Below are 56,818 nucleotides of genomic sequence, written 5' to 3' on the forward strand. Positions count from 1 at the left end.
AGCATTTTCAATAAAATAAAAAACACGGTGACTGATAGTCTTGCTTTCGGTATTGTACAAAAAACTTCCTATCATATGTTGTTCTAAATGGGGGAGATTGTTTTCGTATTTTTTATATAGCTCTTTCAACGAAAGGTCAACATGCTCACTGTCAATATCTTTATCAATGCTTGCAATCACATATCTGTCTGGACATTCGATTAGCTGACACACACCCTCTGCACATGGCACAGTTTGTGTAAAAACATCAATTCTTTCCTCGACGATATGCTGCATTTCCTGCAAAGCAGCTAACTCTTGCTCAATAAAGAGCTGCTGCTTTTTCAACAGGTTTAACGTCTTCTCTACGGTGCGTTTTTCCAAATAATCTTTTATTTCTTCTAAAGGAATATTAAATTTTCTTAAATCTCGAATGATATTTAATTGCTGTAAATTTTCATCTGTATAAATTCGATAATTATTTTCTCCTCTGCGGGGGACGACTAAATTTATATCCTCGTAATAACGTAAGGTATGTGCACTGATATCATAAAGATTAGCAATTTCGTTAATTTTCCAGTTCATATTTCTGCTCCATCTATTTGTATTAATCGGGATAACTCGTTTGAAATTAATTCGCCATACGGGTATCCATTAAGGTTTTATTAAGATGTTCATAACGGTGTCCGCTTAAAACTATTTCGCCCACTTTTTTATAGCCTATACTTGAATATAGCTTTTTTGCTTTAGGATTGCCAATATCTACGTTAAGGCCAATCGTTCTGTAGCCCGCATTAATCGCTAAATGGTCCATTTCTTTCAGTAAAATCGAACCAATCCCTAAACCTCTGTATTTTTTATGAACGACTATAGAGTCTAAATACCACTCTTTTGGAAATGCCTCCTTATCAACAAATAAGGTCTCATTTTCAGCATAGCCATTTTTTATTAGGACCTGTCGAAACGGTTCATCAATTACAGCCTCATCTATTGCAGGGTACCCAAAGCTGACTCCGGCTATTTCACCATTATGTTCATATACTATCCCTCTGCTCATTCCGTACCGATAAGTTGGATCTGCCATCGCTTCTCCCACCATTTCTAATACCTTGTTTTTCGAAATTTTGTTAAGCAGTGACAGCTCCATATCCTCGAATATTACCCATAATAAAGCTGTTATTTCCGCTGTATCCTTTTGTGAAATGCTTCTAATCATTAGTATCCAACTTTCTGTTCATTAATTGGTTTAAGTATAAACCCTCTAGTCATTCTAAGGTCAATCACTAATTACTATCCTTTGGTTTGTTGTGAATTCGGAAAATTTAGACATTTATATTGACAACTTATATCAATTTAATAGAAAATATAGAGATAGATAGTAAAAAGCTTCCAAATAAAATCAATTTTTTAGAACTTAGTATGGAGATTAAGTGAAGTTAGTTACATATTGGTATGTTCAATTAGTGTTTAGTTTTTAGGGGTAGACTTGGCAAGAAGATTTTTTTGTTCTTCTTTTGCGAAGTTTTTTTGCTGTACTAGAGATTTTTTTTCTTCAGGAAGGGGATGGCTCTGTGAAAAACTATTCGATGGGCAAACTAACGTCATTGTTAACACTTTTACATAACGGCAGCGGCGAACAGGAAATTAAAGACGAATTAACAAAAAGAGGCTATCGTTATACTGTAGGAAAAGTTGGCGCAATGGATTTATTTAAAGTAATTGCTGCAATTGAAACGACGGCTAAGTCCAATAATATTATTGATGGAGACGCATACAGAGAGGTTCATGCTCTTTATCACACCATATTAGAAGCACTGCAAGGTGTTGGGAGAGGCAATGTGCAATTCGGTGAAATATTGCGAACGGTAGGCCTGACATTCGGAATTGTCAGAGGTGAAATCGAAAAGTACGGCTATAATGGGGAATGGATTTGTGTTTGTATTTTTGGAACAATCGGAGCCCCGAAAAAAGGCTTTGAGCACGATGCATTAGGATTAGGATTTAACCATATATAGTCTTTTACTACATGGCTACTTAAAAAGTTACAAAAAAGCGGGGGGAATTGGTAAAATAACGTTTGCTAAATATTCTGAATAAATGTATAATCATTGTAGTGAGCAATTAGACATTTAGGAATTTTAGCGAATTACCATTTAAAATAATTGATTAATAATTTAATATTTAGAGCCCATAGTTCTTAGTATATAGGGGGCTGCATGAAGAAGTTTATTTCTTTATGCAGTCCCCTTTTTGTATTTGAAAAAAGAAGGGGAAGTAGGCGGTAGCATGTATGTATTTCTTGATGGGAGCACATTGACATTTGCAGAAATCAAGCTTGTATTAAACAAAAAAGCGACAGTTAAAATTCATGAGGATGCATGGGAGAATGTAAAAAAAAGCAGGGCTGTTGTGGAAAACCTTATTGAGGATAAGAATGTAATTTACGGAGTAAATACAGGCTTTGGCAAGTTTAGTGACACGATAATCTCCATAGATGATTTAGAGCATTTACAAATCAATTTAATTAGAAGCCATGCCTGTGCTGTCGGCAAGCCCTTTTCTGAGGATGTTAGCAGAGTGATGCTGCTGCTTCGAGCAAATGCACTGGCAAAGGGCTATTCTGGGATACGGCCAGAAACACTTCAATTGCTCGTTGATTGCCTAAATCATGAAATTCACCCAGTTATTCCAAGCCAAGGGTCTCTTGGCGCAAGTGGTGATTTGGCGCCATTAGCACATTTGGCACTAGTGTTAGTAGGAGAAGGGGAAGCCATTTATTTAGGTGAAAAGCTTGAAGCAAAGGAAGCGTTAAGACGTGCTGGCTTAAAACCGATTCGTTTAAAAGCGAAGGAGGGTCTTGCATTAATTAATGGTACACAAGCGTTAACTTCTGTAGGGGTTTTAGCTTATATAGAAGCACAAAAACTGTTTCATTTGGCAAATAGAGTAGCTGCTTTAACGTTAGAAGGGTTAAGAGGAATTATCGATGCATTCTCGCCAGAGTCCCATTTAGTTAGACCATATCCAGAACAGCAGGAAGTGGCAGAACGGATCCTATCTTATGTTGCAGGCAGCAAGCTGACAACAAAACAGGGGGAGCTCCGGGTGCAGGATGCCTATTCGCTTCGTTGTATTCCTCAAGTGCATGGGGCGATTTCTCAAACATTAAATTATGTGAAAGAAAAGCTAATCATAGAAATAAATTCGGCGACAGATAATCCATTGATTTTTGCTGATAGCGGTAAAGTTATATCGGGCGGGAATTTCCACGGACAGCCAATCGCCTTTGCAATGGATTTCTTAAGTATTGGTGTTGCAGAAATTGCCAGTATATCTGAAAGACGAATTGAGCGCCTTGTTAATCCACAGTTAAATGATTTACCAGCATTTCTAAGCACAAATCCTGGCCTTGAATCAGGACTTATGATTACCCAATATGTAGCTGCTTCCTTAGTTTCAGAAAACAAAACATTGGCACATCCATCAAGTGTTGATTCCATTCCGTCTTCAGCAAATCAAGAGGATCATGTAAGCATGGGGACAACAGCAGCACGCCATGCCTATGAAATTGTGCAAAATGCCAGAAAAGTAGTTGCGATTGAAGCAATATGCGCAGCACAGGCAGCAGATATAAGAGGGTGTGAGAAACTTGCACCACAGTCAAAATTGCTTCATGAAAAAATTCGTGCAATCGTTCCTGTCATCATAAGTGATCGTGTTTTTGCTACAGATATTGAAAATTTAGATCAAGCCCTAAAGCAGGAAAACTGGTCTTTTGATACAGGTGCAATAACGCAAGGTAATGATTAAATCTCATATTCTCTAAATTTACCAATAAATATAATGTTAAAGAATATAGGAGGTAGAAGCATGGAAGGGAAAAACAAAATAATTCGCGCCCCTCGAGGAACTACATTAAATACAAAAGGATGGGAGCAAGAAGCGGTATTAAGAATGTTAATGAACAACTTAGATCCGGCAGTTGCGGAGCATCCTGAAAATCTGGTTGTTTACGGTGGCATCGGGAAGGCTGCCCGAAACTGGACTGCATTCGAGAATATTGTTGCATCCTTAAAATCGCTAGAGGACAACGAAACCTTGTTAGTACAATCAGGCAAACCAGTCGCCATCTTCAAAACGCATGAAGCTGCACCACGTGTCTTGTTAGCCAATTCTAATATTGTGCCAGCGTGGGCGAATTGGGAAACCTTTCACGAGCTTGATAAAAAGGGCTTAATGATGTATGGACAAATGACAGCTGGAAGCTGGATTTATATTGGCACACAAGGCATCGTTCAAGGAACATATGAAACCTTTGCTGAATGTGCAAACCAGCATTTTAACGGAACATTAAAGGGGACAATTACTGTAACAGCAGGGCTTGGCGGAATGGGTGGAGCGCAGCCTTTAGCTGTCACAATGGCAGGCGGTGTATTAATTGGCATCGATGTTGACAGGAGCCGCATTGAAAAGCGGATAAAAACACGCTATTGTGATGTCCTTGTAGAAACATTGGATGAAGCAATCGCTAAAGCGGACGAAGCGAAAAAAGCAGGAAAACCGCTATCAATTGGGTTAGTCGGCAATGCTGCTGAGGTGCTTCCAGACATGATTAAACGAAGATTTATTCCAGATATCGTAACAGATCAAACGTCTGCACATGATCCCCTTCATGGCTATTTACCAATTGGGTTTTCTTTAGAGGATGGGGAAAAGTTACGCAAAGAAAACGGAGCTGAATATGTAAAAAAATCAAAGGCTAGCATGGCCGTTCATGTTCAAGCAATGCTGGAGATGCAGCAAAAAGGTGCCATCGTTTTTGATTATGGCAATAATATCAGGCAGGTTGCTTTTGATGAAGGTGTTGAAAATGCCTTTGCTTTCCCAGGATTTGTACCTGCCTATATTCGCCCGCAGTTTTGTGAAGGGAAGGGGCCGTTCCGCTGGGTAGCATTATCTGGTGATCCAGAGGATATTTATAAAACAGATGAAGTCATCTTAAGAGAGTTTTCCTATAATGAACATTTATGTAATTGGATAAGGATGGCAAGAGAAAAAATTGAATTCCAAGGACTCCCGGCACGTATTTGCTGGTTAGGTTACGGGGAGCGTGCCAAATTTGGAAAAATCATCAATGACATGGTTGCGAGCGGAGAACTGTCTGCACCAATTGTGATTGGAAGAGACCATTTGGATGCAGGTTCTGTTGCTTCGCCAAATCGTGAAACGGAAGCAATGAAGGATGGCAGTGATGCAGTTGCAGACTGGCCAATCTTAAATGCATTACTTAATACAGCTGCTGGTGCAAGCTGGGTATCTGTTCACCATGGCGGCGGAGTTGGAATGGGCTATTCTGTCCATGCTGGAATGGTTGTCGTCGCAGATGGTACAGAATTAGCAGGGCAGAGGCTTGAAAGAGTACTCACAACAGATCCAGGAATGGGTGTTGTCCGTCATGTTGATGCAGGCTATGAATTAGCAATAGAAGCAGCGAAGGAAAAAGGAATCAATATCCCAAATCTAAAGTAAAAGGTTGAGATAACATGTCTGAATATCTATACATTAAAAATGCATCCCAAGTAATTACCGTAAGCGGAAGCAGTAATAAACCAAAGATAGGCCAAGAAATGTCTAATATAGGTGTAATAGAAAATGGCAGTGTGTTAATAAAAAAGGACAGAATTATCTATGTCGGCGCAAATCAAGTAGTAGAGCAATATGTTAGTAGATTAAGTGAACCAGTTGAGGTTATTAATGCAGCAGGCAAGGTAGTAACACCAGGTTTAATTGATCCACATACACATATTGTTTTTGCTGGAAGTCGTGAGAAGGAATTAGAAATGCGCTTAAAGGGTGCAAAATACATTGATATTTTAAAAGCAGGAGGCGGAATATTAAGTACTACTGCCGAAACACGGCAAGCATCTGAACAACAACTAATCAGCGAGACAGTTCCACGTCTGGACCGCTTCCTGCAATATGGAGTTACAACAATAGAGGCGAAAAGCGGCTATGGGCTGACGACAATGGATGAATTGAAACAGCTAAGGGTTGCCAAAAAACTGAATGACATTCACCCGATTGATCTAGTCTCTACATTTATGGGAGCACATGCTGTTCCACATGAGTACAAGGAAAATCCTGATGATTTTGTCCAATTAATAATTAAGGAAATGCTTCCGCTTGTTGCGAAGGAAAAGCTAGCAGAGTTTTGCGATGTGTTTTGTGAAGAGGGAGTTTTTACAGTTGAACAGTCCAAGATAATATTAGAGGAAGGAAAAAAGCATGGGTTATTGCCAAAGATTCATGCAGATGAAATTGTCCCATTTGGTGGTGCTGAGTTAGCAGCAGAGATAGGTGCCGTTTCTGCAGACCATTTGTTAAGAGCTTCAGAAGAAGGGATACAGGAAATGGCGGAAAAAGGCGTAATTGCCGTACTTTTACCTGGAACAGCATTCTTTTTAATGGCAGAGCCTGCTAATGCAAGGAAAATGATTGAAGCTGGTGTTGCTGTTGCCCTTTCAACAGATCGAAACCCGGGCTCATCACCGACAGAATCCTTGCCATTTATTATGAATCTAGCGTGCTTAACAATGAAAATGACTCCAGAGGAAGTGTTAGCAGCCTGTACCATTAATGCAGCACATGCCATCAATAGGGCCCATGAAATTGGCAGTATTGAAGTTGGGAAAAAAGCAGATCTCATTTTGTTTGATGCGCGAAATTATCAAACCCTTCAATACAACTATGCTGTTAATTTAGTTGATACTGTGATTAAGAATGGCAAAGTCGTTGTTAAAGGTGGTGTAAATGTTGCAAAAAGGGAAGCTTTCCATCAATTTAGCTCGACTGAAAACAGACATTGAAGAGCTTGGGGAATTCGGTAAAAACGACAAAGGTGGTCTTGATAGAACCACCTTTACTTCAAGTGAATTAGCAGCAAGAGAATGGCTGAAAAGTCGTCTTTGCCATTCGAATTTGGTTGTAAAGGTTGACGAAGCCGCAAATATTTGGGGGAAACGTAAGGGGGCTAAGGATCTTCCGAGTATTGTGTTTGGCTCACATATTGATACAGTCCCAAACGGCGGGAAATATGACGGAGCACTTGGTGTATTAATGGCTCTTGAAGTATTGAGAGTATTGGAAGAAAACAGCATAGTGACAAGGCATCCACTCGAGTTCGTTTCATTTAGTGCGGAAGAACCTAATCCTTTTGGATTGTCTACATTTGGTAGCAGGGCGGTTAGCGGCAAATTGACAAAAGCTAAAATTATAGATGTAGCAGATGCAGCCGGAACGAAGCTCACAGATGCATTACGAGCTGCAGGGGGCAGCCTTGAGCAATTTGCGAACTGTATAAGAAAACCGATAGAACTTAGTGCTTATTTAGAGGTGCATATTGAACAAGGCAAAAGGCTTGTCAACAGTTCCATACCTATCGGGATTGTAATGGCAATAACAGGTATCTATCGTGAACACATAACCGTTATCGGTGAGGCTAATCATGCTGGAACTACGTTAATGGAAGACAGGAAAGATGCCTTAACTGCAGCATCAGAGCTTATATTGTCGTTAGAGCGTGCCTGTTTAAAACACCCTTCAAATGAAGTGGTTGGCACGATTGGAAAGATTACTGTCAGCCCGAATGCACCAAATATTATCCCTGATAAAGTAACAATGTCATTAGAAATAAGAGGGAAAACATCGCTTGAAATACAGGAGATATTAACAGCTTTTACGCTCGATTGCTTGGATTGTGAGGAGAAACGAGCTGTGCAAATAGAAAGAAAAGTGTTGTTAGACCAAGCGCCAGCTGAAATGGATGAAGTAGTAATCGAAGCAATAAAAAACAGTGCAGAGCTTCTTAATTTCCCTTATTTAGTACTTGGCAGCATGGCAGGACATGATGCGGCACATATGGCAGCAATAACAAGAAGCGGCATGATATTTGTTCCAAGTGTTGGCGGGAAAAGTCACTGTCCAGAGGAAGAAAGCCGATTGGAGGACATGGAAAAAGCGGCAAATGTGCTGCTGCATTCGATTCTTTCATTAGACGAAAAATTAGATGTGTAAAGGAGCGTACAGGATGAGTATGATATATGCTGCTGATTTAGTTTATATAAATAGCCAATTTCAAAAGAATCATGCCATTTATGTCTTGGATGGAGTAATAAAGGAAATTGGTCCAAAGAAACAGCTTACCGAAAAATATAAAGGAATAGCTGTGGTAGAGTGGAAGGACAAAGCAATCTTGCCAGGAACTGTTAATGCTCATAATCATTCGTTTCAAAGCTTACTGAGAGGAATTGCTGTGGATCGTCCGTTTTTAGAATGGAGAGATCAAGCATTGTACCGTTACACACCATTATTGGATGAGGAAGCAATTTATTCGGGAGCACTCTTTGCTTTTGGAGAAATGCTGAAATACGGCGTAACAACTGTCAGTGACTTTTTTTATGTCCATAATGGTGGAATTTCCACAGATGAAGCGGTGATTCAAGCAGCAAAGGATATTGGAATCCGCCTTGTTTTCGCGAGGACAATGTATGATTGGGAAGGTGCTCCAATCAGTTATCAAGAAAGTGTAGCAGAGGCTGTTGACCGAACAAGACAGCTCGCAATTAAGTATCAAGGAGACGCAATGGTATCTATTCATCCTGCGCCACATAGTCCTCACGCGGCATCACCGGAAATGATTAAGGCAGGACACCGTCTTGCGAAGGAATTAAATACACCATTTCATATTCATGTGGCAGAAGAAATATTTGAAGTTGATGAGACACTTGAAAAGTTTGGCTTACGTCCAGTTCATTATCTCGATTCGCTTGGTGTTGTCGATGATAGTATGATTGCTATTCATCTAGTTTGGTTGGATGACAGTGAAATAAAATTATTAGGACAAAGAAAAACAGCGCTCGCTTATTGCCCATCAAGTAATATGTTTTTATCTGATGGAGTGACAAGAATACCAGATTTACTTGAGGCAGGTGTCCGTATTTCACTTGGTTCAGATGGAGCCTGCAGCAATAATCGAATCAGTATTTTCGAAGAAATGAGAATGTGCTCTCTTCTGCAAAAGGTAACTCGCCTTGATGGTACTTGTATTAATGCAAAACAAGTATACAACATGGGAACAAAAGCAGGAGCGGAAATGCTGCAGCTGTCAACAGGCGAGATTAAAGCAGGAATGAAGGCAGACTTCGTTACATTAGATATAAACGATTTATCCCTTTCCCCAAAAACAGAGTTATTTGCAAATGTAGTTTATTCCCTCCAACCAAATGCGATTACAGATGTAATAGTAGACGGCAAAATAATAGTAGAAGACCGCAGCATAAAGACCATTTCAGAGCAGCATATAGTCAATCGAGTGGATAGTTTAATGGAAAAGTGGAAAACAATCTAAATTAATACTACTGAAATAGACTTTATTATATAGAAGTTGTGACATAAGTATGTAAACCTAATCAAAATCGAACTATTTATACGTTTTCCAATTAATAGTTCGATTTTCATGTTTTGAATTTTCTTTGTTCGACATGGGACTAATTATATAGCTTAATAGATTCTTTTGTTATATCCAAACATCATTTTCTGCTGTTTGGGAGGTTCTTTCCTCGCCAGTATTAACTACACCTTTAGGTTCAACAAGCATAATTTTGTATTCCGAAGCAGCAAATGGCTTATGTTCAACATTCTTCGGAATTACAAACATTTCTCCTGCCTTTAATGGAACTTGACCATCCCTGAATTCGATGATTAAACTGCCTTCCATTACAATAAACACTTCATCTGTTTCTTCATGCTTATGCCAAACAAACTCACCAAGCACCTTAACTAATTTAAATTGATAGTCATTCATTTCGGCAATGACTTTTGGTGACCATTGATCCGTAAATTTTGCAAATTTATCTTGAAAGTTTATTGAAGAATAGCTCATTATAGTAACCTCCTTAGCTAACTGATTAATGTAAATATTAGCATATTTTTACTTATTATTGTTAAATACATAAAGTCTATTATGTTCAGTTCCGACACTTTCCAAATTATGCTAGAATTAACTTATCATTTATTAGGAGGAGGAAGCAAAATGACAGATAAACGAGAGCAATATGATAGTCGTCTTGAAAAAATTGATGAACAAATATGTGGATTAATTAACAAACGAAAAAGTATAGCGAGTAAATCTAGTTTTCCATCCCCTCAGCTTATAACTACATGGTCTACAAAATACGATTTATATGAGGACTTCTTAGACGGGTTATTTCATCACTTATTGCATGAAGACCTATTTAAGCCATATCCAGACCCAAAAGGATTTCGTAAAAATATCCCGATATTAAAATCATATGAAAGGGATAATCTATTTTTCACCGTAACATTTGTACGGCAATATGAAAATGCTAGCATCGTAAATTTAACTTTGGATAAAGAACCGCTAGAAGAAAATGCAAAAATTTTACATGAATTTACCTTTCTTGAGCTCTCGATAGAAAATAATGGGGTGGAGTATGACTGCAGAGACATAGGAGGAGGAGGTTCTGATGGCCATATGTCACATACTTACACAGTTTCACCGCCATTACCAGACGATATGTCTGCGGTTAAGTTCCTATTCAAGGAATATAAAGAACCATTTCAAAGGGAACCAACAGGCATTGAATTTGTTATTGCAGTAGCAGAATGAGTAATAAACAAAAGTGCTTGTTTTTAAGGGAGAAGAACGAATGAAAAAACTTTATTTAATTGACGGCTTTGGTGGATCACCTGAGATAAATCAGTTGCCAGGTTTGGTAGCTGATTTATTATTCAAAAATTAATATTAAAAGAGTAAAGTAAGCGTTTTAATATAAGGGGTACTGCTTGAGGGGGGAGAAGATAGTGGAATTAGGAAGTCTGATTGCTACTGGTAATACCGCTGATATATTTATGTGCAATAATAAAATAGTGAAGCTGTTTAAAGAATATTTACCACCAAATGAAGCCTTGTCTGAAGCTACAAAACAAAAGTTTGCTTATTCGTGCGGCCTTAATGTCCCGAAGGTGTTTGAAGTTACCAAAATAAATGGAACACAGGCTATTATTATGGAACACATAAACGGCGAAACGCTTGGTCAGCTTATTCAGGACAATATCGAGTCTGTCGAGCATTATATAAGCATCCTCGTTAATGTGCAGAACGAGATACATACAGTTGAAATAAATTCCGATGAAATAGAATCTATGGCAGAAAAATTGAACCGCCAAATTAATTCAGCCCGTACTTTAGGCGAAGAACAAAAGATTAAACTTTTAAGTAGATTAAGATTCCTACAATATAAATCTAAACTATGTCATGGTGATCTCCATCCATATAATTTACTTGTAAGTAATGAGACGATAAGTATAATTGACTGGGTAGATGCGAGTGCTGGTGATCCGAGAGCAGACGTTTGTCGCAGCTATTTATTATTTTCATCCTATTCCCATGAATTAGCAGAATTATATCTTCGCTCCTACTGTGATAAGACCAATTTATCTGAAAAGGCTATTTTAGAATGGCTGCCAATTATTGCAGGCGCCAGACTGAATGAAAAAATTTCCCCACAAGAAACTAAGCGTCTTGAAAAGATTGTTGGCCAGTTTTGTGCCAATAATTAACAAGTTGGTATTGACAACAATAAATGTTGATTTTATAATGAAAAACGGAATTAACATACTAAAATTTTTTTGTTCGTGGATTTTTCTAGAGTAAGCTCTATTTTCGCCACACAAGTGTCTTAGGACAGTTGTGTGGCTTTTTTTATGCAAAAGGAGGGGCTAGTATGAAAAACTGGCATTATGTATTAATTGTTTTCTTAGGTGGCTGCAGTTATGGCATCTTATCAACGTTTGTTAAACTTGCTTACGCTAATGGATTTTCGGTGCAGGAGATAACAGGTGGACAATATTTATTTGGGACAGTGATTATTTGGCTGCTTGTAGCATTAACAAAAAAACATCAAATCTCACGAAATCAAGCGATAAAGCTGCTGTTATCAGGTGTTCCGTTTGGTTTAACTGGAATATTCTATTATCATTCGCTGCAATCACTTCATGCTTCATTGGCTATTATTTTTCTTTTTCAATATATTTGGATCGGTTCGCTGCTAGAGCTAGTATTCTTTAAAAAGAAGCCTTCACTAGAAAAACTTGTTGCCATCGTTATTCTTCTTGCAGGTTCCCTTTTAGCTGCAGGAATCCTTTCAGATACAGGAGTTACTGTATCCTTACAAGGTGCTATGTGGGGAATGCTTTCTGCAGTGACGTTTGCTACTTTTATTTTCCTTAGTGGTTCTGTCGGAAAAGATACAGCACCTTTGTTAAAAAGTGCATTGCTGTCTAGTGGGGGATTAATCATTGTGTTTATTGTGTTTCCACCATTATATTTAGTTGATTTACCTGTATTAATAGGAGTAACAAAGTTCGGCTTAATCCTTGGCTTTTTTGGTGCTGTACTGCCGCCATTATTATTTTCAATTGGAATGCCAAAGATTGGCCCAGGACTTGGCACAATCCTTACAGCATCTGAGCTTCCTGTAGCTGTACTTATGTCTGCCTTTGTTCTAAAAGAAGATGTAAGTGGCTGGCAATGGATAGGAGTGGCGATAATTTTAGGAGGAATTGCTGCAAGTAATTTAAAGTATTCTAAATCTAGCTTGAAGACGAAACCAAATAATTCTTTAGCAAGTTAAATAGATAGGTTTGAAGGCTAGTATTTATGTAATTCAGAATAAGCTAAACCGGACTATCACGGAAATCTTTAAAAGATTCACGTGATAGTCCGGTTTTTTTATTTATCATTTTTTATTTAAAGCTAAGCTAAAGAACTTTATAACTAATATACATAAAAACCTACCACTTAGTTAAAATTAACAAATATATAAATGTTTGGAGGTATTAGGATGGGGGCAAGCCTAAAGGGTATAAGTGCTGACAATATTAAAGCTTCTTTAGGTAATCCAGACGACCTAAATGTTCGATCCATTACATTGAATCTATTGATGGAGAATAGATTAGAGTGTTCTATCGTTTTTATTGCAGGCATTGCTGATGAGAAAGAGATTGAAAATTTTATTATTAAGCCTTTACAGCAGCTATCTCCAGCAGTAGAGATTAAAGATATTTTGCTAACTGTTCAGAAGGAAATTATTCAGGCTAAATCAATTGCAACTCTTCATTTATATAAAGATGCTATTCACGATGTGCTCAATGGCAAAACCATTGTGATCATAGAGGGAATAAACGATGTCCTTTCTATTGATGTTGCCAAATGGAAGGAACGGTCTCTGACAGAAGCAGAAGGCCAACGTGTTACGAAAGGTCCTTTAATTGGGTTTAATGAAAATCTTGCGACGAATATCGCGATTATGAGACATGCCATTAAAAACGAACAACTTCGATTAGAAAATTATACGTTTGGAAGCCTTACGAATACAAATATTTGCATAATCTATTTAGAACAATCAGTAGATAAAACATTATTAGCAGAATTAAAAAAAAGGTTAACAAAAATAAAAAGCAGTAAAATATTGGATGCAAACTATGTGGAAGAATATATTCGCGATCAGTTTCTCACACCGTTTCCACTGATTTTGACAACAGATAGACCTGATGTGCTTACAGGAGAAATTACGGATGGGAAAATTGCGATTTTAGTTGAGGGTACACCGTATGCGTTAGTCATACCAGCACTTTTTTTACAGTTCTTGCAATCACCAGACGATTATTACTTCGTTAATGGTGGTGTAACAAGGCTTCTCAGAATCCTTGCATTGACCTTGGCTATTTATTTACCAGCGTTTTATCTTGCCTTTGTTACATACCATCCAGGGCTATTGCCCTTTGATTTAATTTTGAGCCTGGCTTCTCAAAGGGAAGGTAAACCTTTACCTTTAGTCGTTGAGTTACTTCTCTTTATGTTTCTTTTCCAAATTATCATTGAAGGTGCATTGCGATTGCCGAAGGGATTGGTTTCAGTGGTGTCCATTGTTGGGACGATAATCATTGGTCAGTCAGCCGTAGAAGCAGGTTTAGTACAGCCTGCTACACTACTTGTAGTAAGCATGTCGTATATATTCAGTTTCGTAGCACCAATTATGACACTTGCCACAGCTGTTCGGACACTTCGGTACGGCTTTATCTTGATAGCTGCTTTTTTAGGATTATATGGAATTATTTTAGCAACTTTAGCGTTAGTTTTTCATCTTAACCATTTAAGATCCTTTGGTGTGCCTTACTTTTCTCCACTTTTTCCCTTTAATCCAAAAGACCAAAAGGATACTATATATCGCTTTCCATTACGAAAATTAACGAATAAGCATCAATTTCAGCATGAGGAACCTGTATCCAAAAAAAGAGAATAACAAAGGACTAGCAAAATGAAAACATTAGGCATTATTGCGTTATTATCACTGTTTGCCATACTTTCGCTAGGTAATATTAATCGTAACGAATTAAATGAAGTCGCTCTTGTTTATGCAATTGGAATTGACAGGGAATCTGATAATTATGTTGTTTCCTTACAAGTAATTAATCCACAGCCACTTAATAATCCGACAGACAAGCTGCCAGTAGTTGTGTATGATACGAAGGCGAAGAGTATGGGCAAGGCGATTGAAATGGTATCCAGAAAAATATCAAGACAATTAAGTCCAGCTCAGGTTCAGCTCATTATAATTGGAGAGTCAGTTGCTGAAACAATAGGAATTAATGGAGTGCTCAATTATATATTGCGTGAGCCTGGATTAAGCTCCATGTTAGATATACTAATCACAAAAGACATTAGTGCCTGGGATGCATTAAAAGTTATCCCGTTCATGGAGGACATTCCAGGCAGCGAAATTGTAAAAACACTTGAAAACACCGAGGTGAACTGGGGCTCGCATCAAAGAATATTCCCAACACAGCTTAAGGCAGAAATTCTATCAAGAGGAAAGGAAGCAATTGTACCAACAATTATGTTAATTGGGGATAAGAAAACTGCTGGAGAAAAAGCTATCTTGGAGACCATATCGCCAAATGCATACTTAGAGCTTTCAGGATTGACTGTTATGAATGAAGACAAAAAAGCAGGCTGGTTAAATGATAACCAAAGCAGATCCTATTATTTAATTAAAGGATCCTTGAAAAATAGCTATTTCAGCTCCTATTGTTCTGCTCAGAAGGAGGAGTTTGGTTTAACGATTATTCATTCTAAAACGTCGATCGATGGCAAGATGAATAATGGAAAGCCGCAATTCAAGATTAATGTTGACTTAGTTGGAGATTTAGATGAACTTAATTGTGACATGGATTTAACAAAACCAGATGGGATAAAAAAGATTGAAAAATTAATGGAAAAGGACATAGAAGCAAGCATAAAAGACTTAATAGTTCAATCACAAACATTAAATTGTGATTTTATCGGTTTTGGCGATATATTGAGAATTGACGATAAATCAAACTGGAAAAAATATGAGAAGATATGGCAAAAAGAAATCTTTTCAACTTCTAAGTTCGAAATAACAGCAAATGTTACCGTACGAAATTACGGAGATATAAATATAAGTGACTAACCTAATGGGCGGCTGGTGTTAAAGATGGAAATAAAAAAAATTGATACATTAGAGCTAGCTTCTATGATCATATTGTTTCAACTTGGAAGCTCCATTGTATTAGGAATGGGAATGGAAGCAAAAAAAGATGCTTGGATGGCAATTGGTATTGCAACAGTTATCGGAATTGCCATTCATTTTTGTTATATAGCATTGTATAGAGCTGGCGGTTCAGGAAAAACGTTCACACGTATTTTACAAGATGCATTTAGTCGTCCCATAGGAGTTATTATCGCTACCCTTTACTATCTTTATTTTTTGTATTTAGCTGCTCGTGTGACAGGAGATTTTGCTTTTTTTATTAATGAAGTAATTTTATGGAGTGTCAGTGCTTGGGTCATTAAATTATCGATTCTTTTGTTAGTTGCCTATGTTTGTTATTTAGATATAGAGACATTAGGTCGATCATCTCAAGCACTAACCTTAATTATGTTGACATTTCTTATATTGGTTATCGTATTTATGTTTTTTCTTAAGGATTTTCATTGGAATAATTTAAGACCAATCCTAGAAGAGGGTTATTCTCCCATTATAAAGGCTGTTTTCCCAACATTAATTACCTTTCCATTTGGTGAAGTAATCGTTTTTATTTGTTATTATCAATATTTAACAAAGTTTTCTACCTTTCAGAAACATAGCTGGATGGCTGTACTTATTTCAGGATTAACATTAATAATAATAGCAGTACTTAATGTCGGACTATTGACAGCAGATTTAGCTGAATATTTTACTTTTCCATTTATGAAGACAATTGAACATATTAATTTTTTGAATTTTATTAGACATCTAGAATTATTAGCAGTTTTGGTGTTTACCATTGGTGGCCTAATAAAAATAACTATTTTCTCCTATGCAGGTATTCAAGGGCTGGCAGGGATTTTTAAACTAAAAAAGAAACAAAAGATGATCATCCCCTTTTTGCTTGTTGTTTATATTATAAGTGCAGCGTTCATGAACAACTTTATTGTCCATCTTTATATCGGTTTAAAGATTGTGCCGCTGTACGTTCATTTGGTCTTTCAGTTTCTTATTCCAATGTTATGTCTGGTAATATTACTAGCTAAAATAATGGTCAAGAAAAGGAAGAGGAGGGCAGTGAAAACATAAGCTCCCATTAGTTGCAGCCGACCAGCTGCTTTTTTTATGGAAGGAATAACAAGGGTATTAAATGAAACTTGTAGAATAAATAAAAACTAAAGTTAGCAATTACATATGGAGAGGATGAGGGATTTTGGCTAAAGAAGAATATAAAAAGGTTTATCCTGACTGCCCAACTATCATCAGAAACATAACTATAGGCGGCCAGACAAAATCACAACTAATTCAGGAACTGCTGGATTCATCTATTTTATTAAATAAGTACGGGGAGATGTTGTTAGCTGATGATAGATTAATCGTGTCTTCTACTGCGTATAGACTTAAGACTGTAGAGCTTGCTGTAAGTAATCTAGGGCTTCCAAATGGAGCGACAACACCTGAAATTTTGCATAAAGCAACAGAACTTGGATTACATAATTGTCCCCTTGAGCTAGGGCCATATTTAAGACTATTTTATCTAGATCAACCTGAAATTTCTGCTGATACTAGCAAGACTAATCAAGCTCCAACAGGTTCTGTCACCGTAGCATCTGAACCTTTAACAGAGGACGATGAATTTCCGAAAGGCTTTTATCTAAGAAAAATGGACGGAAAACTGTGGTTGCGCGGTTATATTGCTGATAATTTGCATATTTGGAATCCAGAAGACCGTTTTATCTTTTGTCAAAGGTAGTTGATTACCACAACTAATAAGAATGAAGCAAAACCTGTTATTCGAACAGGATGATTAAATTTGTACGTATTAAATGGAGTTATTCGGTTGACAATTTCCCAAAATAAAAAGGTTCCTAATAGGATGAAAAAGCCACCAATTAAAAGGGTGTTATGAAATGAATTGGCAATTGCAACTATATGATTGACAAATATAATCCACAGATAGCCTAAGAAGAGGTTTAACACAATGGAGATACCATGTTCTTTTGCTTTCATTGACCCACATCCTTTTATAAAATATAATTATATTTTAACATATTTTCCATAAATTTGTATATGTGGACCTTTTTGTTTGTGTTTGGAAAAAGAGAGGGATATTATGTTCGACTGGTTAGAAGAGGATATCTCCTATTATGAACAATTTGTGGCGTAAGCAGCCAAGTGGTTTTGTACATAGATGAAAAAACAAGAAGGTTAAATGAGTATCAATATCTATTTAATATAAGGAAGTGTATTTATGAAAATAGCTTCTATCTATATTGGTTTAGCGACAATGTTTCTAACAATGGTAGCCTGTTCAAATCCGACAGGAGAAACAGTTGAGAAGTCAAATCTGACTTCTACTACAAGTGAACAGAAAGATTCAAGTCAAGAAACAAAAAATAGCACAGTGACTAAACCTGATAAAAGCAACAATTCAAATGCAAATCAGTCTATTGGGAACAACAAACCAGACAAAGCTAACACAGTAATAGATATGGAGAATTATTTGAATACTCATTATGCCCTTGATAATACCCATTATCTAGCGGACTCTTGGAAAAGTGAGAATACAGGAAAGATAAATTATACAGTAAAAATACTTCCTAATAATAAAGAGTTTGGTCAAGAAATCAATGAAATATTTAAAACTGGCATCCCATATGACGATGCCAGAACGGCAGCTATGTTTGAGGTAGCTGAGCGAATCATGAATGAATTGCCTGAGGTAAATGATACAATCCATATCGATTCCGTTAATTGGGTATCAAATATCAATGAATTTCAAGTAATGTTGATACAAGACTATGAAAATAGCTGATTGACAAAAGTAAAAAGGGGAGTCAATGTGTCAGTATCATTACCTTCCCCTGCATTTAAATTGTTTGTTTAGCGTCGTCTTCTAAGTATATTTGCACATTGTTTCTGCCATTTTTTTTGGCAGTATAAAGAGCCTGATCCGCCTCTCTCATTAAGTTTTTAATAGTATCTATACTTGGTTGTGTTACTAATGTATGTGAAACACCTAAACTTAAAGTGGTCTGAATGATAGTATTATTCGTATAGCTAGGACTTTCTAACGCCTTTACACGGATGATATTCGCTAGGATATCCGCTTCCTCTCTAGTAGTATTTGGCAGCAATATCACAAACTCCTCTCCGCCATACCTTCCAATAATATCGGACTCTTGGATGCATTTTTTTGCTATTGTCGCAATATGAGATAGGACAATATCTCCAGTCTCATGCCCGTAATCATCGTTGACCCTTTTAAAATGATCGATATCAAACATAATTAAAGAGAGGCTTCCTCCCTTTGGTATTTTTGTGTGAAGCAGTTCATTAGATAGCTTCAAAAAATAGGTTCGGTTATAAACTTGAGTAAGTCCATCAATGGATGCAAGCTGTTTTAATTGCTCCTGCAACTTTATCTTCTCGGTAATATTAACAAAAGTCACGATTTGCCCAACTTTAAGTGAATTTTTATTAAGTACCTCAGAAAATTGAACTTGATGGTAAATTGTCTTATTATTATAAATCCATTTGTAATCACAGTTTTCCTCGGTGTCTATAATTGTCTGTAGACTGCTATTATCTGACAAAATTTCTATCATTGGTTTACCGATTACGGCTGTATGTAGGCTTGGAATGATTGGAAGCATTGCCTGATTATAATCCAGGATAATTCCATTTTGATTAAGAACAATAACGCCTTCTTTCATTCTATCAAACACTGTATCTCTAAAGATCGGAGTCACATTAAACATTTTAAAAGATAGCAGAGCGATACAGTGGAAAATATAGGATAAACTCATCGATACGGGACCTAAATCAATACCGTATGGGCTTAAACCGTTTAAATAAAAGTAATTAGCAAGGATTGGAAAAATCAAGCCAGCTATCATGGCTAAAATCTGAATTCTAAAAATAAAAGAGGCACTTTTCAATTGTCGAGCTAATGTTAGGACACTTACCGCTAAACAAAGAAACAGGTAAAGTGCGTGTATGTAAAAAAACGGACCATATTCCAGTCTTGCAATGGGGAAGGGAGCATCACTTCTTAACCCGACAGAAGAATAGTATAGGTGGTGAAGATTGTTTGTTGCATGCATAAATATCGTAAAACATGGGATGGAAAACAGAAAGTAATAAACCCATATCTTTAATTTTTGACCGACATATTCGGAACACATGATAAAGAGCAAAGCGGGAATGAATGGCATAACAAGATATTCCATCATGATCCATAATTTTATATCCCTAAGTGAGGTGCTGCTTAACTCAAATACATAAAAAAAGGCAAATAAAGATGATAATAGTGTTGCTGCTTTATATGGTCTAACACCAGGGGCACCCTTTAGCTTAAAATGGGCAAAAAAGCATAGAAATAAGCTTAAAATACCAGCTAAAGCCACTATTAATTTAAACATTAATAATTCATTGATCATCTATTGTACTCCAATATAACCAATCCTTTAAAAAAGTAAATTGATTAGGTGAATTTTCCTATATTATTTTTACTTCATTATACTTTAAGAATTCCAAGTTGGTAAAATTTTTTCATGTGTAAAGTTTTCCCAGTGGATCCAGTGCTGTTAGAAGAATTTACTTGAGGCACAAACACCATATAAGCTGCAGAAGGACAAGGTGAAACCTTTTAGAAAGCATATTCGTATGTACTAATGTAATTTATACCAAAAAAGGAGAAAACTCTTGGCAAAAATTCAGATGGTGTTAACAGCATTAGGATTCTTTTTCATGCTTTTGTATGGCATTTATTTAGGAGGTTACTCGACAGCCATATTTTTTGAGAAATATACACTTGTTATTTGTTTGGTATTTTTAAGTGCAGGTCTACTACTAGAAGCTTATTTATATATAAAACAAAAAGTGGAAAAAAGCTTAAATAAAGAATGACGACAATTCAATAATTTTATTTGAACTAACTATGTATAAAAAAGCTTACGGAAAAAGGATAATGTTTTTTGTTAAAAATATTAAGGATTATTTTTAGTTTAATTGCCGGGATTTTAGCAATTTATAGTTTGATAACAAATAATAATGAAACAATGCCGTTAATATGTGGATTTTTAGGGCTAGCATTTGTTGTAATGGGACTAACAGAATGGAAAAAAGATAAAAAAGCGATTACTATATTGCTATTTGCTACAGCCGGCTTCGGTTTTTATGTTGCCGTATCTTCCTTCTTTTAGTAAAAAATTTTCGCCGAGATATACGAAGGGAGGCTGTAAATGAAGAATTGGATGGAATTATCTTCAATGGAGCATAGAAAAGTATGGGAGAGACTCTATAAGGAATTTAGGTTTAACCCAAGTGTGACTTCTTTTCCTTCCTTTAATGTTCCTCCTCCGTTTAAGAAATATAATATCTCCTCCTATTTAAATTGGACAGGAGATATGCGAATTTTTATTGATATATATAGTGACTTAGAGCTTAAATCGCTGCATGCTTTTAAGGCACTTATACATAAGGATGAATTTATGTATGCAATAGATTGGCAGCATCCCTCTTATTGGATAAATCCCCATTTAGAATTTCCTAAATCACAGTTCGATGAGTGGATTGTGCCGATATTTCCAAATGGTGATTATTACTTTTTTATTCAGAAAAATTTTGAGTGGGGGTTGCTGGGACATCCATGGGAAAAAACGATAACGATTTTTGGAAAAGAATTATTAGAACAATTTAATATGCATCAACCAAGAATGCTGCATCATATAGTTGACCAAGAAGAGGAGTGAGTATTATAACACCTTCAGATAGAGAGTTTGCTGAGTGAGCTTTATAAATTATATTCATTGGCAGCAGCTTAGATGGAATAAAATTTGGTGTTGGGCCTCGTTCAACATTTTTACTCAGAGGGGTCAATTTAGTTTGAATAATTAATCACAATCCATATAAGAAGTGTAAATAATCTTGAATAGTTAGGGCAAAATACTTATAAATTTAGTGATACTGGAGGTATATGCTTTGACTAAGAAGGAAAGATTAACGTCTTCTGAAATTACAGGATTGTGGACACAATATATTCAAAACACCATGTCGATATGTATTAGTAAACATGTATTAGCGACAGCAAAAGATCCAGAGGTTCTTTCTCTTTTTAAATTTACTTTGAAACTATCTGAAAAGCATTTACAGATGGTGGCGGAATTTTTTAAAACGGAGAATATGGAAGCACCAATAGGATTTACAGAAGATGATGTTAATCTAAATGCACCTTCTTTATTTTCTGATAATTTTTGGCTGATTTATATTCATGATATGACCTTGCATGGGCTGTCTGGCTACTCCATTTCGTTTAGCACCTCTGCCAGAAAGGATGTTAGAGACCATTTTTATGAAAGTAATACTGATACAATGGATCTTTATAATAAATCAATTGAACTGCTTTTAGCTAAAGATATTTATCAGCGCTCGCCTTATTTTTCAATGAAGCAAGGCGGGGAATCACCGACTCAATTTTCTTATTTTATGGATTCCTTTGGCGATAAGAGACCATTAAACACAATGGAAGCAGGGAATATTTACTTTAACTTAAAGAAAAGCATCGTAACGAAGACGCTAATTAATGGATTTAAACAGGTCATGCAGGATAAAGAAATTCTTCATTTTATGGAGCAGTGCTCAGATACCATCCATAAAAATATCGGTGTTTTCTCTAAATTATTTGAAGAAGAAAATCTTCATACACCAAGTTTATTAGATGGAGAAACGACAAATTCTGTTGAAGCGCCGTTCTCAGAAAAATTAATGACATTTCATGTAGGATTTCTGTTCCATTTAGCAGCGACATATTACACAACTGCCATGATAACAAGCATGAGAATAGACGTACTTGGACATTGTGATGCAGCAATGCTTAGAGATCTAAAAATTATCGCATACTTTGGTAAATTAATGGTCAAACAAGGCTGGATCGAGAAGTTACCAGAGGCAGATGACCGAAAAGAACTGAATTGAGAAACGGTTTGCGGTCTTCAGACTATTTGCAGTGTTTCAAGAAAGTGGGGCACAAAAGTATTTAAGTCTATGTTTAAGCTGAACTATTTCATCGTTTAATAGTTCGGTTTTTTTATTTAGTGTTTACGGATTGTACTCAATAATAAAAAAAGTGGATTGGAGCGGAGGCCACAGCGCAAAGAAACGAACTCATATTACAGCAATACTTTACTTGAAAGTCCATTGGTTCCAAATTAGCTGAAATTATTCAGGTTTAGATAGGTTATATATTGTTTTGTTCTAGTTCTCTTATTTTGTGTTAACGATGCCTAGACTAAAAAGGATTGATTGTGAAAAAAATATATAATATGGAATAATTAGGTATAATACTTGTAGAATTAGTAAGTAAATGTAACTAACACTATATGTTTTTATAAGTTATATGATGTAATGAAGAAAAGGAGAAGAATATGACTACTAAGCTTAGTATATCGATAACACTAGCAATAATTATTATCTCATTATTCTTATTAGCTTCTAAAGTATATTTTAATACGAAGGAAATAACTGCAGCTAGTGAGTCTTGTTATGAAAATGGTGGTAATCCAAGTGTGGAAAGTACCTTTCTTACTTTAGGGTATTCATTTACATGCTCTAGCGAAAAATGATGGGAGAGATCCTATGAAAATAGTAGAAAAAGATTATTTAGTAATCATAGATGACTTTGAGGTTGAGGGCTTTATTGATACAGAACAAAGGTGCTTAAACTGTAGGTTTCACTTAGTGTATTATGAAGACTTTGATGCATATTTCTGTCCTAATTGTAATGTTTGGAAAGAAGCAAAATGTAGTGATCCTGAATGCTGCTATTGTCCTATTCGGCCAGATAGTCCATTGCCTGTTTAAGTGAGAATTATTATTCTGAAGGTAGGTGAATAATAATGAATGAGAGATTAGTGCAAGATTATTATTCTTTTAAAACTTGGGTAAAACATGTTGTTGGTGATTCAAAAAAGCAGTCTACATTTTTGATTGGCATTGACGGTTGTGGAGGCTCTGGTAAAAGTACATTTGCGCAGAAACTCAGAGATGATTTCTGTGATGTTACAATTGTTCATATGGATGATTTTTATCTTCCTTCCTCCCTGATTTCCATTTTAGAACCTGCGCAAAAATCTATAGGTGCTGACTTTGATTGGAGACGGCTGTTAAAGGAGGTTCTTAAACCCTTAAGCAAGGAGACAGCTGGATATTACCAAATATATGATTGGGAAACAGATAAATTAGCCGAATGGCACCATGTTCCTATAGGGGGTATTGTAGTAATAGAGGGTGTTTATACACTGCGAAAAGAATTGGAAGATTTATATGATGTTAAAGTATGGATAGATTGTCCAAGAGAAACACGCTTAACACGAGGGATAGAAAGAGATGGCGAAGATGCACAAACAACATGGGAAAATAACTGGATGATGCTTGAAGATATGTATGTCAAAGCACATCAACCTGTTAACAGAGCAAACTTTATTATTCGGGGATATTAAATAAATATAGAAGCCTTTGAAAGAAAATCTTCAAAGGCTTACTTTTACAATCTATCATCAAACATTAACTGAAATTGAATCCCGAATGGGTCTTCAATAACTCCATAAGCCCTACTGAAAATAATATTAGACAGGGGAAGAATAACTTTTACGCGATTATCAGTGGTTACGCTATTGTAAAAATGTTCTATTTCTGTTTGATCAGCACTTTGAATACACAGAGAAATATTATTACCAACAGTATAGGCTTCGCTCGTATTCATTGTTTCTTCTGCGATCATAAGCTTCGTTTTTCCAATACTCAGGACAGAGTGAGCAATAAAATCTTTATTATCTTCTGTAATTTTCATTGAATTGTCACGCTTTGCCATGTCCTGATACGTCACAAGCATTAACTCCTTTGCATGAAAATGTGTTTTATAAAATTCAATTGCTTCTTTAGCTTTTCCATTCATCGATAAGAAAATGGCTGCTTCAAGTGTTGTATTCATAACATCAATCTCCTTTAATATTCATTTGATATCCACTAACAAAACTTATTATAATGAATAAAGGTATCAACTTATGACACCTTTAAGGGAGCGGACAATGAAAAAATCAGAAAGATTAAACGACATGATAAGGTACCTAAACAAACGGGAATTCTTCAATTTACAGGATCTTATGGCTGAATATGATATCTCAAAAAGCACAGCTCTGCGTGACTTAAGTTCACTTGAACAATTAGGAATGCCCATTTATGCAGAGCATGGAAGATATGGTAGGTATGGAATCCTCAAAAATAGATTATTATCGCCTATTAATTTTACAGTAGATGAGATATACGCATTATATTTTGCGATGCTGACACTTGATTCCTATCAATCAACACCATTTCATATAAGTATCCAAAAGCTCAATGAGAAGTTTGAAAATTGTCTTCCACCAAAGCAAATAGAGCAAATCCATAAAATGAAAAAAGTTCTCCAACTTGAAGTAAATTTGCATCATTTTATTAGTCGTTTTTTAGACAGGATATTATTAAGTATTCTTGATGAATACAGTTGTAAAATACTATATAAAAAAAATGGTGTTGAAAGAAGTTATTTTATCCAATTCTTTAAGATTTCCGCTAAGTTCGGTCAATGGTATGCTACAGGTGTTGAGCTTGATACAAATACATTTAGAGTCTTCCGCTGTGATCGAATTACATTTATAGAAGAATTAATGACAAAATCGAATACTTCTGTAGATGATTTACTCCTGCGCTCTATGCAAATAAAACGTGCAGAGAATAGTATTAATTTTGAGGTGGAAATTGTTGAACATGCAATAGATATCTTTTATAAAGAAAATTACCCCTCCATGTCGATCGAAATTGGAGACAAAATAGTGATAAAAGGTTTTTATAATCGAGGGGAAGAGGACTTTATTACTGACTATTTTTTGCGATATGGCAGCAATATGAAAGCAATTAAACCTGCAGCATTAAAGCAACAAATACAGTGCAAATTAATGAAGCTTCAAACACATCTTGAAAAAATGTCTTAAGTAATTCACATGAGAATATATTGTATGGTAAGGAGGGGAGCTAATGAAAAAGCAATTTGTAATCGGTATAATATTAATATTATTAAGTACACCATTAGGCTATATGTCTCTCAATTTATTGTATGCTGATCAAAACTTGGGTGAAGGTGAATTTAAGCCGATGTTAAATGGATTTATATATTCTTATATGATTAGCGGGATATTAATATTTATCCTTGGGATTCTGAATAAAAGGAAGAACGAATGACCATTAAGGTTGCCGCTTGGCAGCTTTTTTTATTTGGAAATGAACTAAAATTGCTGGCAATCGCAGATTAGTGCTCATCTGTCCAATAAGCTAAAAAAAGCTTAACATGCACTTTTATACAAATAAATGAAAAATAACGTTATTTTCGTAAGAAAGCCTACAGGAAAACGATTACATTTATCCGTCCACCTACATATCATATATTAGATAATCAAGTTATGTTAGGAGGATACTATATGTTATTTGAAATACTTCCTACTTGGATTTGGATATTATTTTATCTCTTTATTGTTCTAACAATGGGCAATCATTAATAAGGACGAGCTCTTAGTGCTGAAACTAACCAGAAATTGAGGTCCGTATATTGGAAAACTTGTGTTTGTTATAAACCGAATGGGGGATTAGCTAGTATCTTCCATTCGGTCTGTTTAATCAGATTGTATAAATAGTATTAATTTTCCATTTGAGCAGGAATTCAAAAATTAAAATAGAATATTCTCCTCTAATGGATAAACGGGAGGGAGTAGCATGCAGTTTGTTGGCTTCCATACAAGCGATGAATGAAGAGTTTCATTCATTTGAAAGTGTTGCTATTTATCTAAAAAATGATAACCGTACCAATGAATATTATGACATGAATATAAATGAAGCTGATTATGTGTTTCCAAGTGATTTAAAACTAAACAAATGGATGGATGAATTATTTATAGGTGCTGAAGGCTTTGAAGCAGGGAACTTTTTCATTGTACATCGTGATTTTGTTGATTGGTACTATGTGTTTCCTGTGTGTTTGTTTAGTATTGGTGGAATTTTATTTTTACTTTGGCTCATTTTACAAGTTAAGCATGTTTACAAGGGAAGGATGTTGAAATTCAAGCACACGCTTGTTCGTTAAGATTGAAAAAAATTTATAAGCGAAAATAAAAAAACAGAGATAAAAATCCCTGTTACGTATAACTCTGCTTTTCGTTTGTTAACTTTAGTATTAGATACCGGACAATAAAACCAATACCTACACCAGGTATAACGAAGATCATTGGCATAAATACCGGTCCTAATGTATGGCCAAAAAGTTTTATTTTACTAGAATAAATAAGGCCAAGCGTTACAAAAGCGGCGGCGGATAGAAAGGGAAGAAAGGACAGCTCTTCACTAGCAGGCATTTCATATTGATATGCATCCCACATAGCAAAAAAATACAAACAAGCATAAAATAATAGCCATTGATAATTAATAACTTCTTCCGCTTTTGTAAATTCTCCTAGGTAACTGTACATAATAGCAGTATTAAAATGACTGTAGACGTTTATCAGTATTTCAGTTAAAACATATAAAGTTCCTTTATAATATTGACCAGTTAATAATTGACTAAATCCGGGCAGAGCAATACTCCACATTATTGCCTGGAATTTCCCTATTTTTTTCAATAACTCCACCGCCTTATAGGATTAGTTTGGTTAAATTCACCATTGTTATTCGATGAATTTAGTTTTGGCGGTTAAGAAAAATTTAATAATAATATTTATTTTTATTAGTCTCGAGATATTTCCCAGACAATATCTGTTTTTATTGCCTCATAAACAGACGACCAATCAGCAATTTCTTCTAAATGGAATACTCCTTTGCGCGTATTTTGCTCATATAAAAATCGGGCAGCCCATGTGGTTACATAGGCAGTTATTTTTGCTTCTTCTTGGCCGGAAAGATCTGTTTCCAATATAATTTCTTTGCCATCTTTTATGCCTTTCCCTCTTACTTTCACATGGAACATAGGTTCACCGATGCTAATTCGTTTGAAAATTGCCGTTGTCAACTTATCTGGCAAAAACCGAATAAGTCCAAGCTTTTTCATGATAGAGAAGGAACTAGTCGCTAATCGTGAATCAAAGCAAAGATAAGTGCTGACTTGATCTACATTAATTGTGTTAGGTAATACATGCTGATCAGCAAAATTAAAGGGGTAGGCATTTCTCCAACCAAGCTTTTTGCCAAAATATGCTGTCTGCTTGCCGACAAAGCTCCTTTTTAATACTTGCTGTCCATTTTCCCACTTGTGAAAGTCTGTTTTTGCCTGTTGGATTGTCCACTCTATTGCAGCATGTCCGTGTGTATCCCCTAATCCAAGCATCAAAAAGATATCGACACTTTCAGTTGTATCCATTTTTTCAGAAACCGATTTTGCGAGTAAATTTGTCACTCCTGGATTAAGACCTACACTCAATAATGCTGCAGCATTTGATTGAATAACTGATTGCTGTAGCTCCTCCACTTTCTGCAAAAACGAATAAGAAGCAGATATATCGATGTAATCAATGCCAGATTCTAGACAGGAGGCAGCGAAGGTTACGCTTTCCTGTTCGAGACACACGATTACGAGTTTTACGGTAGCTAATCTATTTGCTGGTACCTCTTGATTAATATCAAGTACAATTGGCTTGATTTTACTATTTGTTGAAGCTGAAAATCTCTCTGCTTTTTCTTGGCTTCTGCCAGCAGCGTATACATTGCCTGGATAATAATCTGCTAATTGTCTGCAGATAAGTTTACCTACATGTCCATATCCACCAATCACAATAATATCTTTTTTTCCCAAATAAACCACGCCTCTCTTGCCTTAACTTAATGTTGTGAATTTGTTTTTCTTTATCATTATTGCTTGTTATAAAACTAGACCAATTACATATTTAGTGTATAAAAACAATGATTAAAGGAGTATCCCAGATTTATGGGGTTTATTATGGTTACTTAAACGAGAGAGAAATAGGAAGTGGAGGAAAGGCTGTTTTTTTGGTTGTATTTTTACAGAGGTCTTTATTCCTTGCAATAATATACTATATGTCCTGTTATGGTGAGTGTAATATTTTATGAGAATATCAAGAATGGAGTGTATCTCATGAATATTATGTCTTTTATACTATACTGTTTTATCGTAACATTTACACCAGGACCTACTAATATTGTCATTTTATCAACAGTGCACAAAAACGGAACAAAAAAAGCGCTGGAATACACCTATGGTGCAACAATTGCATTTGGTTTTTTATTAAGTGTTTCTGCTGTACTGAACTCTATATTAGTAGCCTTTATCCCAAAAATTTTAATACTAATGCAGATTATTGGGAGTATATATATGCTTTTTCTCGCTTACCAAGTGTATAAAACAAACAAAGATAAACCAAAATCAATGGAAAAACAAACAGGTACGTTTCTGTCTGGTTTCCTCATGCAGTTTTTGAATCCTAAAGTTTTGTTATTTACATTAACAGTCATTCCAACCTTTATCATGCCATACCATGTTTCTTTGTCTAAGATTATTTTATATGTAATAACAATCACTGTAATTGGATTTTTAGCATTTATTACATGGGTGCTTTTTGGGGCATTATTTAAAAGCTTTTTACAGCAGCACGAAAAAATGGTGAATGTGCTGATGGCACTATTCTTAGTGTATTCGACTTTCATGATTTGGATGTAATGAGTAGAGGGGATATAATGGACAAATTTATTTATAAAAAGTCTGCCGGCATAACGGCGTTGGCGGCAAGCATGACAGAATTTACGTATAAAAAGCATTCTCATATGGAGTATGCCATTGGTGTTACATTAAGAGGAATTCAACATTATACCTTAGATGGCAGCTTACAGCTTTCGCATAGGAATGGTGTTATGCTGTTCAATCCAGAGCAGGCTCATGATGGCATGGCACATGATAAGGAAGGCTTAGATTACATGATGCTTTATATGGACCCCCAATTGCTTTTAGAGGTTATGGAAAAAAAGGACATCATCAGATTTTCAGATCCAATTGTTTATGATAATCTGCTTAAACAAAAAATAGTAAGCCTATCTGAGGCAATCTTGACAGAAAAGGATGATGATTTGTGCAGTGAGCTGCTCTTATCACTAACTGAAAGTCTTATAAAGACAGATCTCTCGAAAGATTTTAAGAAAGATAATGCTCTTATCAAGAAAGCAAAGGAAATGCTCTATGAAAATCTTATGACTATTCCGAAGCTGGACGAAATCAGTTGTGAACTGCATTTATCGAAATTCCAATTCATTCGTTTCTTTAAAGCTCATACTGGAATTTCACCATATCAATACTTTCTTAACTGTAAAATAGTGCGGGCAAAGCAGCTGATAGAAAAGAACAAAGACATTTATTCAGCAGTAGCAGAATGTGGATTTGTTGATTTGGCCCATCTAAATAAACATTTTAAAAGTGTGTTTGGGATAACAGCATTTGAATATTCATCGAATATCAATCAGTGAATAATTTTTATTTATATTAAAAGACAACGACCTCTGTGGCTCGTTGTCTATTTTTTTTCGCTTATTATTCTGTTAACCGTCAGCAAACACTAGGCTCGCTTGAGCTTTTATCGCTTCCATTACAACTTGTATAGAGCGGTTAGACGCCTGAGGCTTGCGGGCGACAAGATATATATGCCGTGTTGATTCAGGCTGTAAATCAAGAAGCTGAACACCTTCTTCTTGTTCTGTTACTGCAAGCTTCGGCAGAATTCCAATTGCAAGATTATTTGCAACCGCTGTTTGTATGGCTGCATAGCTTTGAAAAACATTTAACACATGAGGCTGGAATCCAGCGTTACTGCATAGATTTTGCGTGTATTCAGAAAGGTAAGTACCATCAGGCTCCATTACCCAAGTTTCCTCCGAGAGTTCAGTGATGCGTACAGCAGATTGCTGTACTAGTGGATTTTCTTCCCCAACTAAAACCATCAGACGATCACTTCCAAGCTCAACGAGACTGTGATCATATTGCTTTAGCATTCGAGGCTTTTCAAAGTAGGCGACAACTGCTAAGTCAAATTGATGGGAATCAAGTGCTGGAATACTCTTATCAGGCTCTAATTCTGTTAATCTAAGCTGAAGCTGAGGGAATTGCTTCACTAATTGGGATACTACAGGGATTAAGATAGAACGTAAGGCACTTGAGAAGGAGGCAATTCGGACAGTTCCTTGAATAATGTCAGAAGTGTCATTAAGTGCGATTTCAATTTGTTCAAGCTGATTAATCACAGGTCTGACTGGTTTAGCAAGATTACGGCCTGCATGTGTTAATTGAACTCTCCTTCCAACCTTTTCAAAAAGTATAGTATCGGTTTCCTTTTCCAAAATGCTAAGCTGCTGAGAAACTGTCGCAGTACTAATGTACATAACTTCTCCAACCCTGTGCATCGTTCCTAAGGTTTCAAATTGAAGTAGTAATTGTAATCGCCAAGTGTTGAGCATATGAATTCCCCTTTTAAGAATTACTAAACGAATTGTTAAGGAAAACTTGATTGTTTAATGTTTATTATTAATTAATAATAAACATTAAGCTAATAAAGAGCAAATTAATTAGAGGAGAGAGGTAGAAGCTGATGTATCCATACGAAAAGAGAAGCAATCCATGGGAAGACGTTGAAAGACATGTTGGAAGATATGGTGCACCATTCTTTATCCAAGAAATTATTGACCATGCTAAAGGAAGCTATGTTTATACGGAAGAGGGGAGACGGATTTTAGATTTTACTTCAGGGCAAATGTCATCGACGATTGGTCATTCTCATCCTGAAGTAGTGGCAACATTACAAGAAGCCGCTGGCCGCCTTGACCATCTGTTCAGCGGTATGCTATCAAGACCTAGCATTAACCTTTGTACACATATTGCCGAGACAGTAACAGATCCTTTAACGAAGGTAATTCCGTTGTCAACTGGTTCGGAAGTAAATGAAGCGGCATTAAGAATGGCAAAGCTGGTAACAGGGAAGTTTGAAATTGTCTCCTTTAACAGGTCTTGGCATGGTTTAACAGAAGCAAGTGCAGGGGCAACATATGCTTCAACTCGTAAAAGCGGATTGCCTGGTACACCTGGACAATTGGCAATTCCAACTCCATATGAGTATCGCCCAGATTTTGTAGACAGAGACGGGAAGCTTGATTGGCAGAAGCAGCTGGACTACGGTTTTGCGATGGTCGATGCTCAATCTGTCGGCAGCTTGGCAGCATGTATTGTAGAACCTATTGTATCTGGGGGCGGCATTCTTGTTCCTCCGCCTGGTTATTTAGCTGCGTTAAAGAAAAAATGTCATGAAAGAGATATGCTGCTAATCTTTGATGAAGCACAAACAAGCTTTGGACGTACAGGACAATGGTATGGATTTCAGCATGATGGTGTTACACCTGACATTTTGACATTATCCAAAACACTCGGAGCAGGACTGCCGCTTGCAGCCCTTGTTACGACAGCAGAGATTGAACAAAAGGCATATGAAAAAGGTTTTGTATTTTACACTTCACATGTTAATGATCCTCTTGTAGCTGCTGTTGGGTGTACGGTCATGGATGTGATTGCAAAGGAGAATCTTTTAGCTGCAGCACGCGAAAAAGGGGATTATTTAGCAGCCGCACTTAAACAACTTGTAGAAAAACACGAGGTTGTTGGTGATGCTAGAGGGCGTGGATTGCTGCAAGGTATTGAGATTGTTAAGGATAAAATTAATAAAGAGCGGTCAGAAGCGATAGGTGATCGTATTACTGCTAGATGCCTTGAATTAGGTCTTCATATGAATATTGTTTGTTTGCCTGGTATGGGAGGTGTTTTCCGAATAGCACCTCCGCTCACAGTCAGTTATGAGGAGCTTGACGAAGGAATTTCCCTGCTTGATCAAGCCATAACAGCTGTCGAGAATACATTATGAAACTAGTTAAAGCAAATACAAGGAAAATAACTAGAAAGAAACGGTTTGCCTTTTCAGAAGAAATTAAAATGGTGCGTGATTATGACCCATCTGTTACGTCAAATCTTCAAGTGATTCTCACCTATTCTGGATTACATGCGGTGTGGTTTTATCGGTTATCACATATATTGTGGAAAAAGCAGCTTCACTTAGCAGCCCAGTTAATTTCTCAGCTTGCTCGTGTACTGACAGGTGTAGAAATTCATCCAGCTGCTACAATTGGAGAAAGACTGTTAATAGACCATGGCACAGGAGTAATTATCGGAGAAACAACGGTAATTGGTGATGATGTTGTTATTTACCAAGGCGTTACACTTGGCGGTGTTAATAATCAACCGGGAAGACGTCATCCAAAGATAGGCAATCATGTCTTTATAGGCGCAGGGGCGGCAGTATTAGGGGCAATCAGCGTTGAAGAAGGGGCAAAAATCGGCGCATTGACACTAGTCCTTAAGGATGTACCTGCAAAACATACAGCAGTTGGCAACCCTACAAGACTAATAGCACCGAAATAGACTAAATTCATGAGATTGCTGTCATCCAAAAAGAACTATGGTTTGTTTACAAGGAAATAGCATACAAAAGAAAGTACTCATGTTTATGAGTGCTTTTTTTGTTGTCGCGAGTAGTAAAGCTGCTTGTACACATTTTTAAACAGGCGGATGGTTGCTTATAAATTCCTTCACCCATTTGCACCAATTTACATACATTTCTGCATAGCGGATGCCGTATTCTGACGTAATGATGGCACCTAAATTCTGCTTGGAGGTTTCCTTTGTGAAATGCTCTTTCCACTCTTTTGTCATACTTAAGATTCTTTCTTCTCGAGCAATTACCTCATCTAACAAAGTAATTATTTCGTCTATTGTTAATATATCAAAAGCAGCTGCTTTAATAAGGAACTCATCTTTTATTTTGGCAGGTTTGACAGAATGGTTAAGAATCCAATTAATTAATTCTTTTTTTCCTAGCTCTGTTATCGTGTAGATTTTCTTATTAGGCAACGAGCTTTGAATAATAAGTTCGTGTTCAAGTAATTCTTCCTTTTCTAATTTATGCAGCTCCGTATAAATTTGACTATGCGTAGAATTCCAAAAGTAAACTACTTGCTCCTTGAAAATACTAACTACCTCATAGCCACTAACCGGTTTTTTGGAAATGATTCCTAATAAAGCATACCGTAAGCTCACGTATACCACTCTTTTCAATTGTTTATATATTTTTGCATTATATCATACTAGCTTGACTAATTTGAATAAAGCTTAGTAATATAATATTAACATATGTCATTTTAGACATATGTTAATTCTGATAAAGGGAGTATGTTAGAGGTGGTTGGTCCATTGATTTGTTTTAAACTGTTTAGTTATTGGACTAAAGGAAATATTAATTATAAATAAAGAAAGGGAATTGCTCTGTGGCAAGGCTTAGTATGTGGCTTCAGTGCAAGAAGGTTTAAAAAACAATGAAAAAAATAATTAATAAAAAGAGTATTTTAGCAGTCGTTATCGTTTTAGTACTTGCGATTGGGATATTTTTTGGATGGACGCAAATGACGTATAAAGCAGCGGAAGATCCAGCTATTTCTATGGATAGTAACTATGTTAAAGAAGATGATTGGCTTATTTATGGAGATAAAAGCAGTACAACAGGAATTATTCTATACCCAGGAGCAAAAGTGGAGCCTGAAGCTTATGCTTATTTGGCACAGGAGTTAGCAAAGGATAATATGATAGTGGCAATTCCTAAGGTAGCATTGAATTTAGCTCTTTTTGATTATAAAAAAGCAAACGAGATGATAACGAAATATAAAGAAGTAGACTGGATAATCGGCGGACATTCAATGGGTGGTGCTGCAGCAGCAATGTATGTTGATAAAAACATGGATAAAGTGAAGGGGCTCATCTTTTTAGGTTCCTATGCCGCTGACAATGAGTCATTATTTAAATCAAGCCTGCCGGTTTTATCTATTAGCGGGTCAGAAGATGGTTTAAGTACACCAGAAAAAATAAACGAAAAGAAGAATCTCCTGCCAAGTACAACAGAGTATTTTCAAATTAAAGGCGGAAATCATGCTCAATTTGGCGTGTATGGAGAGCAACCAGGTGATAATAAAGCCAAAATTTCTGTAAAGGAACAACAAGATATTATAGTGGAAACAATTGAGGACTGGGTGGAAGCTAATAAATTCGGGAATAAATAATGAAATTAAAACTATAAATAATTAGAGAGGGGGAGCATATTTGGACAGTTTATTATTTTTGCTGTATACGATTATTTATTTTGTTAGTCTTATAATTATTGTTATTAACATAAAAAAATCCCCTGTACTTAGTCTGCTTTTCCTATTACCGGTTGTAATTGGCCTTTTATACGATAATGCGGTCATTACACTAGGGAGGTTTTTAGGTGAAAGTACTCTCAACGAGCAATTAAACCTATTACGCTTTCTGCTTCATGCCATTTTTACACCGTTTCTAACTTTTTACGCATGGGCTGTTGTTAAAAAGACAAATATTTCTTTAACAAGGAGTATGGTCTTTCGTATAGCTCCATATGTAATAACTGCCATTTTAATAATAATAGAACTATATAAAGAAGTAATTGGCCTGCAAATAGCACCTAAATGGGAATACGGTGTTTTGACCTATAGCTCCGTAGGCAGTAGTGGACTTCCAATAATGGTGATTATTGTGGCGATACTTCTACTGATTGCATCTATCATTGTGCTTGTTAAGCAAAAATGGGTTTGGTTTTTTATTGGTTCGTTAGTTATGATAATTATGAATGCTGTAAAGATACCTGTTAACAGTGGTGCGCTTACAAATTTATCAGAAGTTATTTTAATTGCGTCGCTACTAGCTACGAGTTTGTTTCAGGAGAGAAAACACTAATAAATAATAATAAGACACCTCCAATGGAATGGAGGTGTCTTATTATTATTTAAATTTGTCAGGGAATTGTTTGACAACTCCAGCGGAAATAGCATCCGCCATTATAATTATATGTGTAACACCCTCGTCAATTGAAGCAATTCTTTTATTCCAGTCTTTTGCTAGGCTTGCCGTTAAATCATTTGTGACTAATTGGAGATGCATCGCTAATAATTTCTTTAGATCCTCCTTTTTTAGAAACGGATTGGCTTCACTGAGAAAAGCAGCAATTTCATCTGCATTTCTATACCATTCTTTGTTTAGCTGACTAACGGTGGTTTTATTGCCGCTTTTAGCAGCATCAACAATCTTACCTGCTATAACAATATGCTCCTTAAGCAGCTCTGTTAATTTACTTCCAGCTTTTTCGCCATACACTGGCTTTATGGCATTTCCGATATCCTCCTGATTTTTCAGAAGTCTAGTCAGTACCTGTTTTTGATCTTCTGCTCCAGCATTAGTGGCACTCGTAATATAATTACTTGTCCACAAAACATGGTCTAACCAAAGCTTCCGGAAATTATTTTCAAAATCCACCTGTGATTGACTCACGTATTTTTCTTGCGGTTTAGCGTAAGTGTTAGTGCCAGTCACCATGCTTAATGAAAATAGTAAAATACAGCTCAGTAACATTATTTTTTTCATCAAAAACTCCTTAATAGTTAGTATATTACTGTTATTATTTTCAATAATTTCGGATTTTTTATTCATAATAAAAGGATTAATTGGGCTGTTTACAAGGGGAAGGACAAATAAATTTTTTCGAGAATATATAATGGACATAGAGAATGTATATATGAAGGAAAGTGTTAAGGTGAAAAAAACAATGAAGCGTCTTCTGTTAATCATTACATCTTTAATAATTATAACAGCATTGAGTGTATTATTTTTTTTCAAGAGCACTCCAAGTTTTACTGGTGTAATTTTGGAAATCAATAAATCGAGTATTTGGGTTGTGGAAGCATCAGCACATAATATAAAAAATAAACCAGATGATGAGCTATACGAAAAATATAAGTACCAAGGAATTGTATTTCAATTGCCCTCGTATATTCCGGAGCGGATGTTGAATGAATTTTCACGAGGACAAGAAGTGAAAATCTATTACAGTGGAGAAGTTAGGGAATCTGCGCCGGCTGGCGGTGATGCCTATTGGGTGACTACTTTTAATAAGTAGTGAAATATATTGGGAGCCACTAGCAAAAACTTAGTTGTGTGCCTTTTGTTAGATATATTAATGCAAAAAAAAGAAGTTTAGCGGACGGCCAAACTTCTCCTTACATACTTACTTCTATTTACCCACTGCCTTCTCTTTTTCCAAAATATCATTCACAATATCAGCAAGTGTTACGTTACTTAGGGCCTTCTCCATAGCTGATTGAGCAATTGAAAATATTGGCAGTACGGTGTCTTGAATATTCCTGCCTACAGGACAATCAGGGTTTGGATGGTCATGGATACTAAATAATTCTTTTTCTTGAACAACATTAACAGCTTTGTACACATCGAACAAGGTAATCTCTGAAAGGTCTTTTGCCAGCTGTGCCCCGGCAATACCTGGACGAATGTTAACTAAACCTGCACTTTTAAGCATCCCCATTATTTTTCTGATAACAGCAGCATTTGTATTAACACTGCCTGCTAAATATTCTGAGGTGTTGACGCTTGTTTTATTTATTTCAATAAGAGTCAATATATGAATACCAACTGCAAAACGACTGCTTATAGACATGTTAAGCACCTTCTTTTAAAAAATTTATTGTCAATGTAATTGCTATGGTTACAAGTATAGTATACCTTAATTCCTAAAAAAGTCCGAGAGTTTTCACCTACCTGTTGACAAAACGGTTACATGTAATTTATATTATTACTTGTAACTAAGTTTATTACAAGTTGACTGCAATCAGAATTAAAATAAAGGAGACAATATAAAATGAATCATTTAGTTGTTTATGCACATCCAAATCCAGAGAGCTTCAATCATGCCATTTTGGAAACAGTAGTACAGTCTTTACAAGGTAAAGGACATGTGGTCACTGTAAGAGACTTATATGCAATAGGATTAGATCCAGTTTTGAAGTTTGACGGCAAAGGGGAAGTTTCACAAGAGGTTATCACCGAACAGGAATTCATTAGTAAAGCAGATGCTGTAACATTTATCTATCCAATTTGGTGGACAGGTATGCCTGCGATTTTAAAAGGATATATAGACAGAGTTTACTCTTATGGATTTGCTTATCAATACAATGCAGAAGGCGGCATTGATAAGCTTCTGTCAGGAAAAAAAGGACTTATTATTAACACACATGGAACGCCAAAGGAGATATACGACTCAATCGGTATGACCGAAGCATTAATAAAAACATCTACTACTGGAGTATTTGAATTTTGTGGGATTGAAAGTGTCGGCCATTTAACATTTGGTAGTGTGCCTTCAGTAGATGATACAGCTAGAAAAGAAATGTTAAAGGAAATTAAAAACGAAGTGAATTCTTTGTTTGAATAAATAATTATCCTTATTGTAATTATTGAAATTACAACTGGTATATTAAGCATAACTTAGGAGGATATGAACATGAAAATTGGAATAATTGGTGCTACTGGGAAAGCAGGAAGTTTAATAGTAAATGAAGCGATTGAGCGCGGACATGAGGTAACAGCAATCGTCAGAGATGCTGCAAAAGTTCAAAATGCACAAATTAATGTAGTGGAAAAAAATGTTTTTGATCTTACATCAGCAGATCTTGAAAAGGTGGATGTCATTGTAAATGCATTTAATTCTGCACCTGGGCAAGAGGAGCAGCATATTGAAGCTGGTAAAGTCCTTATTGAAGCACTAAAAGGTGCAGCTAACACAAGATTAGTTGTAGTTGGAGGAGCTGGAAGCCTATTCGTGGATGAAGCCAAAACAACACGAGTATTTGAAACACCTGATTTTCCGAAAGAATATTTCCCAACTGCTTCAAACATGGGTAAAAACCTAGAAGAACTGCAAAATACGAATGGAATTCAATGGACATATATTAGTCCTGGAGGCTTCTTTAATCCAGCAGGAAAACGTACTGGAGCATACCAAAAAGGCGGAGACATATTAACGCTTAACTCAAAAGGAGATAGCTACATTAGCTATGCTGATTACGCAATCGCTGTCCTAGATGAAATCGAAAACCCACAATCCATCAACAAACGTTTTTCTGTTGTTGGAGAAGCAGAATAAGAAAGAGGAATTAACACTTGTATGACCAGAAAACCGACCTTTGTCAGAAAAGGTCGGTTTTTAATGGAGGGAGGATATGATATGGACAGAGAATATCAAAGTCGAATTGCCTATACAAAGGACTTAATTAATAAGGCAAATTATATTGTCATTGGAGCTGGGGCTGGGCTGTCTGCGGCAGCTGGTATTCAGTATGGAGGGCATAGATTTACAGATAATTTCGCTCCTTTCATTGAAAAATATGGATTAACGGATATGTATTCCTCAGGCTTTTATCCCTTTCCAACAGAGGAAGAGAGATGGGCATATTGGGCAAAGCATATTAGCTTAAACCGTTATGAAGTTGGGCCGACTAAACTTTATGAAAAACTGTTTCAATTAGTGAAAAAAGCTAATTACTTTGTCATTACGACAAATGTTGATAGTCAGTTTGAGCTAGCAGGCTTTCCACTGGAAAATATCTTTGAGGTTCAAGGGAATTATGGTTATCTGCAATGCGTAAAAGGCTGTCATGATTCCTTATATGATAACAAGCTATTAGTGAATGAAATGATCGCTAATATGGAGAATTGCAGGATTCCTTCAAACCTTGTCCCAAAATGTCCAGAGTGTGGAGGGGAAATGGATCCACATTTAAGAATTAATCAATACTTTGTCCAAAATGAAGCGTGGAATAATTCCAATGACGCATATGAAGGTTTTATTAACGAGTCTAAAGGGAAAAACCTTCTTTTGCTGGAGTTTGGAGTTGGCTTTAATACACCAGGAATTATCCGCTATCCATTTGAACAAATGACCTATCAAAACGAGCATACTAAATTAATTCGCTTTAACATGGACCATCCGAATGGACCTAAGGAAAATAGGGAAAAGACGATTGCCTTTACGGAGGATATACTCCCGGTTTTATTAAAGCTTAATAAGTAAAAGGAGGGGTATGGTATGACTCAAATATCTTTACAGGATTATTCGGAGTTGATTTATCTGCAAGAGCCCTTCATTCCAAAAAGCTTGCTGCAAGCTAATAAGGAAGAACTGGTTGAAAGCATAATGAGCAAGCTATTACAGGAACCTGATGCACCTAAGGATATTATTATGCCAAAGGATTTTTCTGGTAAAAGAAATTTGGTGAGAGCTTTGTTAAATATAAGGGAACCGAAGCAGACAGATCCTAATTTATTAGCAGAGATAGACTGTCTTTTACAATCAGACTTAATCGAAAAAAAAATTGTCGACGTGGAAAAACTTGAAACTATTGCAAGCATCTTTCCTGAAAATCATTTTATACAGTCTGAAAAGCTTGTTTTATGGCAAGGGGATATTACACGAGTAAATGCAGATGCAATTGTGAACGCTGCGAACAGTCAAATGCTAGGATGTTTTCAGCCAATGCATGCGTGTATTGATAATGCTATCCATTCAGCTGCCGGTCCCCAATTAAGAGACGATTGTGAAAAGATAATGTCATTACAAGATGAACTTGAGGAAACAGGTACTGCCAAAATTACGAGGGCTTATAATCTACCCGCCCATTTTGTATTGCATACAGTTGGACCTATCGTGCCACAAGGAACAAAATTAACAAGTAAGCAACGGGACGAATTAGCAGCTTGTTATACTTCTTGTCTTGATTTAGCTAGTCAATTGGAGCATATAAACAGTATTGCATTTTGTGCAATATCAACAGGTGTGTTTGGTTTCCCAAAAACAGAAGCAGCATATATTGCTGTAAATACAGTTAATCAATGGTTAGCAGAGAAACCGAATTCTTTTGAAAAGATTATTTTTAATGTATTCAGCACAGAAGATTACGATGAGTATTCTAGGGTGTTTTCAAAATGAATATAAAAAAAATGGAGAACTCCTCTCTTAGTAGAAAGGTTCTCCATTTTAATTTATGCCTGGTTTCCTTCAGCAGACTTTTTATTGCCTTTATAAATGAAATACAGCGAAATAATCATAAAAACCAGTGCTAATACGCGTTTCACATCTAATTCAATGACCAAACTATTGAACCAGCCAAAATGGTCAATAATGACACCAATAACAAGCTGACCAGCAATACCAGCAATATTAGTTGCAATAACACCAATTTTAGGTACTGCGATAACAGTTAACAGCAAATACATTGTTCCAAGGAATGCAGCACTCAATTGCCATTTAGGAGCATCTAAAAGGGCAAGAATATTTCCTTTACCAAAAAATACAATGAAAACAGTAAGAAACATGGTGCCAGTTAAAAAGGTTAATAATGTTGTTTCAATTGTTCCTGCTTTGCGGCTAAATGTCCCATTTATAGAGGACTGTGCGCTTAATGTAATACCACCAATTAATGTGAATAAAATCATAAATAGACCCATAAAACGGTCCTCCTTAGTTTATTAGTATAAGTGCGATAATCATGGAAAGTACGGCGAAAATCTTCTCTTTATTAATTTTTGTTTTTTTACTGCCAAGCCAGCCAAAATGCTCAATTATCATGCTCATAATAAGTTGGCCGATAATAACAGCAACCATTGATATACCAACACCAACAAATGGAACACTAACAACAATTGCAGTTAAGTATACAACACCAAGAAGTCCCCCAAGTAATGTCCATTTTGGTGCTTCCACTGCATATGAAAGCTTTCCTTTTCCGAAAAACAGCCATAATAGTCCCATTATGATGGAGCCCATAAAAAAGTTATAAAAACTTGTTTCTAATTGTCCAATTGTTTTGCCAAGCTCTGCATAGATTGCCCCTTCAAAGCTAAGAGCTGCACCAGCTAATAAAGCAAGTACATAAAAAATATAGTGCATAGATAATAACTCCTTTTTTAAATAATTATATATCTAGAAAAACAGATATAAAACTCATAAAAAAAACAGAAATCAACAGAAAACTAGATTTCCGTTTTAAAATATTTAGCTATCTGTTGAATAAACGCTTCATTACGGCGATAGTAAGTCCATTGGCCATGACGAACCGATTCAAGCAGGCCAGCTTTTTGCATCATGTTCAAGTAGCTAGAAACGGTAGATTGAGAAACTTTGGCTTTTTCCTGAATATCCCCAACACAAACTCCACCTTTGTAGCTTACCTCCTTAGGAAGGTGAGCGCCTTGTTTAGGAAAATGCTTCTCTGGTTCCTTTAACCACTCCAATATCTTTAATCTTGTATCGTTTGAGAGCGCCTTGAATACATTTATAGGTTCCATGAGAACAATTGTATATCTAGAATTCTCGATTTGTCAAGCATAGAAGGTGGACTTTAGAAAATGTAGATTGTCTTAAAAGGGAAGGTTGTAGCAGGGATTTTACTGAATTTAACAGAATTAATTAAAGTTAAATGAGGTGGTGGTATGCTTTTGGAAAAGGCAATTTACGAAAATGAAATGATTAATACAAAAATTAACCATATTCAGCTTGCTGGATGGTGTTCGGACGTAAAATCAATTGTAACATCATTATCGGAAAAACCGTTGAAGTAAAAAAATATTGGGAAAGCTTTGATATAAGCTTTTCTTTTCAGTGGTTTATTTTCGATACCGAGGAACAAATGAATGCAGCTATAGAAGAGATGATAAGTGAGCCAACGCCGTATATCACCTGGATGATTTATGACGTGGAAGACTGCATTCCTAATACATTTCCTGACGAAAAAAGGGGCAAAAATCGCGGAAACACGAGAGATGAAATGTTTCTTTTTAAAACATTACACGACGAAGGTGAAGATTAATTTGAGCTTTTAATGCTTAAGAGTTGACAACATTTTACAGAAAAGAAGCGAGGTTGTTTACGTTGATTACAAAAATGAAGGAAGCCATTGAGAATGAGATATATGAAAGTGATATTTATGTAATGCTAACTAGTTATAAGTTGGCTGGGAATACTATTACTTTAACATTCTCTATCTTTATCGAATTAGCACAAGATGAAGAAGCAATCATTCAGAAATGGCAGGTTACTTGCGATGGTGTGCAAGAGTATAACTTGAGATATTTAGAATTCGATTCCATTGATCTTTTAGATAATCATTGCTTGTTATGGGATTATAACAAGCAGACTGCAAATCTTTTTTTTCAAGGCGAAACAACTAATATAAAAGGGGTAATAGCCGATTTGTTTTTAAGGCATCAGCATCTAACTGAAGGATTAATACCATTCGTTCAGTATATTAATACATATAAAGAAGGTCATGCTTTTGGTGATTTAGAATGGCTGTTAAGTGCAAAGCAAGGCCTGTTTGCCGACGGACCGGCTGAATTAATGCAGGTGTATGAAGAAGTATTAAACATATATGGATTAAAAACTTCTTTATTACCTAGTGATGTGAATCCACCTTGCAGCGAGTGTAAAATATTTCTGTTTGGAGGGTCTTATATTATTGCGAGAGATTTTAATGAAGTGAAGCTTGATTATATATAAAGAACTCAAGGCAGCAACCTTGAGCACTTATTCATAATAACGAATTATTTCAAACCAAAAGTTTTACATGATAATTGAATAAATGATTGCAGGGCAGGCGACATAAATTTATCTTTATGCCAAACCATTTGTGTATGAACAGGTGCGGTTATTTCCTTGCAAACTAATTCTTTTAATACTCCTTTTTCGATGTCCGCTTTAACTACCATTTCCGGCAGGACGGCAATACCTAAATCTAACATTATGCATTGCTTTATTGCTTCCACACTAACAAACTCAAATTTATTTGGTGCACAAATCCCCGATTGACGAAATAAATCCTCGAGTATTACCCGATAGGAGCATCCTGCTTCCGTTAATAAAAGCGTCTCATCTTCAAAATCCTTTAATTGAATTAACCCTTTATCTGCTAAATGGTGCTCGGGAGACGCCACAATTTTAAGCTTTTCCTCGATAAGTCCCTGTGCTTTTAAGTAGGAGTCTTGATGCTGTATCGGGTCCATTGTATATGCGATATCCAGTGATCCATCAAGCAGCTGTGCTCTTGTCTGTTCTTGAGAGTAAATTGGTTTAAAGATAACTTTAACCTTTGGGAATTGCTCCTTAAACTCTTTCAGAATGGAAGGCAGCCTGTAGGTACATTGGCTTTCAGATGCTCCAATTGTAAGTGTACCCGCCGGTTCATCCACCCCGCTTACAGCATTTTTAGCTTCCTTTGTCAGTTGGATCATTTTATCTGCATAGATTTTAAATTCTTTTCCTTGTTCTGTTAAAACTAACCGCTTGCCTAAGCGCTCAAACAGAGGAGTTTCAAGCTCATTTTCTAGTGCTTTTATTTGCGCAGTAACACTAGATTGAGCAAAATTTAAGATCTTCGCTGTATAAGTAAAATTTAAATGTTCAGCAGCGGTTTTAAATGTAATTAGCTGTTTGATTTCTATTTTATCTCACCTCCATTAATCGTTTAAATCGATTGATTACATCGGAATGTTCATCTGTAATGATTGATGTCTATATTATAGAATAGGAAAAAATAAACAACAACAATAAAATTTTAAATAATGATGTGAGGAGACGAGGAAATGAATAACAGCAAATCAAACACTCCAGGACAGAAAGAGGTAAGTGACAAAGATTTTAAGTACTATTGGGATGAAATTATTCGAGCATTAATCACTATGAAATAACTTTTATTACAAGAGAAATAACCGTTTAAAATGTCAAATTTTGTTGTGCTTTAATGCAAAACCTTATGATTCATTGTATCCTTTTAATAAAAGAAATAGAGTTCGCTAAAAAGTATAGTTTAATAATTGTTCAATGAACAAAGCATGAACGAAATGAGGATAAATTTACATGCATAGATGGAAATTTGATAGTGGTACAAAGAAAAAACTGCGCGGCTTAGGCAGACGCCTCCGTAATTTTACTGAAAATCTTAATGACGATACGGAAACAATTCCAAATCCTGAAAAAGATCCTTATAGGAACTACTGGCATTCGCATTTATCTCTTAGCAAAACATATATCGACTCTGCAAACACGCCTAATTCAGTGCGCAGGTTCTGTATGCAAGCAACGATAGACCGAGTTCAGTATTTGATTAGTTTGAAGACAGAAAAGGAAAAGGATTATCGGATCTTAACCTCCATTTGTTTGCCTGACTATTTTGATTCAACAATGATTGTGTTTTTTGACGACGACACCTTTAATAGATTTTTTATTAGAGAGTCTGAATATCTCCGCTGGATTCCCTTGCCATCAGATCGAGATATCGCTAAAGAATGGCATTTAAGTGTACCGGAAGGGTTGGAGTTAAGAGGATATAAACAAATAATAAAAGATGTGGAAGAAGATGACTTACGAGTGGGGGAAATATGGTTTGTTGGTGAAATAGGCTAAAGGCGAGTAAGCAATCAGCTGACCATAAGATAATGGAAATACTAACAGAAAAGAGGCTGGGACATAATAGTATGTAAGTCTATTTGAAAATGAACTATTTAATAATTAATGATTAATAGTTTGGTTTCTTTGTTAAAAACAATAATTCCAAATCTTAGTGGAATGGAGCGGAGGCCACTCGACTCCTGCGGGATATAGAGGAAAAGATGAGACCCCGCAGGTGAGTTCGAGGAGGCTCCATACCTTCCCGCGGAAAGCGAGTGGCCGCAGCACAATGAAACGAACCAATTTTTAAAGCTGTACTTTATTTTATAATTTCATGCTCCATTGTTTCAAAGTTAGATAAAAATTATTTGTGTTAGATAGGTTAATTTTTTCGTCCCACCCACTTTTTCTACTTATTCATCCTTCTGATTTCCAAAAAGCGCTTCTGGAATCATCGTAAACCCTTCAATAACTGTATCTTCCTCGACTTCAATCATAAGGTAGCGCTTGCCGCTGAACTCTACTTGTTTTACGTATCGTAAGTCTGGAGGACTTATGGCGATATTGGCAATTTTCGTACTGATTTTAATAGATTTAGAGGTGAATTTAGGTAAAATATTGCTTGCTTTAAGCTCATATTTGTCATCATCAATAATCTTTTTAAAGGCAAATTCGACCTTTTCTGTACTTATATCTTCAACCCCGCTCATTTTTAAGACCTGTTCCACGTCTTTTGAATCTAACTTAGGCGGTTCTTCTTCTTCATTTTCAGTTATCATGCGGTTAATTTCTTCATACACGTTTGAAAGGGTGCCGGTATTTAATTGATCCCCTGTAACATCCTTTATAATTTCTTCGAACACAATCTTGTCATCCTGTGCTGTCATGATTTCTTCGCCGTTTAACACATCCTCAATGAAGGCATAGTCTGGCTCGTGTACCTTGCCAGATGCATAAAGAATGTGATTAACATCTGCTGCATTGTCTGTGAAACAAGGGAATAGAAAGCCGCCCATTGGTGCTTGCAGATTAATGATTGGATCTAGCACAATATTGTATTTAAACTCTCTATCTACATAGTCAAACAATAGCTCTTTTTTTGGATCCTGGGTATTATTAATGCTGCTCAGAATAAAGGAGTGGGAGAAAACAGTATCACGTTCATGCTCGTCTGATTCACCGCTACTCCGCTTCATCGGTTTTATATATTCGCCACGAATAAAGGTGACGACAATATCTTTTTCGTATTGTCTAATAGCGAGCATTTTTTCTACAATCTTAAGCATTTGCTCTTTCCAGTCTTCCACCTCATTGCTGAGCAAGCCTTGATGGAGAATAAGCTGGCTGCTGTTTTCTGCATCTCTCTTAAACTTTAGTTCAAAGAGCTTCTCATCCATTTGACCTGCCAGCATTTTTTTAAAGCTGCTCAAAAACAGCTCTTGGTGATCTTGATCTAGCATTGCAAATGGTGTGCTTTGCGAATGATAGATTTCGCTTGATTCCTTCATAATATACACATTAAAAATATCAGATATTTTCAACTTATCATTGTTTATCTTAAATTGCTTGCGAATGTTACCTACGTCTTTCTTGTTCATGATTTTATACACTCCTAAGCTTTCACGATTGAGGTTACTGGCCACATATTATTTTAGTCATTCATTTATATTACCATATTTAATTAATAGAATATAAGGGAGGAAAAAGGTCGTATTATATAGAATATTTTAAGAGAAATTGTAGATTTACGTAGTTTTACATATTCTTAACAATAGGTTAATACATTAAATCTACAATGGAGAAGTATTGTTGACAAAATATGCGATTATTCGTTTCTTTTCGATTCATGTCAACAACAAACACAAAGGAGGAAATGATAGAATGAGGGGAAGGAAACAAGCGGCTTTTTTAGCAAGTATTTTTTCAACATTAGCATTATCGGTATCTATTATACTACCAACTAGTACAAAAGCAGAATCTGCGGAAAATTATTCCTTAACGATTATGCATATGAACGATACCCACGCACATGCTGACCTTTTGCCAAACATGGTAACAGCAATTAAAGAGGTTCGTGCTGAAGATCCGAATGCACTATTATTTAATGCAGGAGATGTTTTTTCAGGAACGCTTTATTTCAATCAATTTAAAGGACAAGCAGATTTAGCTCTATTAAATATGATGAATATTGATGCAATGGTATTTGGGAATCATGAGTTTGACTTAGGTTCAGGAGAAAATGGACAAAAGTCTTTATCCGAATTTGCAGCTAAGGCAAACTTTCCATTCTTAAGTGCTAACGTAGATTTCTCTGGTGACGCCTATATGGCTAGTAAACAAAATAATACATACACAGAAACTCCAGAAGATGGAATTGTCTATAATGGTATGGTTAAAGAAGTAAATGGCGAAAAGGTCGGGATCTTCGGATTAACGACAGAAGATACAGCTAATATTTCTAGTCCTGTTAATGTGAAGTTCCAAAACTATATCGAAAAAGCAAATGAAGCTGTTGCTGCATTTGAAGATATGGGAATTAATAAAATTATTGCTGTAACACATATCGGTTATGACAGTAATCCAGAAACGGGTAACGATTTGCTGTTAGCTAAATATGTTGATGGAATTGATGTTATTGTTGGCGGACATTCTCATACACAATTAACTGCGCCTGTCGTTGTGGACCAAGATGAAACTGGGGCTGCAAAAGATAAAACAGTCATTGTCCAAGCATATCAGTATTCTCAAAATTTGGGAGAATTGAAAGTTGACTTTGACGAAAATGGTGTTGTCGTTGGTCAAACTGGCCAATTAATCGATGTTGCTTCAAAAGTGGCAGATTCTGAAGCTGCTGCAGTATTAGCACCATACAAATCTGAGATTGATAGTTTAACAAATCAAGAAACAGGAGCAACTGCTAAAAAAGTATTAACAAACCCACGTTTAACTGATAGTGCTGTAAGTGTGCGTTCTAACGAAACAGAACTAGGAAATCTTGTAACAGATGCAATGCTAGCAAAAACAAAGGAAAGAAATGAAAATGTTGTGATTGCGATGCAAAACGGCGGTGGAATTCGTGCTGCAATCGACGAAGGTCCGATTACAACAGGCGAAGTTATCGCTGTCTTGCCATTTGGTAATGACCCAGCAGTGGTCCAATTGACTGGTGATGAAATTAAACAAATTCTAGAATATAGTGTCCGTTTAGCACCAGCTGAAAGCGGGGGATTCTTACATGTTGCTGGAATGAAATTTACTTACGACAGCACAAAAGAAGCTGGTTCTCGTGTATTGACAATGCAAGTAAAAGTAAATGATCAGTATGAGGATATTAAAGCAGATCAAACTTACTTAGTAACAACAAACAACTTCACCGCAAAAGGTGGAGACGGTTATGAAGTATTTGCGAAAGCATACCAAGAGGGCCGTGTTCAAGATATCGGTGCAATTGACTGGGAGCAGCTTCGCGACTATATGGTCCAAGACTTAAATGGTGATGTCAATCCCCAAATTGAAGGACGCATCATTGATACACTAGGTAAAGAACAAGAGCCAGAAACTCCTGGACAAGAACCGGAAACTCCTGATGAAGAGCCGGAAACACCTGGTGAAGAGCCGGAAACTCCTAGTGAAGAACCAGAAACACCAGTTACTGATGATGAAAATAACCAAGATAATGATAATGGAACAGAAACACCTGTAACTGATGACAACAACAATAATAGCGATGACAACACATCAGATGATAATGCAGGAGCTGTAGATGACAACAAAGATAATGTATCATCTGATACAGACAAAAATCCTCAAAATCAAGGATCTAACACAGACAAACCAGGTACATCAAATAATGCAGGAAATACATTACCGAATACAGCGACAAATATGTACACAATGATATTGGTTGGCGGACTATTACTTGTCTCTGGTATTGTTGTAATGATTTATCGAAAAGTAAAACACGCTTAATAAAGAAATAGACCTGAGTAGATAGATTCTGCTCAGGTCTATTTTTTTATAAAAAGAACTTGTTTGGTAACTTAGATATCTTTTATACATCTATTTGTATTGACGAAAAATGTTAGTGTCTTTATAGTAGTAATATATATTACTACTAATAGGAGAAAGATATGGAACATATAATTGATCAGTTTGAAAGGCTTGGTTTCTCTAAAAATGAAGCCAAGGTTTATATTGCTTTGTTGAGGGAACCAGCATTAAACGGATATGAAATTAGTAAAAGAAGCGGTGTACCTCGTTCAATGGTTTATACAGTTATCGCAAAGCTAATATCAAAAGAAGCAATAGTTGAATTACGAACAGAACCACCAACCTATACACCCATTTCAGTTAAGGAGCTTATATTAAATCAAAAACGACAAGCAGAGGAAACACTATCATTTTTAGAAAAGGAACTGCAAGTTATCGAAAAGCCAGTTGAAATTAATGTAATCAAGCATATGGAGGGCAGGGATAAAATCGTACAGGCAGTTCAGAAGCTTATGAATGAAGCCAATGACGAAATTTGGCTGTCTTTATGGGAAGAAGAAATGGAAGACTTACGAAGAACTGCGGAAGAACAAGGAAGAAAAGGAAAAAGACTATATTCCATGTTGTTTACAAATGAAGAGACGGAATCTTTCGGTAAGGCATTTTATCATCGTAACGATACAGCCTCTATTGAAAAAAACAGAATGGAGCAAAGATTAACTATCGTGATTCAAGACAATACCGAGGTACTTATAGCAGGCTTTATTTCAGGACAAATACCCCAAGCAATTCAAACGGCTGAACCGATGCTTGTCCTTTTGGCGAAGGAATATATTCGCCACGATATGATGATGAAAACTGTGAGTGAGAAAATCGGCGATGCTGCACTTGATTCCATCTGGCAAGGAGATGATCTCCTAACTTATATTGTGCGAAATATAAAACAGTAAGTATCTAAGTATCATCGCGAATCAACTAAATTGGAGATGAATGAAATGACAATCGAGTTATATAAAGACAATGCTTATATAAAGGAATGTGAGACAAATATTAGATCAGTTAAGGGCAATACTGTAGTATTCGAACACACAATATTCTACCCTGGTGGTGGTGGTCAGCCTTGTGATAAAGGAGTAGTTAAGCATGGCAATCAAACCTATGAAGTAATGAGTGTGAAAAATTCTGAAGGTCAAATAATTCATGAGCTAGATCGTCCATTACAGAACATACAGGAACCAGTTTTTATGAAAATCGATTGGGAATGGCGGATGAAAAACATGCGCTACCATACGTTACTACATGTTATAGCAGGATATTTATATGAAAATTACAAGGGCATGGCTACAAGCAGTCAAATTGAAACAGATTATGGGAGATTAGAAATAGCATTTCCTCCAGAAATAATAGAAGAAATCCAGTTTGACCAATTAGAGCAAGCAATCCAAAACGTATTGGCACAACCTCATAATGTTGAGACGAAGACAGTAAGCAGACAGGCGGCAGAACAAAAGGAAGGGGCAATAAAAACAATCATAAATTTACTCCCAGCTTCTCTTAATGAAGTCCGAATTGTGAAAATAGAGGATATTGACGAGCAAGCATGTGGTGGGACACATCTCAAAAACACAAGTGAAATTGGCAATTTTTCAATTACTAAAATTCAAAAAAAGGGTGCACTGAAAAGAAGGATAAGAGTTGAGCTAAATTAATTATAACGTTAGAGGCTGGGAGCTCTGATTCAAACCCGGACTATTATCAATTTCCGATTAATTGTTCGGGTTTTGTATATTCAGTTTTGGTGGATTCTAGATGCTTATTTATAGGAATTTTAAGTAATTAGTTTCTAAATCACTAAGCTGCATACCCGTAGTTTGAACAAGGCTTTTAATAAAATCTCCAGTTTCACCTGTAGACTTTATTAAATTAAGTAAAACAGTTGCCCCGTATTCATCAATAAGATATTTAATAACATAATACTTTGAAAAAAAACTTCAGCAGCTTCTTGGGTTCTAGCTTCTTGCCACTGAGGGTTAGAGAAATCATTAGGATAATATATTGTGATAAGATTCCTTCATACACTGATCATTTAGAGATTTTTCAGTTCCCCCTTCCCAATTTTGCGTTTTAATTTCAAGTGTCTTATGTAAAAATACACCAGCGTCAATTTTAAACAATGATAAAATAATTAAAATCACTAGAAATATGTATGTAATAATTTTTACTGCTAGTTTCATTTACATACACCTTTAGATAAGTTTTCTTAATTTCGTACGCCTTAGATTTAAAGGATGCTGATTTACTAACTACCAATAATAAATATGACCATAAATGAATTAACTTTGGAGGGATAAATGAAAAAAAGGCGAGATGAGATACATCATTTTCTAAATAAGCTGAATGAAAGAGAAATTTCTCTTGGGTATGCTGGTTATACTATTTCAAAAAATATGCATTTAGAGGATATGCAGTTAGGCTATAGTATGGACAGTGACGGAAGGTCACTAGTTGGAACAAATCATGGAGAATGGTAAGAAAATTGGTTTGTTATAGGATATCATGATGAATCAGGAGATCCAATCTTTATTAAATTGTTTTTGTTTTTAGATTTTAAACAATAATTATAAACTTTAGTGAAATGGAGCGGAGGCCACTCGACTCCTGCGGGAAATAGAGGAAAGGCTTAGACCCCGCAGGCGAAGACGAGGAGGCTCAGCTTCCTCCCCGCGGAAAGCGAGTGGGTGTAGCGTAATGAAACGAACTAATGGTTAAGTCATCCTCTATTTATAATTCCATGTTTTATGGAAAAATTGGTTTTTATATGACTGAAAATTCCTAATAATAAATGGATTGTAAGCGCATAAAGCATTATAATAATATTAGAGATGGAAGGAAAGGGGAATTGATATTCTACATGTGGCTAACTTTTTAATGAATAAATGAAACAAATAAATAGCTATATAACTTAAGTGTTCGCAGGAGATTTATGTCTATAATTTGAAATTTATATCATTAAAAGGATGCGTGGTGTGGAATTAAATATCTCCATTAACTAGGCAGATACCTCAGAGGTCTGTCTTTTTGTTTTTTGAAATAATACATCTCTCTTATTCCATATCTGTGTATCCTTCTGAGCGGGGAGAATATGATGCTAAATAATAAATACGCGATAATAACAGGAGCAAGCACTGAACGAGATATTGGTACAGCTATCTGCAGAAAATTAGCTTCACAAGGCATAAATATATTCTTTACACATTGGAATTCTGATGAGCTGTGGGCACAGAATTTCCGCCAAGAAATAAAGAACATGGGCTGCCAGTGTGAATGCTTAAAAATTGACTTATCACATCCAAATGCTGCTTTTACAATTTTGGATACAGTCGAATTAAAGCTAGGAACTCCAGCTATTTTAATAAATAATGCAGCACATTCTACAAATGATGGCTATCAAAATCTTAATGGGAAAATTCTTGATGATCATTATGCAGTCAATATGAGAACCGTTTTTCTGCTTTGTGTTGAATTTGCCCGCCGGTTTAAAGTGGCTGAATTGGAGGCAGGCAGTATTGTTAATATGACATCAGGACAGGAGCTTGGTCCAATGCCAAATGAGTTAGCGTATGCGGCAACTAAAGGTGCTATTTCTGCTTTCACTAGATCTTTATCACAGGAGCTTGCATCTGTAGGAATTACTGTTAATGCAGTCAATCCAGGTCCAACCGATTCAACTTGGATGACGAATGAAATACGAGAGGGTCTGCTTCCAAAATTCCCTATGGGACGAATCGGGCTACCTAAGGATGTTGCTCGTACTATTGCTTTCCTTGTAAGCGAGGAAGCAAGATGGATAACCGGTCAAACAATCCATTCAGAAGGTGGATTTGTAAGAGGTTAGAAAAAGTCGAATAAAAATTAGCTGTATTAGTGATTACATTGTGATCATTAATACAGTTTTTTTAATAGCCAATTTCACTCACAATGAATGATAAAAAAGATGACCGTATAGAACCTTAAATAAGAAACAAAATAAGAGATAGTGGCTTACTCTAACGGTATAAAAGTAGGGATTCAATTGAGAGGTACAATAATAACAATCATGATAGTAATAGTATGTCTATTAAGTGGTTGCTGGGATCGTAAAGAATTGAGAAATGTTTCTGTTGTAACAGGAATGGCAGTTGATAAAGGCGAACATCAGAAATATAAACTTACGGTGGAAACCACTGCTGCTTCAGAAGTGAATCCCCGAAATGCTGAAGGCTATGCACCAGCAAATGTACAATCTTTAGAGGGCAATACGATTGCTGAACTTACTCATAAATTTAATATTGTCAGTGAACAAAGTATGATTTTATCTCATATGAGAGTATTGGTAATAAGTGAAGAGGTTGCAGAAAAAGGAATGATGGAATTTATGGATTTCATGGACAGAAACAGGGAAATCCGTGATGATTTTGATATTGTTATTGCAAGAGACGGTAAAGCTGCAAGTGTTTTAAAAACAAATAATATGTACAAAAAAAGTGCTTCATTAAAAGTATATACACAGCTCGTGTCGATGTATAAAGATTGGGGCGGTGCACCGAAACTTAGACTCAATGACTTTATTCGAATATATAAATCTGATGGGCAAACTCCTGTATTAGTTGCATTGAAGGTTAAAGGTGACCCTAAAAAAGGGGGCAATATAGAAAATATGAAAACGATAACGCCTGAAAATAAAGTGGATGTTGATTCTTTAGGTATTATAAAAGGCGGTAAATTAGTTGGATATATTAGTATTTATGATGTCAGAAATATGCTTTGGTTGCAAGGTAATTTAAAAAGTACAGTGATAACTTCTCAATGTGGCAGTGGTGATAAAAAAATGAGCTACCGCGTAACAACATCGAAAACTGACGTAATAGCAACAGAAAAGGGCGGTGTACCGTCTTTTACAATAAACATTAAGACGGAAGGGAATTTACAAAATAATGAATGCTTAACAAATATGGCTAAAGCATATGCATTTGAGGGTTATGAAGAACAATTTAATAAAAAAATGGAACAAGAAATACTGGATACAGTCAAAACAATCAGAGAGCAATATAATGCAGATATTTTTGGCTTAGGGGAGAGGTTAAAAGATCAAGATTATAAACATTTTAAAAAATATCGGGAAAATTGGGATGAAGGCTTTGCTAAGGCAAAAGTTAGTATTCATTTTAACACAGAAATAAAACGGGCTGGATTAAGAAAGGAAGGTGCTATTATAAAGTAGAGTAGGATTTCTAAAGATGGTATTTTCGGCTGCTGCTTGCAGCTTTTTCTATGTGTTAAATGTTAGTTTGTAATTTTAATGGAGCAGCATAAATAAACTAATTAACATTTGCTATTTATAAACGCAATTGAATTGGATAATTTTATATGTTATATTGAATATGTCCCTTATTAAAGTAATTTAATAAGTTATTAAATACTTATTTAAAACATTAAATAAGTGTGGATACGGAAAATAGAAAAGGTTAGTAAGCACAATTTAATGATGGTGAGGTTAAAAAATGGCAACACTTCTTTTGGTCATTATTTATTTAGCTTTTATCAGTTTAGGTCTTCCGGATTCCTTGTTAGGAGCTGCTTGGCCTGTTATGCAATCTGATCTTGGAGTTCCCCTTGAAACTGCTGGATTTCTTTTTATGATGATTGCAGGCGGCACCATTATTTCAAGTTTAGTAAGCGGTAAGGTACTTAAACGATTTGGGACTAGTAAAGTAACATTTGTGAGCGTCTTCATGACGGCTGTTGCTTTATTAGGTTTTCAATTTGCTCCATCCATTGCTTGGTTAGTACTTTGCGCTATTCCCCTTGGATTAGGAGCTGGTGCCGTTGATACTGGGTTAAATGATTATGTTGCAACAAATTATAAAGCGCATCATATGAGTTGGCTGCACTGTTTCTGGGGAGTGGGAGCAACGCTTGGTCCAGTCATTATGGCACAGTTTATTTCGGAGGGGACTTCATGGAGAAATGGGTATCTCACCATTTCTGGTATTCAATTTGCGTTAGTGCTTATTCTCCTTATTACACTTCCTTTATGGAAGAGAGTAACACATAACAACAAAGCTGTTTCAGATGAAATAATGGAAACAAATGCTGTTCGGCATGAAAAAAATAATGAGCTAAAACCATTGCAAGTGAAAGGGGTAAAGCTTGCGCTTGCATCCTTTTTGTTTTATTGCGGCGTCGAAGCAACGATGGGGCTGTGGGGAAGCAGTTTTTTGGTTAATGTGAAGGGGCTGAGTGCGGCAGCTGCTGCCCAGTGGGTGTCATTATACTATGCCGGAATAACTGTTGGCAGGTTTATCACGGGCTTTATTACCTTCAAAATGACAAATCGTGCTCTCATTCGATCTGGACAATTAATAGCAGCAGTTGGTGCTATTATTCTGTTTTTGCCTTTGCCATCCATTTTCTCGCTTGTAGGATTTATCATTATTGGATTAGGATTGGCACCGATATTTCCGTGTATGCTCCACGAAACACCAGCACATTTCGGGAAAAAACATTCCCAGTCCATTATGGGCTATCAAATGGCGGTTGCTTACACAGGAACTACATTTTTACCGCCAATGCTAGGATTTATTTCATCTTATTTCACGATAGGAATTTTCCCTGTATGCATTTTGATTTTTGCTGTAGCAATGCTGTTAAGCACTGAAAATTTAAATCGCTTACTTTATAAAAAGATTATTGGGAAAGATACTAGTTTAAAAGCTTAATATTTATACAAAAGGCAGGTAGTAATATGAAAACGGAAAAAGAAAAAATGTTAGCTGGAGAAATGTATAATCCAGCTGACCCTTTGTTGTCAGAAGAACGTAATAAATCAAGACAAACGGTTAGGCTTTATAACCAAACATTAGAGACAGAAGGCGAAAAGCGTACAAAGATTCTGAAGGAATTACTCGGTTCTACTGGCGAAAACATTTATATGGAGCCGAATATACGATTTGATTATGGGGGTAATATATATGTCGGAGAAAACTTTTATGCAAACTTCGACTGCACTATTTTAGATGTTTGTGAAGTAAGAATTGGAGATAACTGTATGCTTGCACCTGGTGTGCAAATTTATTCAGCGACACATCCATTGAATACTACAGATAGAAATTCCGGCAGAGAATACGGAAAACCAGTCACAATCGGAAACAATGTTTGGATTGGGGGAAGTGCAATCATAAATCCAGGAGTTACAATTGGGAATAATGCTGTGATTGCTTCAGGTGCTGTTGTCGTGAAGAATGTACCAGATAATGTAGTTGTTGGCGGAAACCCAGCTAGAATTATTAAGCATATTGAAGGATAACAAACATTAGTCTTAAGATGAGGTGGAAAACTTGAAGATTGAGCATGTGGCTATTTGGGTCAAGGATTTAGAAATTATGAAAGAGTTTTACGAAACTTATTTTAACGGCAAGGCAAACAGTAAGTATCATAATCAGGCGAAAGGCTTTGAATCTTATTTTCTAGCATTTGAATCAGGTGCAAGATTAGAAATCATGCGAAAGTCAGGTATTAATCAAGCAGCTGCAAGTGAAATGATTGGCTGGGCACATATTGCTATCTCTTTAGGAAGCAAAGAAGCTGTTAACGAAATGACAGAGCGATTAATTAATGATGGTTACCGTCATAATAATGGGCCGCGTCTAACGGGTGATGGCTACTATGAAAGTGTGATGGAAGATCCAGAAGGCAATTTAATTGAGC

65 protein-coding genes (2 of these 65 only partly in view) are annotated in these 56,818 nt (G+C 36.0%); 47 read left to right on the forward strand and 18 right to left on the reverse strand.

What is annotated here, in order from left to right; genetic code table 11:
- Together NQZ71_RS19415 and NQZ71_RS19420 are read right to left on the reverse strand one after the other, a co-directional pair.
- Positions 1-564: the 5' portion of a MerR family transcriptional regulator gene (locus NQZ71_RS19415; protein WP_275007368.1), read on the reverse strand. The gene continues 231 nt to the left of window position 1, outside the view; 564 of the gene's 795 nt are visible here — the first part of the coding sequence; the start codon lies at positions 562-564; its stop codon lies off the left edge, out of view.
- Positions 565-610: 46 nt separating this feature from the next.
- Positions 611-1,195: a GNAT family N-acetyltransferase gene (locus NQZ71_RS19420; RefSeq protein WP_275007367.1), complete on the reverse strand. Its 585-nt coding sequence runs from the start codon at positions 1,193-1,195 to the stop codon at positions 611-613.
- Between the two features lie 370 nt (positions 1,196-1,565).
- On the opposite strand from NQZ71_RS19420, the gene hutP reads away from it, so the two are divergent.
- The 6 genes from hutP (at position 1,566) to NQZ71_RS19450 (ending at position 9,385) form a co-directional block, all read left to right on the forward strand.
- On the forward strand, positions 1,566-1,994 hold the full coding sequence (gene hutP, locus NQZ71_RS19425) for a histidine utilization transcription antiterminator HutP (protein WP_144457014.1): 429 nt from the start codon (positions 1,566-1,568) through the stop codon (positions 1,992-1,994).
- 271 nt (positions 1,995-2,265) lie between these two features.
- Positions 2,266-3,789 (forward strand): histidine ammonia-lyase, encoded by a 1,524-nt coding sequence (gene hutH, locus NQZ71_RS19430; protein ID WP_144457012.1) that lies wholly within the window; start codon positions 2,266-2,268, stop codon positions 3,787-3,789.
- 60 nt (positions 3,790-3,849) lie between these two features.
- A complete protein-coding gene (hutU, locus tag NQZ71_RS19435) occupies positions 3,850-5,508 on the forward strand; it encodes a urocanate hydratase (protein ID WP_317012133.1) in 1,659 nt (552 codons plus the stop codon).
- Positions 5,509-5,522: 14 nt separating this feature from the next.
- On the forward strand, positions 5,523-6,845 hold the full coding sequence (hutI, locus tag NQZ71_RS19440) for an imidazolonepropionase (RefSeq protein ID WP_317012135.1): 1,323 nt from the start codon (positions 5,523-5,525) through the stop codon (positions 6,843-6,845).
- Positions 6,790-8,052 (forward strand): Zn-dependent hydrolase, encoded by a 1,263-nt coding sequence (locus NQZ71_RS19445; protein ID WP_317012136.1) that lies wholly within the window; start codon positions 6,790-6,792, stop codon positions 8,050-8,052. Before hutI ends, NQZ71_RS19445 begins: the two co-directional genes overlap by 56 nt.
- A gap of 13 nt (positions 8,053-8,065) precedes the next feature.
- Positions 8,066-9,385, forward strand: coding sequence for an amidohydrolase family protein (locus NQZ71_RS19450; RefSeq protein ID WP_317012137.1), 1,320 nt, complete (start codon positions 8,066-8,068; stop codon positions 9,383-9,385).
- Positions 9,386-9,553: 168 nt separating this feature from the next.
- On the opposite strand, the gene NQZ71_RS19455 is transcribed toward NQZ71_RS19450, so the two are convergent.
- Positions 9,554-9,919 carry a cupin domain-containing protein gene (locus tag NQZ71_RS19455; RefSeq protein WP_317012138.1) on the reverse strand — a complete coding sequence of 122 codons (366 nt, stop codon included), beginning with the start codon at positions 9,917-9,919 and terminating at the stop codon, positions 9,554-9,556.
- 150 nt (positions 9,920-10,069) lie between these two features.
- Between NQZ71_RS19455 and NQZ71_RS19460 the strand changes: the two genes are divergently transcribed.
- The 7 genes from NQZ71_RS19460 to NQZ71_RS19490 all read left to right on the forward strand — a co-directional run bounded on the left by NQZ71_RS19460 (position 10,070) and on the right by NQZ71_RS19490 (position 17,364).
- On the forward strand, positions 10,070-10,666 hold the full coding sequence (locus tag NQZ71_RS19460) for a hypothetical protein (protein ID WP_317012139.1): 597 nt from the start codon (positions 10,070-10,072) through the stop codon (positions 10,664-10,666).
- Positions 10,667-10,860: 194 nt separating this feature from the next.
- A complete protein-coding gene (locus NQZ71_RS19465) occupies positions 10,861-11,619 on the forward strand; it encodes a phosphotransferase family protein (protein WP_144456826.1) in 759 nt (252 codons plus the stop codon).
- Between the two features lie 164 nt (positions 11,620-11,783).
- The gene (locus tag NQZ71_RS19470; RefSeq protein WP_275007359.1) at positions 11,784-12,692 is read left to right on the forward strand and encodes a DMT family transporter; all 909 of its coding nucleotides are present in this window, start codon (positions 11,784-11,786) and stop codon (positions 12,690-12,692) included.
- Positions 12,693-12,902: 210 nt separating this feature from the next.
- The gene (locus tag NQZ71_RS19475) at positions 12,903-14,363 is read left to right on the forward strand and encodes a spore germination protein (protein WP_317012140.1); all 1,461 of its coding nucleotides are present in this window, start codon (positions 12,903-12,905) and stop codon (positions 14,361-14,363) included.
- Positions 14,364-14,378: 15 nt separating this feature from the next.
- The gene (locus NQZ71_RS19480) at positions 14,379-15,554 is read left to right on the forward strand and encodes a Ger(x)C family spore germination protein (RefSeq protein ID WP_260054923.1); all 1,176 of its coding nucleotides are present in this window, start codon (positions 14,379-14,381) and stop codon (positions 15,552-15,554) included.
- A gap of 24 nt (positions 15,555-15,578) precedes the next feature.
- Positions 15,579-16,700, forward strand: coding sequence for a GerAB/ArcD/ProY family transporter (locus NQZ71_RS19485; protein ID WP_275007356.1), 1,122 nt, complete (start codon positions 15,579-15,581; stop codon positions 16,698-16,700).
- Between the two features lie 121 nt (positions 16,701-16,821).
- Entirely contained in the window at positions 16,822-17,364 is a 543-nt protein-coding gene (locus NQZ71_RS19490) for a helicase (RefSeq protein WP_144456817.1), read from the forward strand.
- On the opposite strand, the gene NQZ71_RS19495 is transcribed toward NQZ71_RS19490, so the two are convergent.
- Positions 17,355-17,621 carry a hypothetical protein gene (locus NQZ71_RS19495; protein WP_260054925.1) on the reverse strand — a complete coding sequence of 89 codons (267 nt, stop codon included), beginning with the start codon at positions 17,619-17,621 and terminating at the stop codon, positions 17,355-17,357. The genes NQZ71_RS19490 and NQZ71_RS19495 overlap by 10 nt on opposite strands.
- 241 nt (positions 17,622-17,862) lie before the next feature.
- Here NQZ71_RS19495 and NQZ71_RS19500 point away from each other — a divergent pair, with 241 nt between their 5' ends.
- The gene (locus NQZ71_RS19500) at positions 17,863-18,426 is read left to right on the forward strand and encodes a hypothetical protein (RefSeq protein ID WP_275007355.1); all 564 of its coding nucleotides are present in this window, start codon (positions 17,863-17,865) and stop codon (positions 18,424-18,426) included.
- A 55-nt stretch (positions 18,427-18,481) separates the two neighbouring features.
- On the opposite strand, the gene NQZ71_RS19505 is transcribed toward NQZ71_RS19500, so the two are convergent.
- Positions 18,482-20,053, reverse strand: coding sequence for a histidine kinase N-terminal 7TM domain-containing diguanylate cyclase (locus NQZ71_RS19505; protein WP_317012141.1), 1,572 nt, complete (start codon positions 20,051-20,053; stop codon positions 18,482-18,484).
- Between the two features lie 265 nt (positions 20,054-20,318).
- Between NQZ71_RS19505 and NQZ71_RS19510 the strand changes: the two genes are divergently transcribed.
- The 7 genes from NQZ71_RS19510 (at position 20,319) to NQZ71_RS19540 (ending at position 24,112) form a co-directional block, all read left to right on the forward strand.
- The gene (locus NQZ71_RS19510) at positions 20,319-20,522 is read left to right on the forward strand and encodes a hypothetical protein (RefSeq protein WP_275007353.1); all 204 of its coding nucleotides are present in this window, start codon (positions 20,319-20,321) and stop codon (positions 20,520-20,522) included.
- A 68-nt stretch (positions 20,523-20,590) separates the two neighbouring features.
- The gene (locus NQZ71_RS19515; RefSeq protein WP_144456807.1) at positions 20,591-20,818 is read left to right on the forward strand and encodes a DUF3953 domain-containing protein; all 228 of its coding nucleotides are present in this window, start codon (positions 20,591-20,593) and stop codon (positions 20,816-20,818) included.
- A gap of 39 nt (positions 20,819-20,857) precedes the next feature.
- On the forward strand, positions 20,858-21,367 hold the full coding sequence (locus NQZ71_RS19520) for a DUF2716 domain-containing protein (RefSeq protein ID WP_317012142.1): 510 nt from the start codon (positions 20,858-20,860) through the stop codon (positions 21,365-21,367).
- A 229-nt stretch (positions 21,368-21,596) separates the two neighbouring features.
- Positions 21,597-22,589 carry a DUF3231 family protein gene (locus NQZ71_RS19525; protein WP_144456801.1) on the forward strand — a complete coding sequence of 331 codons (993 nt, stop codon included), beginning with the start codon at positions 21,597-21,599 and terminating at the stop codon, positions 22,587-22,589.
- A gap of 449 nt (positions 22,590-23,038) precedes the next feature.
- Positions 23,039-23,236 carry a hypothetical protein gene (locus NQZ71_RS19530; protein ID WP_144456799.1) on the forward strand — a complete coding sequence of 66 codons (198 nt, stop codon included), beginning with the start codon at positions 23,039-23,041 and terminating at the stop codon, positions 23,234-23,236.
- Positions 23,237-23,249: 13 nt separating this feature from the next.
- Entirely contained in the window at positions 23,250-23,474 is a 225-nt protein-coding gene (locus tag NQZ71_RS19535; protein WP_317012144.1) for a hypothetical protein, read from the forward strand.
- 35 nt (positions 23,475-23,509) lie between these two features.
- A complete protein-coding gene (locus tag NQZ71_RS19540; protein WP_317012145.1) occupies positions 23,510-24,112 on the forward strand; it encodes a uridine kinase family protein in 603 nt (200 codons plus the stop codon).
- 44 nt (positions 24,113-24,156) lie between these two features.
- Here the strand turns inward: NQZ71_RS19540 and NQZ71_RS19545 are convergent, their stop codons facing one another.
- Positions 24,157-24,603, reverse strand: coding sequence for a VOC family protein (locus NQZ71_RS19545; RefSeq protein WP_317012146.1), 447 nt, complete (start codon positions 24,601-24,603; stop codon positions 24,157-24,159).
- A gap of 97 nt (positions 24,604-24,700) precedes the next feature.
- Between NQZ71_RS19545 and NQZ71_RS19550 the strand changes: the two genes are divergently transcribed.
- From NQZ71_RS19550 to NQZ71_RS19560, 3 genes are all read left to right on the forward strand, one after another.
- Positions 24,701-25,642, forward strand: a complete 942-nt coding sequence (locus NQZ71_RS19550; RefSeq protein WP_275007349.1) for a helix-turn-helix transcriptional regulator — start codon at positions 24,701-24,703, stop codon at positions 25,640-25,642.
- A gap of 43 nt (positions 25,643-25,685) precedes the next feature.
- Complete coding sequence (locus NQZ71_RS19555; RefSeq protein ID WP_275007348.1) at positions 25,686-25,889, forward strand: glycosyl transferase; 204 nt, start codon at positions 25,686-25,688, stop codon at positions 25,887-25,889.
- Between the two features lie 538 nt (positions 25,890-26,427).
- The gene (locus tag NQZ71_RS19560) at positions 26,428-26,784 is read left to right on the forward strand and encodes a hypothetical protein (protein ID WP_317012148.1); all 357 of its coding nucleotides are present in this window, start codon (positions 26,428-26,430) and stop codon (positions 26,782-26,784) included.
- Positions 26,785-26,836: 52 nt separating this feature from the next.
- Here NQZ71_RS19560 and NQZ71_RS19565 read toward each other — a convergent pair whose 3' ends face one another.
- Entirely contained in the window at positions 26,837-27,316 is a 480-nt protein-coding gene (locus NQZ71_RS19565) for a hypothetical protein (protein ID WP_144456786.1), read from the reverse strand.
- A 104-nt stretch (positions 27,317-27,420) separates the two neighbouring features.
- Complete coding sequence (locus NQZ71_RS19570) at positions 27,421-28,482, reverse strand: saccharopine dehydrogenase family protein (RefSeq protein ID WP_317012149.1); 1,062 nt, start codon at positions 28,480-28,482, stop codon at positions 27,421-27,423.
- Between the two features lie 300 nt (positions 28,483-28,782).
- Between NQZ71_RS19570 and NQZ71_RS19575 the strand changes: the two genes are divergently transcribed.
- Both NQZ71_RS19575 and NQZ71_RS19580 read left to right on the forward strand, forming a co-directional pair.
- Entirely contained in the window at positions 28,783-29,364 is a 582-nt protein-coding gene (locus NQZ71_RS19575; protein ID WP_275007345.1) for a LysE family translocator, read from the forward strand.
- Positions 29,365-29,381: 17 nt separating this feature from the next.
- On the forward strand, positions 29,382-30,161 hold the full coding sequence (locus tag NQZ71_RS19580; RefSeq protein ID WP_275007344.1) for an AraC family transcriptional regulator: 780 nt from the start codon (positions 29,382-29,384) through the stop codon (positions 30,159-30,161).
- A 72-nt stretch (positions 30,162-30,233) separates the two neighbouring features.
- On the opposite strand, the gene NQZ71_RS19585 is transcribed toward NQZ71_RS19580, so the two are convergent.
- Complete coding sequence (locus NQZ71_RS19585; RefSeq protein ID WP_317012150.1) at positions 30,234-31,145, reverse strand: LysR family transcriptional regulator; 912 nt, start codon at positions 31,143-31,145, stop codon at positions 30,234-30,236.
- Between the two features lie 131 nt (positions 31,146-31,276).
- On the opposite strand from NQZ71_RS19585, the gene NQZ71_RS19590 reads away from it, so the two are divergent.
- The gene (locus NQZ71_RS19590; RefSeq protein WP_275007342.1) at positions 31,277-32,596 is read left to right on the forward strand and encodes an aspartate aminotransferase family protein; all 1,320 of its coding nucleotides are present in this window, start codon (positions 31,277-31,279) and stop codon (positions 32,594-32,596) included.
- Positions 32,593-33,150: a serine O-acetyltransferase gene (gene cysE, locus NQZ71_RS19595; protein ID WP_317012151.1), complete on the forward strand. Its 558-nt coding sequence runs from the start codon at positions 32,593-32,595 to the stop codon at positions 33,148-33,150. The genes NQZ71_RS19590 and cysE overlap by 4 nt, the downstream gene beginning before the upstream one ends.
- A 135-nt stretch (positions 33,151-33,285) precedes the next feature.
- On the opposite strand, the gene NQZ71_RS19600 is transcribed toward cysE, so the two are convergent.
- Positions 33,286-33,825 (reverse strand): PadR family transcriptional regulator, encoded by a 540-nt coding sequence (locus NQZ71_RS19600; RefSeq protein WP_260054943.1) that lies wholly within the window; start codon positions 33,823-33,825, stop codon positions 33,286-33,288.
- Positions 33,826-34,100: 275 nt separating this feature from the next.
- Here NQZ71_RS19600 and NQZ71_RS19605 point away from each other — a divergent pair, with 275 nt between their 5' ends.
- On the forward strand, positions 34,101-34,838 hold the full coding sequence (locus NQZ71_RS19605) for an alpha/beta family hydrolase (RefSeq protein ID WP_144456774.1): 738 nt from the start codon (positions 34,101-34,103) through the stop codon (positions 34,836-34,838).
- Between the two features lie 40 nt (positions 34,839-34,878).
- Positions 34,879-35,529, forward strand: coding sequence for a hypothetical protein (locus tag NQZ71_RS19610; protein ID WP_317012152.1), 651 nt, complete (start codon positions 34,879-34,881; stop codon positions 35,527-35,529).
- 45 nt (positions 35,530-35,574) lie between these two features.
- Here NQZ71_RS19610 and NQZ71_RS19615 read toward each other — a convergent pair whose 3' ends face one another.
- On the reverse strand, positions 35,575-36,213 hold the full coding sequence (locus NQZ71_RS19615; protein WP_144456770.1) for a glycosyltransferase: 639 nt from the start codon (positions 36,211-36,213) through the stop codon (positions 35,575-35,577).
- Between the two features lie 151 nt (positions 36,214-36,364).
- On the opposite strand from NQZ71_RS19615, the gene NQZ71_RS19620 reads away from it, so the two are divergent.
- Entirely contained in the window at positions 36,365-36,745 is a 381-nt protein-coding gene (locus NQZ71_RS19620; RefSeq protein ID WP_317012153.1) for a DUF3221 domain-containing protein, read from the forward strand.
- Positions 36,746-36,859: 114 nt separating this feature from the next.
- Here NQZ71_RS19620 and NQZ71_RS19625 read toward each other — a convergent pair whose 3' ends face one another.
- The gene (locus NQZ71_RS19625) at positions 36,860-37,300 is read right to left on the reverse strand and encodes an Rrf2 family transcriptional regulator (protein ID WP_317012154.1); all 441 of its coding nucleotides are present in this window, start codon (positions 37,298-37,300) and stop codon (positions 36,860-36,862) included.
- Positions 37,301-37,501: 201 nt separating this feature from the next.
- On the opposite strand from NQZ71_RS19625, the gene NQZ71_RS19630 reads away from it, so the two are divergent.
- The 4 genes from NQZ71_RS19630 to NQZ71_RS19645 all read left to right on the forward strand — a co-directional run bounded on the left by NQZ71_RS19630 (position 37,502) and on the right by NQZ71_RS19645 (position 40,627).
- The gene (locus NQZ71_RS19630; protein WP_317012156.1) at positions 37,502-38,074 is read left to right on the forward strand and encodes an NAD(P)H-dependent oxidoreductase; all 573 of its coding nucleotides are present in this window, start codon (positions 37,502-37,504) and stop codon (positions 38,072-38,074) included.
- A 69-nt stretch (positions 38,075-38,143) separates the two neighbouring features.
- Positions 38,144-38,785, forward strand: coding sequence for an NAD(P)-dependent oxidoreductase (locus NQZ71_RS19635; protein ID WP_144456762.1), 642 nt, complete (start codon positions 38,144-38,146; stop codon positions 38,783-38,785).
- 81 nt (positions 38,786-38,866) lie between these two features.
- Positions 38,867-39,712 carry a Sir2 family NAD-dependent protein deacetylase gene (locus tag NQZ71_RS19640; protein ID WP_317012157.1) on the forward strand — a complete coding sequence of 282 codons (846 nt, stop codon included), beginning with the start codon at positions 38,867-38,869 and terminating at the stop codon, positions 39,710-39,712.
- 15 nt (positions 39,713-39,727) lie between these two features.
- Positions 39,728-40,627, forward strand: a complete 900-nt coding sequence (locus NQZ71_RS19645) for a protein-ADP-ribose hydrolase (RefSeq protein ID WP_317012158.1) — start codon at positions 39,728-39,730, stop codon at positions 40,625-40,627.
- Positions 40,628-40,680: 53 nt separating this feature from the next.
- Here NQZ71_RS19645 and NQZ71_RS19650 read toward each other — a convergent pair whose 3' ends face one another.
- The 3 genes from NQZ71_RS19650 to NQZ71_RS19660 form a co-directional block, all read right to left on the reverse strand.
- Positions 40,681-41,145, reverse strand: coding sequence for a DMT family transporter (locus tag NQZ71_RS19650; RefSeq protein WP_275007330.1), 465 nt, complete (start codon positions 41,143-41,145; stop codon positions 40,681-40,683).
- Positions 41,146-41,158: 13 nt separating this feature from the next.
- Positions 41,159-41,587 carry a DMT family transporter gene (locus NQZ71_RS19655; RefSeq protein WP_317012159.1) on the reverse strand — a complete coding sequence of 143 codons (429 nt, stop codon included), beginning with the start codon at positions 41,585-41,587 and terminating at the stop codon, positions 41,159-41,161.
- An 83-nt stretch (positions 41,588-41,670) separates the two neighbouring features.
- Complete coding sequence (locus NQZ71_RS19660; protein ID WP_260054948.1) at positions 41,671-41,985, reverse strand: ArsR/SmtB family transcription factor; 315 nt, start codon at positions 41,983-41,985, stop codon at positions 41,671-41,673.
- A 215-nt stretch (positions 41,986-42,200) separates the two neighbouring features.
- On the opposite strand from NQZ71_RS19660, the gene NQZ71_RS19665 reads away from it, so the two are divergent.
- Complete coding sequence (locus NQZ71_RS19665; RefSeq protein ID WP_317012160.1) at positions 42,201-42,506, forward strand: hypothetical protein; 306 nt, start codon at positions 42,201-42,203, stop codon at positions 42,504-42,506.
- 62 nt (positions 42,507-42,568) lie between these two features.
- Positions 42,569-43,195, forward strand: a complete 627-nt coding sequence (locus NQZ71_RS19670) for a hypothetical protein (RefSeq protein WP_260054950.1) — start codon at positions 42,569-42,571, stop codon at positions 43,193-43,195.
- Between the two features lie 44 nt (positions 43,196-43,239).
- Here the strand turns inward: NQZ71_RS19670 and NQZ71_RS19675 are convergent, their stop codons facing one another.
- Positions 43,240-44,136, reverse strand: coding sequence for a LysR family transcriptional regulator (locus tag NQZ71_RS19675; RefSeq protein ID WP_317012549.1), 897 nt, complete (start codon positions 44,134-44,136; stop codon positions 43,240-43,242).
- A 415-nt stretch (positions 44,137-44,551) separates the two neighbouring features.
- On the opposite strand from NQZ71_RS19675, the gene NQZ71_RS19680 reads away from it, so the two are divergent.
- The gene (locus NQZ71_RS19680; RefSeq protein WP_317012161.1) at positions 44,552-45,097 is read left to right on the forward strand and encodes a DUF3916 domain-containing protein; all 546 of its coding nucleotides are present in this window, start codon (positions 44,552-44,554) and stop codon (positions 45,095-45,097) included.
- Between the two features lie 398 nt (positions 45,098-45,495).
- Here NQZ71_RS19680 and NQZ71_RS19685 read toward each other — a convergent pair whose 3' ends face one another.
- Complete coding sequence (locus NQZ71_RS19685) at positions 45,496-46,680, reverse strand: DUF4317 domain-containing protein (protein WP_317012162.1); 1,185 nt, start codon at positions 46,678-46,680, stop codon at positions 45,496-45,498.
- Positions 46,681-46,963: 283 nt separating this feature from the next.
- On the opposite strand from NQZ71_RS19685, the gene NQZ71_RS19690 reads away from it, so the two are divergent.
- From NQZ71_RS19690 to NQZ71_RS19700, 3 genes are all read left to right on the forward strand, one after another.
- The gene (locus tag NQZ71_RS19690; RefSeq protein ID WP_317012163.1) at positions 46,964-49,051 is read left to right on the forward strand and encodes a 5'-nucleotidase C-terminal domain-containing protein; all 2,088 of its coding nucleotides are present in this window, start codon (positions 46,964-46,966) and stop codon (positions 49,049-49,051) included.
- A gap of 161 nt (positions 49,052-49,212) precedes the next feature.
- Positions 49,213-50,022, forward strand: a complete 810-nt coding sequence (locus NQZ71_RS19695; protein ID WP_275007317.1) for a TrmB family transcriptional regulator — start codon at positions 49,213-49,215, stop codon at positions 50,020-50,022.
- A gap of 45 nt (positions 50,023-50,067) precedes the next feature.
- On the forward strand, positions 50,068-50,781 hold the full coding sequence (locus NQZ71_RS19700; protein WP_317012164.1) for an alanyl-tRNA editing protein: 714 nt from the start codon (positions 50,068-50,070) through the stop codon (positions 50,779-50,781).
- Between the two features lie 333 nt (positions 50,782-51,114).
- Here NQZ71_RS19700 and NQZ71_RS19705 read toward each other — a convergent pair whose 3' ends face one another.
- Positions 51,115-51,306: a hypothetical protein gene (locus NQZ71_RS19705; protein ID WP_317012165.1), complete on the reverse strand. Its 192-nt coding sequence runs from the start codon at positions 51,304-51,306 to the stop codon at positions 51,115-51,117.
- 117 nt (positions 51,307-51,423) lie between these two features.
- Here NQZ71_RS19705 and NQZ71_RS19710 point away from each other — a divergent pair, with 117 nt between their 5' ends.
- The 6 genes from NQZ71_RS19710 to NQZ71_RS19735 all read left to right on the forward strand — a co-directional run.
- Positions 51,424-51,603, forward strand: a complete 180-nt coding sequence (locus NQZ71_RS19710) for a hypothetical protein (RefSeq protein WP_317012166.1) — start codon at positions 51,424-51,426, stop codon at positions 51,601-51,603.
- A gap of 611 nt (positions 51,604-52,214) precedes the next feature.
- Positions 52,215-52,967, forward strand: a complete 753-nt coding sequence (locus NQZ71_RS19715) for an SDR family oxidoreductase (RefSeq protein WP_275007308.1) — start codon at positions 52,215-52,217, stop codon at positions 52,965-52,967.
- A 201-nt stretch (positions 52,968-53,168) separates the two neighbouring features.
- A complete protein-coding gene (locus NQZ71_RS19720) occupies positions 53,169-54,332 on the forward strand; it encodes a Ger(x)C family spore germination protein (protein WP_317012550.1) in 1,164 nt (387 codons plus the stop codon).
- A gap of 280 nt (positions 54,333-54,612) precedes the next feature.
- Positions 54,613-55,830 carry an MFS transporter gene (locus NQZ71_RS19725; RefSeq protein ID WP_317012167.1) on the forward strand — a complete coding sequence of 406 codons (1,218 nt, stop codon included), beginning with the start codon at positions 54,613-54,615 and terminating at the stop codon, positions 55,828-55,830.
- A gap of 26 nt (positions 55,831-55,856) precedes the next feature.
- A complete protein-coding gene (locus NQZ71_RS19730; RefSeq protein ID WP_317012168.1) occupies positions 55,857-56,417 on the forward strand; it encodes a maltose acetyltransferase domain-containing protein in 561 nt (186 codons plus the stop codon).
- Positions 56,418-56,448: 31 nt separating this feature from the next.
- A protein-coding gene (locus NQZ71_RS19735) for a VOC family protein (RefSeq protein ID WP_144456726.1) crosses the window boundary here: on the forward strand, positions 56,449-56,818 show its 5' portion. The gene runs 11 nt beyond the window's last position; only the first 370 of its 381 coding nucleotides appear in the window; the start codon lies at positions 56,449-56,451; its stop codon lies beyond the right edge, outside the window.

The organism is Niallia taxi (assembly GCF_032818155.1).
GTDB lineage: Bacteria > Bacillota > Bacilli > Bacillales > Cytobacillaceae > Niallia > Niallia taxi_A.

What these genes read in the sequence shown, in the direction of transcription:
- NQZ71_RS19420 (WP_275007367.1), bottom strand. Translation starts at nt 1,195, where the DNA reads ATGATTAGAAGCATTTCACAAAAGGATACAGCGGAAATAACAGCTTTA.
- hutP (WP_144457014.1), top strand. Translation starts at nt 1,566, where the DNA reads ATGGGCAAACTAACGTCATTGTTAACACTTTTACATAACGGCAGCGGC.
- hutH (WP_144457012.1), top strand. Translation starts at nt 2,266, where the DNA reads ATGTATGTATTTCTTGATGGGAGCACATTGACATTTGCAGAAATCAAG.
- hutU (WP_317012133.1), top strand. Translation starts at nt 3,850, where the DNA reads ATGGAAGGGAAAAACAAAATAATTCGCGCCCCTCGAGGAACTACATTA.
- hutI (WP_317012135.1), top strand. Translation starts at nt 5,523, where the DNA reads ATGTCTGAATATCTATACATTAAAAATGCATCCCAAGTAATTACCGTA.
- NQZ71_RS19445 (WP_317012136.1), top strand. Translation starts at nt 6,790, where the DNA reads ATGTTGCAAAAAGGGAAGCTTTCCATCAATTTAGCTCGACTGAAAACA.
- NQZ71_RS19450 (WP_317012137.1), top strand. Translation starts at nt 8,066, where the DNA reads ATGAGTATGATATATGCTGCTGATTTAGTTTATATAAATAGCCAATTT.
- NQZ71_RS19455 (WP_317012138.1), bottom strand. Translation starts at nt 9,919, where the DNA reads ATGAGCTATTCTTCAATAAACTTTCAAGATAAATTTGCAAAATTTACG.
- NQZ71_RS19460 (WP_317012139.1), top strand. Translation starts at nt 10,070, where the DNA reads ATGACAGATAAACGAGAGCAATATGATAGTCGTCTTGAAAAAATTGAT.
- NQZ71_RS19470 (WP_275007359.1), top strand. Translation starts at nt 11,784, where the DNA reads ATGAAAAACTGGCATTATGTATTAATTGTTTTCTTAGGTGGCTGCAGT.
- NQZ71_RS19475 (WP_317012140.1), top strand. Translation starts at nt 12,903, where the DNA reads ATGGGGGCAAGCCTAAAGGGTATAAGTGCTGACAATATTAAAGCTTCT.
- NQZ71_RS19480 (WP_260054923.1), top strand. Translation starts at nt 14,379, where the DNA reads ATGAAAACATTAGGCATTATTGCGTTATTATCACTGTTTGCCATACTT.
- NQZ71_RS19485 (WP_275007356.1), top strand. Translation starts at nt 15,579, where the DNA reads ATGGAAATAAAAAAAATTGATACATTAGAGCTAGCTTCTATGATCATA.
- NQZ71_RS19495 (WP_260054925.1), bottom strand. Translation starts at nt 17,621, where the DNA reads ATGAAAGCAAAAGAACATGGTATCTCCATTGTGTTAAACCTCTTCTTA.
- NQZ71_RS19500 (WP_275007355.1), top strand. Translation starts at nt 17,863, where the DNA reads ATGAAAATAGCTTCTATCTATATTGGTTTAGCGACAATGTTTCTAACA.
- NQZ71_RS19505 (WP_317012141.1), bottom strand. Translation starts at nt 20,053, where the DNA reads ATGATCAATGAATTATTAATGTTTAAATTAATAGTGGCTTTAGCTGGT.
- NQZ71_RS19520 (WP_317012142.1), top strand. Translation starts at nt 20,858, where the DNA reads ATGAAGAATTGGATGGAATTATCTTCAATGGAGCATAGAAAAGTATGG.
- NQZ71_RS19530 (WP_144456799.1), top strand. Translation starts at nt 23,039, where the DNA reads ATGACTACTAAGCTTAGTATATCGATAACACTAGCAATAATTATTATC.
- NQZ71_RS19535 (WP_317012144.1), top strand. Translation starts at nt 23,250, where the DNA reads ATGAAAATAGTAGAAAAAGATTATTTAGTAATCATAGATGACTTTGAG.
- NQZ71_RS19540 (WP_317012145.1), top strand. Translation starts at nt 23,510, where the DNA reads ATGAATGAGAGATTAGTGCAAGATTATTATTCTTTTAAAACTTGGGTA.
- NQZ71_RS19545 (WP_317012146.1), bottom strand. Translation starts at nt 24,603, where the DNA reads ATGAATACAACACTTGAAGCAGCCATTTTCTTATCGATGAATGGAAAA.
- NQZ71_RS19550 (WP_275007349.1), top strand. Translation starts at nt 24,701, where the DNA reads ATGAAAAAATCAGAAAGATTAAACGACATGATAAGGTACCTAAACAAA.
- NQZ71_RS19555 (WP_275007348.1), top strand. Translation starts at nt 25,686, where the DNA reads ATGAAAAAGCAATTTGTAATCGGTATAATATTAATATTATTAAGTACA.
- NQZ71_RS19575 (WP_275007345.1), top strand. Translation starts at nt 28,783, where the DNA reads ATGAATATTATGTCTTTTATACTATACTGTTTTATCGTAACATTTACA.
- NQZ71_RS19580 (WP_275007344.1), top strand. Translation starts at nt 29,382, where the DNA reads ATGGACAAATTTATTTATAAAAAGTCTGCCGGCATAACGGCGTTGGCG.
- NQZ71_RS19585 (WP_317012150.1), bottom strand. Translation starts at nt 31,145, where the DNA reads ATGCTCAACACTTGGCGATTACAATTACTACTTCAATTTGAAACCTTA.
- NQZ71_RS19590 (WP_275007342.1), top strand. Translation starts at nt 31,277, where the DNA reads ATGTATCCATACGAAAAGAGAAGCAATCCATGGGAAGACGTTGAAAGA.
- cysE (WP_317012151.1), top strand. Translation starts at nt 32,593, where the DNA reads ATGAAACTAGTTAAAGCAAATACAAGGAAAATAACTAGAAAGAAACGG.
- NQZ71_RS19605 (WP_144456774.1), top strand. Translation starts at nt 34,101, where the DNA reads ATGAAAAAAATAATTAATAAAAAGAGTATTTTAGCAGTCGTTATCGTT.
- NQZ71_RS19615 (WP_144456770.1), bottom strand. Translation starts at nt 36,213, where the DNA reads ATGAAAAAAATAATGTTACTGAGCTGTATTTTACTATTTTCATTAAGC.
- NQZ71_RS19620 (WP_317012153.1), top strand. Translation starts at nt 36,365, where the DNA reads ATGAAGGAAAGTGTTAAGGTGAAAAAAACAATGAAGCGTCTTCTGTTA.
- NQZ71_RS19625 (WP_317012154.1), bottom strand. Translation starts at nt 37,300, where the DNA reads ATGTCTATAAGCAGTCGTTTTGCAGTTGGTATTCATATATTGACTCTT.
- NQZ71_RS19630 (WP_317012156.1), top strand. Translation starts at nt 37,502, where the DNA reads ATGAATCATTTAGTTGTTTATGCACATCCAAATCCAGAGAGCTTCAAT.
- NQZ71_RS19635 (WP_144456762.1), top strand. Translation starts at nt 38,144, where the DNA reads ATGAAAATTGGAATAATTGGTGCTACTGGGAAAGCAGGAAGTTTAATA.
- NQZ71_RS19640 (WP_317012157.1), top strand. Translation starts at nt 38,867, where the DNA reads ATGGACAGAGAATATCAAAGTCGAATTGCCTATACAAAGGACTTAATT.
- NQZ71_RS19645 (WP_317012158.1), top strand. Translation starts at nt 39,728, where the DNA reads ATGACTCAAATATCTTTACAGGATTATTCGGAGTTGATTTATCTGCAA.
- NQZ71_RS19650 (WP_275007330.1), bottom strand. Translation starts at nt 41,145, where the DNA reads ATGGGTCTATTTATGATTTTATTCACATTAATTGGTGGTATTACATTA.
- NQZ71_RS19655 (WP_317012159.1), bottom strand. Translation starts at nt 41,587, where the DNA reads ATGCACTATATTTTTTATGTACTTGCTTTATTAGCTGGTGCAGCTCTT.
- NQZ71_RS19660 (WP_260054948.1), bottom strand. Translation starts at nt 41,985, where the DNA reads ATGGAACCTATAAATGTATTCAAGGCGCTCTCAAACGATACAAGATTA.
- NQZ71_RS19665 (WP_317012160.1), top strand. Translation starts at nt 42,201, where the DNA reads ATGGTGTTCGGACGTAAAATCAATTGTAACATCATTATCGGAAAAACC.
- NQZ71_RS19680 (WP_317012161.1), top strand. Translation starts at nt 44,552, where the DNA reads ATGCATAGATGGAAATTTGATAGTGGTACAAAGAAAAAACTGCGCGGC.
- NQZ71_RS19685 (WP_317012162.1), bottom strand. Translation starts at nt 46,680, where the DNA reads ATGAACAAGAAAGACGTAGGTAACATTCGCAAGCAATTTAAGATAAAC.
- NQZ71_RS19690 (WP_317012163.1), top strand. Translation starts at nt 46,964, where the DNA reads ATGAGGGGAAGGAAACAAGCGGCTTTTTTAGCAAGTATTTTTTCAACA.
- NQZ71_RS19695 (WP_275007317.1), top strand. Translation starts at nt 49,213, where the DNA reads ATGGAACATATAATTGATCAGTTTGAAAGGCTTGGTTTCTCTAAAAAT.
- NQZ71_RS19700 (WP_317012164.1), top strand. Translation starts at nt 50,068, where the DNA reads ATGACAATCGAGTTATATAAAGACAATGCTTATATAAAGGAATGTGAG.
- NQZ71_RS19705 (WP_317012165.1), bottom strand. Translation starts at nt 51,306, where the DNA reads ATGAAACTAGCAGTAAAAATTATTACATACATATTTCTAGTGATTTTA.
- NQZ71_RS19710 (WP_317012166.1), top strand. Translation starts at nt 51,424, where the DNA reads ATGAAAAAAAGGCGAGATGAGATACATCATTTTCTAAATAAGCTGAAT.
- NQZ71_RS19715 (WP_275007308.1), top strand. Translation starts at nt 52,215, where the DNA reads ATGATGCTAAATAATAAATACGCGATAATAACAGGAGCAAGCACTGAA.
- NQZ71_RS19720 (WP_317012550.1), top strand. Translation starts at nt 53,169, where the DNA reads ATGATAGTAATAGTATGTCTATTAAGTGGTTGCTGGGATCGTAAAGAA.
- NQZ71_RS19725 (WP_317012167.1), top strand. Translation starts at nt 54,613, where the DNA reads ATGGCAACACTTCTTTTGGTCATTATTTATTTAGCTTTTATCAGTTTA.
- NQZ71_RS19730 (WP_317012168.1), top strand. Translation starts at nt 55,857, where the DNA reads ATGAAAACGGAAAAAGAAAAAATGTTAGCTGGAGAAATGTATAATCCA.